At 61.6% G+C, this 57,671-nt stretch carries 48 protein-coding genes and 1 tRNA gene; 27 read left to right on the forward strand and 22 right to left on the reverse strand.

Translation table 11 applies throughout. From position 1 onward, the window contains the following. Nucleotides 1-205: 205 nt before the first annotated feature. A complete protein-coding gene (locus GDV60_RS15235) occupies nucleotides 206-1,432 on the forward strand; it encodes an MFS transporter (RefSeq protein WP_159907968.1) in 1,227 nt (408 codons plus the stop codon). 44 nt (nucleotides 1,433-1,476) lie between these two features. On the opposite strand, the gene GDV60_RS15240 is transcribed toward GDV60_RS15235, so the two are convergent. The 8 genes from GDV60_RS15240 to GDV60_RS15275 form a co-directional block, all read right to left on the reverse strand. Next, complete coding sequence (locus GDV60_RS15240) at nucleotides 1,477-2,523, reverse strand: DUF2931 family protein (RefSeq protein ID WP_159907971.1); 1,047 nt, start codon at nucleotides 2,521-2,523, stop codon at nucleotides 1,477-1,479. 14 nt (nucleotides 2,524-2,537) lie between these two features. Then, a complete protein-coding gene (locus GDV60_RS15245) occupies nucleotides 2,538-4,946 on the reverse strand; it encodes a DUF3772 domain-containing protein (RefSeq protein ID WP_371923782.1) in 2,409 nt (802 codons plus the stop codon). 99 nt (nucleotides 4,947-5,045) lie between these two features. Next, complete coding sequence (locus GDV60_RS15250; protein WP_070996120.1) at nucleotides 5,046-6,764, reverse strand: hydrogenase maturation protein; 1,719 nt, start codon at nucleotides 6,762-6,764, stop codon at nucleotides 5,046-5,048. Nucleotides 6,765-7,670: 906 nt separating this feature from the next. After that, nucleotides 7,671-7,746: transfer RNA gene (locus GDV60_RS15255), tRNA-Gly, on the reverse strand. 63 nt (nucleotides 7,747-7,809) lie between these two features. Then, nucleotides 7,810-8,370: a CDP-diacylglycerol--glycerol-3-phosphate 3-phosphatidyltransferase gene (pgsA, locus tag GDV60_RS15260; RefSeq protein ID WP_029293776.1), complete on the reverse strand. Its 561-nt coding sequence runs from the start codon at nucleotides 8,368-8,370 to the stop codon at nucleotides 7,810-7,812. Nucleotides 8,371-8,402: 32 nt separating this feature from the next. Beyond that, nucleotides 8,403-10,226, reverse strand: coding sequence for an excinuclease ABC subunit UvrC (uvrC, locus tag GDV60_RS15265; protein ID WP_029293775.1), 1,824 nt, complete (start codon nucleotides 10,224-10,226; stop codon nucleotides 8,403-8,405). Nucleotides 10,227-10,242: 16 nt separating this feature from the next. Then, complete coding sequence (gene uvrY / locus GDV60_RS15270; RefSeq protein WP_029293774.1) at nucleotides 10,243-10,884, reverse strand: UvrY/SirA/GacA family response regulator transcription factor; 642 nt, start codon at nucleotides 10,882-10,884, stop codon at nucleotides 10,243-10,245. Nucleotides 10,885-11,035: 151 nt separating this feature from the next. Further along, nucleotides 11,036-11,401 (reverse strand): helix-turn-helix domain-containing protein, encoded by a 366-nt coding sequence (locus GDV60_RS15275; protein WP_070996119.1) that lies wholly within the window; start codon nucleotides 11,399-11,401, stop codon nucleotides 11,036-11,038. 81 nt (nucleotides 11,402-11,482) lie between these two features. Here GDV60_RS15275 and GDV60_RS15280 point away from each other — a divergent pair, with 81 nt between their 5' ends. Then, the gene (locus GDV60_RS15280; protein WP_029293771.1) at nucleotides 11,483-11,722 is read left to right on the forward strand and encodes a DNA-binding protein; all 240 of its coding nucleotides are present in this window, start codon (nucleotides 11,483-11,485) and stop codon (nucleotides 11,720-11,722) included. Nucleotides 11,723-11,758: 36 nt separating this feature from the next. Here GDV60_RS15280 and GDV60_RS15285 read toward each other — a convergent pair whose 3' ends face one another. Beyond that, nucleotides 11,759-12,208: an N-acetyltransferase gene (locus tag GDV60_RS15285; RefSeq protein ID WP_104912572.1), complete on the reverse strand. Its 450-nt coding sequence runs from the start codon at nucleotides 12,206-12,208 to the stop codon at nucleotides 11,759-11,761. A 19-nt stretch (nucleotides 12,209-12,227) separates the two neighbouring features. After that, nucleotides 12,228-12,977: a carbon-nitrogen hydrolase family protein gene (locus GDV60_RS15290; protein WP_159907976.1), complete on the reverse strand. Its 750-nt coding sequence runs from the start codon at nucleotides 12,975-12,977 to the stop codon at nucleotides 12,228-12,230. Nucleotides 12,978-13,123: 146 nt separating this feature from the next. Here GDV60_RS15290 and GDV60_RS26835 point away from each other — a divergent pair, with 146 nt between their 5' ends. The 13 genes from GDV60_RS26835 (at nucleotide 13,124) to GDV60_RS15350 (ending at nucleotide 30,153) form a co-directional block, all read left to right on the forward strand. After that, entirely contained in the window at nucleotides 13,124-13,258 is a 135-nt protein-coding gene (locus GDV60_RS26835; RefSeq protein ID WP_256324408.1) for a hypothetical protein, read from the forward strand. A gap of 338 nt (nucleotides 13,259-13,596) precedes the next feature. Beyond that, entirely contained in the window at nucleotides 13,597-14,682 is a 1,086-nt protein-coding gene (locus tag GDV60_RS15295) for a 3-deoxy-7-phosphoheptulonate synthase (RefSeq protein WP_159907979.1), read from the forward strand. 384 nt (nucleotides 14,683-15,066) lie between these two features. Continuing rightward, a complete protein-coding gene (locus tag GDV60_RS15300; RefSeq protein ID WP_092239309.1) occupies nucleotides 15,067-15,348 on the forward strand; it encodes a peptidylprolyl isomerase in 282 nt (93 codons plus the stop codon). A gap of 135 nt (nucleotides 15,349-15,483) precedes the next feature. Then, entirely contained in the window at nucleotides 15,484-17,343 is a 1,860-nt protein-coding gene (locus GDV60_RS15305; protein ID WP_104910347.1) for an extracellular solute-binding protein, read from the forward strand. Continuing rightward, nucleotides 17,343-18,404, forward strand: a complete 1,062-nt coding sequence (locus GDV60_RS15310) for a microcin C ABC transporter permease YejB (protein ID WP_159907982.1) — start codon at nucleotides 17,343-17,345, stop codon at nucleotides 18,402-18,404. The genes GDV60_RS15305 and GDV60_RS15310 overlap by 1 nt, the downstream gene beginning before the upstream one ends. Further along, the gene (locus GDV60_RS15315) at nucleotides 18,404-19,426 is read left to right on the forward strand and encodes an ABC transporter permease (RefSeq protein ID WP_029293756.1); all 1,023 of its coding nucleotides are present in this window, start codon (nucleotides 18,404-18,406) and stop codon (nucleotides 19,424-19,426) included. Before GDV60_RS15310 ends, GDV60_RS15315 begins: the two co-directional genes overlap by 1 nt. Nucleotides 19,427-19,436: 10 nt before the next feature. Continuing rightward, nucleotides 19,437-21,014 carry an ABC transporter ATP-binding protein gene (locus tag GDV60_RS15320; protein WP_159907984.1) on the forward strand — a complete coding sequence of 526 codons (1,578 nt, stop codon included), beginning with the start codon at nucleotides 19,437-19,439 and terminating at the stop codon, nucleotides 21,012-21,014. A 139-nt stretch (nucleotides 21,015-21,153) separates the two neighbouring features. Next, nucleotides 21,154-22,560: a sigma-54-dependent Fis family transcriptional regulator gene (locus GDV60_RS15325; RefSeq protein ID WP_070996114.1), complete on the forward strand. Its 1,407-nt coding sequence runs from the start codon at nucleotides 21,154-21,156 to the stop codon at nucleotides 22,558-22,560. A 287-nt stretch (nucleotides 22,561-22,847) separates the two neighbouring features. Then, nucleotides 22,848-24,239, forward strand: coding sequence for a GntP family permease (locus GDV60_RS15330; protein WP_029293751.1), 1,392 nt, complete (start codon nucleotides 22,848-22,850; stop codon nucleotides 24,237-24,239). A gap of 7 nt (nucleotides 24,240-24,246) precedes the next feature. Next, nucleotides 24,247-25,020 (forward strand): 3-hydroxybutyrate dehydrogenase, encoded by a 774-nt coding sequence (locus GDV60_RS15335; RefSeq protein WP_029293749.1) that lies wholly within the window; start codon nucleotides 24,247-24,249, stop codon nucleotides 25,018-25,020. Nucleotides 25,021-25,189: 169 nt separating this feature from the next. Further along, entirely contained in the window at nucleotides 25,190-27,142 is a 1,953-nt protein-coding gene (locus GDV60_RS15340) for an acetoacetate--CoA ligase (protein ID WP_159907987.1), read from the forward strand. Between the two features lie 144 nt (nucleotides 27,143-27,286). Then, a complete protein-coding gene (locus GDV60_RS15345) occupies nucleotides 27,287-29,836 on the forward strand; it encodes a PAS domain-containing protein (RefSeq protein ID WP_029293744.1) in 2,550 nt (849 codons plus the stop codon). A gap of 41 nt (nucleotides 29,837-29,877) precedes the next feature. Continuing rightward, entirely contained in the window at nucleotides 29,878-30,153 is a 276-nt protein-coding gene (locus tag GDV60_RS15350) for a peptidylprolyl isomerase (protein WP_029293742.1), read from the forward strand. Between the two features lie 168 nt (nucleotides 30,154-30,321). Here the strand turns inward: GDV60_RS15350 and GDV60_RS15355 are convergent, their stop codons facing one another. From GDV60_RS15355 to GDV60_RS15370, 4 genes are all read right to left on the reverse strand, one after another. Beyond that, nucleotides 30,322-31,239: a sugar kinase gene (locus tag GDV60_RS15355; protein WP_159907989.1), complete on the reverse strand. Its 918-nt coding sequence runs from the start codon at nucleotides 31,237-31,239 to the stop codon at nucleotides 30,322-30,324. Between the two features lie 138 nt (nucleotides 31,240-31,377). After that, complete coding sequence (locus GDV60_RS15360) at nucleotides 31,378-32,586, reverse strand: amino acid deaminase (protein WP_159907991.1); 1,209 nt, start codon at nucleotides 32,584-32,586, stop codon at nucleotides 31,378-31,380. 17 nt (nucleotides 32,587-32,603) lie between these two features. Beyond that, on the reverse strand, nucleotides 32,604-33,368 hold the full coding sequence (locus GDV60_RS15365; RefSeq protein WP_104912573.1) for an IclR family transcriptional regulator: 765 nt from the start codon (nucleotides 33,366-33,368) through the stop codon (nucleotides 32,604-32,606). Nucleotides 33,369-33,547: 179 nt separating this feature from the next. Next, nucleotides 33,548-33,937, reverse strand: a complete 390-nt coding sequence (locus GDV60_RS15370; protein ID WP_159907993.1) for a RidA family protein — start codon at nucleotides 33,935-33,937, stop codon at nucleotides 33,548-33,550. Nucleotides 33,938-34,287: 350 nt separating this feature from the next. Between GDV60_RS15370 and GDV60_RS15375 the strand changes: the two genes are divergently transcribed. Further along, the gene (locus GDV60_RS15375; RefSeq protein WP_029293730.1) at nucleotides 34,288-34,650 is read left to right on the forward strand and encodes a co-chaperone YbbN; all 363 of its coding nucleotides are present in this window, start codon (nucleotides 34,288-34,290) and stop codon (nucleotides 34,648-34,650) included. Here the strand turns inward: GDV60_RS15375 and GDV60_RS15380 are convergent. From GDV60_RS15380 to rpiB, 3 genes are all read right to left on the reverse strand, one after another. Then, the gene (locus GDV60_RS15380; protein WP_029293728.1) at nucleotides 34,647-36,209 is read right to left on the reverse strand and encodes a TerC family protein; all 1,563 of its coding nucleotides are present in this window, start codon (nucleotides 36,207-36,209) and stop codon (nucleotides 34,647-34,649) included. The two genes, GDV60_RS15375 and GDV60_RS15380, sit on opposite strands and share 4 nt — an antisense overlap. A 379-nt stretch (nucleotides 36,210-36,588) precedes the next feature. Beyond that, entirely contained in the window at nucleotides 36,589-37,569 is a 981-nt protein-coding gene (locus GDV60_RS15385; protein ID WP_029293725.1) for a sugar-binding transcriptional regulator, read from the reverse strand. 63 nt (nucleotides 37,570-37,632) lie between these two features. Then, the gene (rpiB, locus tag GDV60_RS15390) at nucleotides 37,633-38,094 is read right to left on the reverse strand and encodes a ribose 5-phosphate isomerase B (RefSeq protein WP_029293723.1); all 462 of its coding nucleotides are present in this window, start codon (nucleotides 38,092-38,094) and stop codon (nucleotides 37,633-37,635) included. A gap of 282 nt (nucleotides 38,095-38,376) precedes the next feature. On the opposite strand from rpiB, the gene GDV60_RS15395 reads away from it, so the two are divergent. The 7 genes from GDV60_RS15395 to dhaL all read left to right on the forward strand — a co-directional run bounded on the left by GDV60_RS15395 (nucleotide 38,377) and on the right by dhaL (nucleotide 45,751). Beyond that, nucleotides 38,377-39,864 carry a sugar ABC transporter ATP-binding protein gene (locus GDV60_RS15395; RefSeq protein ID WP_029293721.1) on the forward strand — a complete coding sequence of 496 codons (1,488 nt, stop codon included), beginning with the start codon at nucleotides 38,377-38,379 and terminating at the stop codon, nucleotides 39,862-39,864. Next, complete coding sequence (locus GDV60_RS15400) at nucleotides 39,861-40,838, forward strand: ABC transporter permease (RefSeq protein WP_029293719.1); 978 nt, start codon at nucleotides 39,861-39,863, stop codon at nucleotides 40,836-40,838. The genes GDV60_RS15395 and GDV60_RS15400 overlap by 4 nt, the downstream gene beginning before the upstream one ends. Nucleotides 40,839-40,892: 54 nt before the next feature. Beyond that, nucleotides 40,893-41,900 (forward strand): substrate-binding domain-containing protein, encoded by a 1,008-nt coding sequence (locus tag GDV60_RS15405; protein ID WP_092239288.1) that lies wholly within the window; start codon nucleotides 40,893-40,895, stop codon nucleotides 41,898-41,900. A gap of 148 nt (nucleotides 41,901-42,048) precedes the next feature. Then, nucleotides 42,049-42,804 (forward strand): SDR family oxidoreductase, encoded by a 756-nt coding sequence (locus GDV60_RS15410; RefSeq protein ID WP_159907995.1) that lies wholly within the window; start codon nucleotides 42,049-42,051, stop codon nucleotides 42,802-42,804. 26 nt (nucleotides 42,805-42,830) lie between these two features. After that, nucleotides 42,831-43,946, forward strand: a complete 1,116-nt coding sequence (locus tag GDV60_RS15415; RefSeq protein ID WP_159907997.1) for a zinc-binding dehydrogenase — start codon at nucleotides 42,831-42,833, stop codon at nucleotides 43,944-43,946. A gap of 152 nt (nucleotides 43,947-44,098) precedes the next feature. After that, nucleotides 44,099-45,100: a dihydroxyacetone kinase subunit DhaK gene (locus GDV60_RS15420; RefSeq protein ID WP_159907999.1), complete on the forward strand. Its 1,002-nt coding sequence runs from the start codon at nucleotides 44,099-44,101 to the stop codon at nucleotides 45,098-45,100. Nucleotides 45,101-45,103: 3 nt separating this feature from the next. Continuing rightward, nucleotides 45,104-45,751, forward strand: coding sequence for a dihydroxyacetone kinase subunit DhaL (dhaL, locus tag GDV60_RS15425; protein ID WP_159908001.1), 648 nt, complete (start codon nucleotides 45,104-45,106; stop codon nucleotides 45,749-45,751). 18 nt (nucleotides 45,752-45,769) lie between these two features. On the opposite strand, the gene GDV60_RS15430 is transcribed toward dhaL, so the two are convergent. Beyond that, nucleotides 45,770-46,645: a LysR family transcriptional regulator gene (locus GDV60_RS15430; RefSeq protein WP_070996104.1), complete on the reverse strand. Its 876-nt coding sequence runs from the start codon at nucleotides 46,643-46,645 to the stop codon at nucleotides 45,770-45,772. A 150-nt stretch (nucleotides 46,646-46,795) separates the two neighbouring features. Between GDV60_RS15430 and GDV60_RS15435 the strand changes: the two genes are divergently transcribed. Beyond that, nucleotides 46,796-48,337: an MFS transporter gene (locus GDV60_RS15435; RefSeq protein ID WP_159908003.1), complete on the forward strand. Its 1,542-nt coding sequence runs from the start codon at nucleotides 46,796-46,798 to the stop codon at nucleotides 48,335-48,337. 73 nt (nucleotides 48,338-48,410) lie between these two features. Here GDV60_RS15435 and sohB read toward each other — a convergent pair whose 3' ends face one another. Then, entirely contained in the window at nucleotides 48,411-49,433 is a 1,023-nt protein-coding gene (gene sohB / locus GDV60_RS15440) for a protease SohB (RefSeq protein WP_159908005.1), read from the reverse strand. Nucleotides 49,434-49,626: 193 nt separating this feature from the next. Here sohB and GDV60_RS15445 point away from each other — a divergent pair, with 193 nt between their 5' ends. From GDV60_RS15445 to GDV60_RS15455, 3 genes are all read left to right on the forward strand, one after another. After that, nucleotides 49,627-50,337, forward strand: coding sequence for a histidine phosphatase family protein (locus tag GDV60_RS15445; protein ID WP_159908007.1), 711 nt, complete (start codon nucleotides 49,627-49,629; stop codon nucleotides 50,335-50,337). A 56-nt stretch (nucleotides 50,338-50,393) separates the two neighbouring features. Continuing rightward, nucleotides 50,394-50,708 carry an SCP2 sterol-binding domain-containing protein gene (locus GDV60_RS15450; protein WP_159908009.1) on the forward strand — a complete coding sequence of 105 codons (315 nt, stop codon included), beginning with the start codon at nucleotides 50,394-50,396 and terminating at the stop codon, nucleotides 50,706-50,708. A gap of 188 nt (nucleotides 50,709-50,896) precedes the next feature. Next, nucleotides 50,897-52,267 carry a VOC family protein gene (locus GDV60_RS15455; protein WP_159908011.1) on the forward strand — a complete coding sequence of 457 codons (1,371 nt, stop codon included), beginning with the start codon at nucleotides 50,897-50,899 and terminating at the stop codon, nucleotides 52,265-52,267. 146 nt (nucleotides 52,268-52,413) lie between these two features. Here GDV60_RS15455 and GDV60_RS15460 read toward each other — a convergent pair whose 3' ends face one another. The 3 genes from GDV60_RS15460 to GDV60_RS15470 form a co-directional block, all read right to left on the reverse strand. Further along, nucleotides 52,414-52,653, reverse strand: coding sequence for a DUF465 domain-containing protein (locus GDV60_RS15460; protein WP_032857259.1), 240 nt, complete (start codon nucleotides 52,651-52,653; stop codon nucleotides 52,414-52,416). 78 nt (nucleotides 52,654-52,731) lie between these two features. Next, entirely contained in the window at nucleotides 52,732-55,269 is a 2,538-nt protein-coding gene (locus GDV60_RS15465; RefSeq protein WP_159908013.1) for an excinuclease ABC subunit UvrA, read from the reverse strand. 58 nt (nucleotides 55,270-55,327) lie between these two features. Next, complete coding sequence (locus GDV60_RS15470; RefSeq protein ID WP_159908015.1) at nucleotides 55,328-57,445, reverse strand: PAS domain-containing sensor histidine kinase; 2,118 nt, start codon at nucleotides 57,443-57,445, stop codon at nucleotides 55,328-55,330. Nucleotides 57,446-57,671: the final 226 nt, after the last annotated feature.

Below are 57,671 nucleotides of genomic sequence, written 5' to 3' on the forward strand. Positions count from 1 at the left end.
AGCTCGCCGCGTTCCTTCAGGTTGCCCGCGTTATCGTTGACGATTTTCGCCGGCAAGCCGGCTCCTACAAGACGCTGCATTGATTGCATTGATGATGACTATCAAACCGACCGGCCTGTTTAATTGCCAACGCTGATTCCTATAATCGCCTCCACATTCTCCCCCGGCCTGGCTTCAGGCTGCATTCCCCCCGGATCTCAACACCATGCCAAGCGCCAGCCAGGCCCCTCGCAGCCTTCCCGAACATAATCAACAGAGTGTCAAACAGCAGTGGCTGGCGATTCTCTCGGTGGCCGTGGGTGCCTTTGCCCTGGTGACCAGTGAGTTCCTGCCGGTAGGCGTGCTCAATGATGTCGCCAGTGACCTGGGTATCACTGCCGGTCACGCCGGGCTGATGGTGACCCTGCCGGGCATCATGGCCGCCCTCGCCGCGCCCTTGCTGTCGGTCAGCATTGGCACCATGGACCGGCGCTATCTATTGATCGGCCTGACGCTGATCATGATCATCGCCAACTCGGTGGTGGCTTTTGCCAGCGACTTTGGCCTGCTGCTGTTGGGCCGCGTGCTGCTGGGTATCAGCATCGGCGGCTTCTGGGCGACCGCCATCGCTCTCAGCGGCCGGCTGGCGCCCAAGGGCGTGGGCGTCGCCCAGGCGACTTCGATCATCATGGTCGGCGTGACCCTCGCCACCGTACTGGGCGTGCCCGTAGGCACCTGGCTGAGCGGCCTGATGGGCTGGCGCATGACCTTCCTGGTCACCGCGCTGATGGGCGTCCCGGTGCTCCTGGCGCAGATATTCCTGCTGCCGCGACTCAACCCCGAGAAAGCCATCCACATCCGTGACCTGCCCGCCTTGTTTATCAACCCCCAAGCGCGGGTCGGGTTGATCGCCGTATTGCTGATCGGCCTGGCGCACTTTGCCGCGTACACCTATGTCGCGCCGTTCTTCAAGCACAGTGCCGGCTTCGACGGGCCAACGATTGGCTCGTTGCTGTTGCTCTTCGGCGTGGCTGGGGTGGCGGGGAATATTTTTGCCGGCTTCGCCGCCAACCGCAGCGTACGTCACACCCTGTTGCTGGTGGCGCTGATGATCGGCACCAGCACCGCCCTGTTCCCCCACTTCGCCACCGGCATGACCGGCGCAGCCATGTTGACTGGGCTCTGGGGTTTTGCCTTCGGCGCCTTCCCTGCCTGCGCCAGTATCTGGATGTTTGTCGTGGCGCCCAAGGATGTCGAACGCGGCATGCCGCTCTTCGTCGCGCTGTTCCAGGTGATTATTGCGCTGGGCTCATTCTTCGGTGGGCGGATCGTCGACCAGTTGGGCAGCTCGGTACTCCTGAGCCTCGCCACGGTGCTGGTGGGCTTCGGTTTTGTGACCGTGCTGGTGCTGGGGCGCAATATCAGCAACAGCCTCGCGGCCCAGCCCTGCTAGTGGGCTGAGCCCCCAAGTGTGGCTCTCCCGTCGGCAGGGGGAGCCTAGTCGATTTTACCAGACAGCCTGACTTTCGCTTTACCGATGGGGAACTCTTGCAGTCCCGCCCTCAATGCCAGGGAAACCCTGGTGTTTTGCGCGTCAACCTTCACTAGCAGGTCGATATCTTTTTGCGTGCCCAGCTTCTGGAAAAGATCAAAGATTTCCTTCTCATCGAAAGCGTCGATCCACACGCCATACCGGCTGCTACCGTTGCGCCAATAGAAGCCACAGAACTTGGGAATGGCCCTTTGTTCATAGCGATTATCCAGTAGAGCCTTTGCGAATATATTTTCTTGCTCGCCGTTGTAGGCGCTGAATGCAAAATCCAGCCATTCGCCCTCTTGCAGGACAACCACAGGTCTCCAGCTATATTTTTCCCGGTAGACGCTATAGGTTTGCGGCGCAGGATAGCCTTGCGCTTGGATTTTTTGCCGGATTTGCGGGCTGAAGGTCTTATAGGACGGATCATTGAGCATGCGGTCTGCATAGCCGTCTTTAAACATGTACTGGGCGTTGCTGTAAGCGCTCTCCTTGGTCATCGTAGTGGCCTGTGCCTGAAAGACCCCGACCTCCTTCTGGTTTCCCGCCCCGCTCAGCCAGAGCACCACCCGGCCCTGCGGCGCCAACCCGACGACAAAAGTGCTGTAGGTGTCTTTTTTACGGGTGTCCTGGTCGATAAAGCCCTCATCCAGGAGGCGCTTTATCTGGTCTTTGTCCAAGGCCCAGTTACCGGTATAGAACGTTCGCTCCACCAGCGAGTACCACGTAAATTCCAGCTGATAAGGCACACGCTTTTTTTCGATTGCGGTGGTCATCGTTCCACCGTGGTTGCCCCAACCGGTATTCTGCGTGCCCCAGATCGCGTCAAAACCGTAGGTAAAACCCTCAGCGATGATGGCGCCCCGGTAAACCTCCATAGGGTATTCCTGGGGTGCGGATACCGTTCCCGACCAGCTGTAAGTTTCAGCCACGTCGTTACTCTTGCAAGCCGTCAGGGAAAAACAGGACAAGACAGCAACCATCACTGTCATCAGGCTTTTTATTTTCACGCACCACTACCTCGTCATTGCCCATCGCCAATCGCTGCAGTTCCTTCTCCCGGAATCAAGACCATGCTCTGGGGGGAAGACAATGTAATGCCCATTTCCTGAAGGCGCGCCAGCAGGATAAACAGCAAATCGCTGCGGGTACCGGACACCGAGCGCGGGCTGTTGACGTAGCCGCTGACACCAATGATCAGGCCGTCCCTGGCCAAGTCCTTGAAGGTGACCGAAGGTGCGGGGGTGGCGAGAATCGCCTCATGCTCGGTAAACGACTGCATCAACAGTTCGCGAACTTTCAATACATCGGTGTCCAGCGGCAATGTGAGGGTGATACCCACCACGCCGAGCGCGTTGCCCATGGTGACGTTGCGCACGTTCTGCGAGATGAACTGTGAGTTGGGCACGATCACCGTCGAGCGGTCGGACATCTGGATCTCGGTGGCCCTGACATTGATCCGCCGAATATCGCCCTCGACCCCACCCAGGCTGACCCAATCGCCGACTTTCACCGGCCGTTCGGTCAGCAGGATCAGCCCGGAGATGAAGTTCTGCACAATGGCCTGCAGGCCGAAGCCGATCCCCACCGACAAGGCACTGACGACCCAGGTCAGGCTGGTCAGGTTGATGCGCAAGGTCGACATCACCAGCAGACTCAACAACACAAAGCCCAGGTACCCCACCAAGGTGACCAGGGACGCACGCATGCCGGCGTCCATGTTGGTTTCCGGCAGCAGACGCTCGCTCAGCCAGCGCTTCAAGGTACGCACGGCGAACAAGCCGATGACAAACATCAGCAGCGCAGCGAGGATGTCCTGGGGAATGATATGCAGGTTGCCCAGCGTCTTGCTGGACTCGCCCAACTGGCTGAAACCCTGGAGCAACTCGCTGGGGCTGGAGCCCGCCGGCAAAAAGGCCGCCATCACTGCGGTGAGCAGCAACAACGTACGGCCGACGCCAGCCAGCACCGTACAAGCCTGGGCCTGGTGCCGTGGCGACAGCCCCAATGCGTTGGCCAGTGCCAGGCCGCTGGGCTGTTTGGGCGACAGCAAGGTTTCACAAACGTCGCCGTAAAAGGCGATCAGCAGGTAGGCCGTCGCCGCCACGACGCTGACCCACAGCAGCTTGACGGTCAGGAAGTACGCCAGGGACAGGTAGCCGGTAAACAACGCCAGGACAATCACCGCCACCCATATCGACGCGACAAAAGGCAGCATGCCGGCGAGCCCGCCCGGGCGCTCCAGCGCAAGCTTTTTGCGCACGTGGCGCACGCGCAGCAACGCGGCGATAAAGATCAGCGCCGTGGTCAGCGCCGTCAGGCCATTGAGCGCCACGGTCAACGCCAGGCTGGCGCCCGTGACATTGTTGATCCGCTCTTCGGTGGCCACCAGCATCAAGGCCACCGCCAGAATCGCCGGGAAAGGCCCAAGCGCACTGGCAATCTCATCGGCAATGGCCGGCAACCGCCAGGACGGGCGCGGCAGCATCAGCAAGGCGCGTCCAAGGCCTGCAATAAACGCACAGAAGGTGGCCAGGGTGACCAGATGATCGGAAAGCCGGGCCAGGTTTTCGCTCAAGACGGCATTGCTTTCCAAGCCCCAGCGCATCAGCGAGACGGCGCCCATGATCGTCAGGATCGACGATAACCCCACCGCCACCGCCAACGTGCTGCGCCGCAAGCGACCCTCCGGCAGCCAGCGGATCATCGCCCAGGTCAGCAGATGCTCAAGCAGTCGCCTGCCGAAACTCCAGATCAGCACTGCCGCCAACAACGTGCTGAAGAACGCCCAACGGCGCTCGGGGCTGACCGCAGTCTTCAAGGCGACAATGCCTTCGGCCTTTAGATTGTCCAGGCGTTGCAGGTCTTCCGGGGTCGGGCGGATCAGGGTCGACCAGAACGTGGGGCTGAAGGGAGTGTCGGTACGTGAAGTGACCTGGGAATTAAACAGATTGCGCCGCAGGTTGACGATCTGCGCAGCGAGCTCGCGGCTCGTCTGGCTCAGTTGTTTGGCCTGCTGCTCATCGTCCAGCAGGCTGTTCTTTTTGCGCGTCAGGGCATTGCGCTGGTCGGTAAGACTCTGCGCCTCCCCTGGCTGGGCCTCGCCCAGTACCTTGAGTTGATCGTCGAGGCGCTCCATCTCGGTAGCGCGTACCGTGAGCAACAGGGCAGCCTGTTGCTGTACCTGCAGTGCACCCTGTCGAAACTCCGCCAGCTTCTCGTCACTGGTGCTGATCGGCACGCTCTGGCGAATCAGCTCAAGCTGTTGGCTGAGCTGCTTGAGGTCGGCGTCTTCGGGCAACAGCGGCAAACTGTCGACGACATCGACTGGCGCCGGCGCTGCGGCCGCATCTGCCCATCCCGGCAGGCTGATAGCCAAAACCATGGCCAGCAAGGCCTGGCAGATGACGCCCCTATACATTCGCCGCATCACTTCACCCTTTTGTGTCTTTTTTCCATTGGCATTATGGACCGCCAGGGCAGAAAGGAAATTCCGCCCTGACGGCAAAAGAGTAGAGGCGGCGTTTTCTTCTCAGTCAACCAGCGTGGCCTTGGGCGCCAATGCCCACGGCGCCATCAAGCGTTGCGGGGTCTGGCAGGTCTTGCGCTTGAACACGAAGTTACGGCACTTCTCGGCGAACTGTTGGCGGTTTTCCACCATGTCCAAGCGCATCTGAGCCAGCTCGTTTTCGCGGCAGCGTTCAATCTGTTCAAGGTCCAACTGGGCTTTGCGCGCTCGATGCAGGGCGTACTTTTGATCGGTCAACGCAGCGCTGGCCTGTTGCAGCAACCAGGCGCCAAATGCCCGCGGGCAGTGTGGACCGATATCCTGGATCATCCCCCACTGCCGGGCCTGGAAGGTACTGATCGGCAGGCACTCTTCGATAAGTTTATGGGCGATTTCACTGCCGACCGCGCGCGGCAGGCTGTAGGTCCAGTATTCAGAGCCATACAAACCCATGGTTTTGTAATGCGGATTGAGTACCACACCTGCCCGGGCGAATACGATGTCGGCCGCCAGCGCCAGCATCACGCCGCCGGCTCCGGCGCCACCCGTCAGGCCACTGACCACCAGTTGCCGGGCCGTCAGCAGCTCCTGGCAGACATCGTCGATAGCCTGGATATTGGCCCAGGCCTCCAGCCCCGGCACCTCGGCCGCCTGAATCACGTTGAGGTGCACACCATTGGAAAAGCTCCCGCGCCCGCCCCTGATCAGCAGCACCTGGGTGTCCCGGGCCTTGGCCCAACGCAGCGCAGCGACCAGCCGCTGGCACTGTTCGGTGCTCATGGCACCGTTGTAGAACTCGAAGGTCAGTTCGCCAACATGACCGGACTCTTGATACCGAATCGGTTGATACGCCATCTCGTCGAACCCTTGGCTGGCAATCGAACCGTCCAGCACCGGTACACCCGCCAACTGCCCAGCAAGTACGTGACGGGCCGGCAATTTGAAGGTTTCCTCGCCGGGCTGGGCCTTGCGCTTGAGTGAGCCGATCCACAGGCTGTGATCGCCGGTCGCGACCAATACCGCGTCATCCTGCACCGCGAGGATTTCCCCCGGCGTACCGCGGCGCGAATCCAGGTGCGCGTCATACAGGTAATACTGCCCGCCGGCGAGACTCGCCAACACACCGGGCTGGCCGTCGGCAGCATCGATATTGCGTTTGATGAACCGGGCGCAATCGTACCAACCGAAGGTACGATCAGCCTGCTTCATGTTCGGCTGCAAACGTCCGATCACGTCAGGTTGCGTGTAGTCCAGGGGCGTCGGCACGAAACCGCTGGCAAACTTACCCACCACGTCACGGATGCAATAGAGCGCAGCGTCACTCACCGGACCGTTGTACAACTCGGATTTACGCACATCGGCGGGCATGTCGAACTCACAGGTCGACCAGACCGGGCCGGCGTCCATCTCCTCCACCGCCTGCAACGCGGTGACGCCCCAGCGCCTGACCTGCTGGGTGATGGCCCAGTCCAGGGCGCTGGCGCCACGATCGCCCACGATCCCCGGATGAATGATCACCACCGGGCGGTCCGCATTGCTCCAGAGCTGCTGCGGTACGCGGTCCTTGAGAAACGGGCAGATCACCAGATCCGCCGCCGACTCCTCGATCTGCCGGCATACCGTGGCTTCATCGGTGAACAACACCACACTGGGCTCGTGCCCCGACTGACGTAAATCCAGCCAGGCCCGTTGGGTCAGACCGTTGAACGCCGACGACAGCAAAATAATCTTCAATGACTGCATGACTGACTCTTCCTTGAGAATGCATGGCCGGTGGCTCTCCATGAGCCATCCTTGGCCTTTTATGGAAACGCCAGCATAGAGGGTGTGTCAGGTGGGGTAGATGATCGAGATCAATCTTGTGCCAGCAAGTGTGTCTGGTGAAGCGCGGGGGCGTTATCCATCATGCGCAGCGCCTCAGCGTTGCGTGCCGCTGTCAGTGGCTGTCCCACCGCCCCTCTGACGATGGATGCCAGTTTGGCGGGCTCTGCGCTCAATCGCAGCACTATCCGGTCGACCTTGAAAGATCGCTCCTACGTCTTTACCAAGCGCTTCCGAAGGCCCCGTCCGAAAAACCCGACAGTCACGAAAAATGACGAGCCCTTCTTTACAATAAACGTTATGTATTCAGTTGTTCTGGGCAAGAAGCCCACATATCCATTCATCTCATGAAGAATCAGGATCATGCTAAATACTTCGTTTTTACCCACGCTGCGTGCCGCCCTCGGTACATCCCTGCGGCCCCGACAGCTCGACCGAGAAGAAGAGCGATTGATCCGCTACTACCGTTTATTGTCAGAGCAGGATCGTGAAGCAGTGCGCTGCCTGTTGTTTGCAGTCAAGGAAACCAGCCGGTCCGAATGCATTTAGCAGTCGCAAGTGATGTCAGCCGATTCAGCGACCAAATAAAGCGGAAGGCTCTAGGTCCGATCGGACTATTAAGACCTACGACCAGAAACACAATGTTTTTGCGCACCTCTTTGGCAGTACGCTCCAGTTGCTGATGGACACGGGCATTGACCCACTGAAAAGTGCGCCCACAAGAACTGGATAGGAGTGTTTCAGGGAAGAGCGCAGCAAAAGCCATAGAAAGACTTTTCTTGGGACGAAAAAAATGGACCTCTTTTCAGAGATCCATTTTTTAATGTTTGGAGCGGGAAACGAGACTCGAACTCGCGACCCCGACCTTGGCAAGGTCGTGCTCTACCAACTGAGCTATTCCCGCGTCTTGGTGGTGTGCATTCTATAGATTCCAGAACACACGTCAAGCCCTTGATTCAAAAAAGTTTTATTTCTTTTCCACGGTCGTGCGCAAGTGGGGCCACGCGGCGCGCAGGTATTGCAGCATGGACCACAGGGTCAGGCCGGCGGCGATCAGTAGCAAGGCGTAGCCCAACAGCACCCAGAAGGTGAAGTTCGACGGGTTGGCCAGCAGGATGACCAGCGCCAGCATTTGCGCGGCGGTTTTCCATTTGCCCATGTTGGACACGGCGACGTGGGCGCGTGCGCCGATTTCGGCCATCCACTCGCGCAAGGCCGATACGACGATCTCGCGACCGATGATCACGGCAGCAGGCAGGGTCAGCCACAGGTTGCCGTGCTCCTGGACGAGCAGCACCAATGCCACGGCAACCATCAGCTTGTCGGCCACAGGGTCAAGGAACGCGCCAAACGGCGTGCTCTGCTCCAGGCGTCGTGCCAGGTAGCCATCCAGCCAGTCGGTCGCGGCCGCGAAGGCAAAGACCGAACTGGAGGCCATGTAGCTCCATTCATAGGGCAGGTAAAACAGCAAAATGAAGATCGGAATGAGCAGGACGCGTAGAACGGTGATCAGATTAGGGATATTCATCGGCACAACTGGCTACGAGGTGAGAAGGCATTCTACTCGCTGTGTAGGTTTGCATAAATCAACTCAGCGAGCTTTTTACTGATACCGGGGGCTTTGGCTATTTCTTCAATGCTGGCACGGGACAATTCCTGCAATCCACCAAAATGTTTCAACAGTTCACGCCGCCGTTTTGGCCCTACCCCTGCAACCCCTTCCAGGGTTGAAGTACGCCGGGTTTTACCACGTCTGGCGCGGTGGCCGGTAATGGCAAAGCGGTGGGCTTCGTCACGGATCTGCTGAATCAGGTGCAGCGCCGGTGAATCGCCCTTCAAGGTGAACTCATGGGCCGCATCATTCAAGTACAACGTTTCGAAACCGGCCTTGCGCGTCGTGCCCTTGGCCACGCCGAGCAGGATCAGGTCGGGCACCGCCAGTTCGTTAAGTACATCACGGGCCATGGACAACTGGCCCTTGCCACCGTCCACCAGCAGGATATCCGGCAGCTTGCCCTCGCCGTCCTTGAGTTTACTGAAGCGCCGGGTCAAGGCCTGGTGCATGGCAGCATAGTCGTCGCCCGGGGTGACGCCTTCGATGTTATAGCGGCGATAATCGGATTTGATCGGCCCTTCCGGCCCGAACACCACGCAAGATGCCACCGTCGCCTCGCCGCTGGAGTGGCTGATGTCGTAGCACTCCAGGCGTTGCGGCGGCTCGTCGAGTTTGAGCACGTCAGCCAGCGCTTCAAAACGCGCGGCCACATGCTGGCGGTTGGCCAGACGGGCACTCAGGGCCTGCTCGGCGTTGGTCACCGCCAGTTGTTGCCAGCGCGCACGGGTGCCGCGCACCCGGTGGCTGATGTCCAGTTCGCGGCCGCGCAGTGCATGGATCGCGTCGATCAGTGCAGGGAAATCCTCATGCACCACGTTGACGATCAGTTCGCTCGGAAGGTCGCGCTCGGGGCTGCTGACGTAGTACTGGCCGAGGAACGCCGCCATGACTTCGGCCACCTCCTCCTCGATTCCCGTCTGGGGAAAGAAATTCTTGCTGCCCAGCACCCGGCCGCCACGCACGCTGATCAGGTGCACGCAAGCGCCACCTGGATTGACGAAGGCCGCGATCACGTCGACATCACCGGTGCCACCTTCCATGCTTTGCTGATCCTGCACCCGCCGCAACAAGGACACCTGGTCGCGCAGTTCGGCGGCCCTTTCGAAGTCCAGGACACTGGCTGCCTGCTCCATGGCGCCGGACAGTTCATCCGCCAGGGCATTGCTGCGCCCTTCAAGGAACATCACCGAATGCCGCACGTCTTCGGCATATTCCTGGGGCTCGACCAGCCCGACACAGGGCGCCTTGCAGCGCTTGATCTGGTATTGCAGGCACGGGCGGGTACGGTTCTTGTAAAAGCTGTCTTCGCACTGGCGCACGAAAAAGGTCTTTTGCAGCAGGCTCAAGCTCTCGCGGATCGCCCCCGCGCTGGGGTAAGGGCCAAAATACTTGCCCTTGCGCTTCTTTGCCCCGCGATGGATGCTCAGGCGTGGAAAGTCACCGTCCGACAGAAACACGTACGGGTAGGACTTATCGTCACGCAGCAGAATATTGTAGGGCGGCCGCCACTCCTTGATCAGCGTCTGCTCTAGCAGCAGCGCCTCGGTTTCATTGGCGGTGATGGTGGTTTCGACCTGGGCGATACGCCCCACCAGCGCAGCGGTCTTCGGCGCCAGGCCGGTCTTGCGAAAGTAGCTGGCCAGGCGCTTCTTGAGGTTCTTGGCCTTGCCGACGTACAGCAGGCGCGCCTCGCTGTCGAACATGCGATACACGCCAGGCCGGCCACTGCAGGTCGCAAGAAATGCACTCGGGTCAAACGCGGCGGTTATTTCAGTGGCTTGCATTTCAGGCGCTGGCGTCCACCATGCCGTGGCGAACCGCCAGCAAGGTCAGTTCCACATCACTGCTGATGGATAGCTTCTCGAAAATTCGATAACGGTAGGTGTTCACGGTTTTCGGCGACAGGCAGAGCTTGTCGGAAATCGACTGGACCTTCTGACACCCCACAATCATCAGGGCAATCTGAATTTCGCGCTCGGACAAGGCATCAAATGGCGAGTCACTGACCGGCTGAAACGACTTGATTGCCAGTTGTTGGGCAATCTGCGGACTGATGTAACGCTGGCCAGCGAATACCAGGCGGATGGCCTGGACCATTTCCGCGAGCCCTGCACCTTTTGTCAGGTAGCCTGCCGCGCCCGCCTGAAGAAGCCTTGTGGGAAAAGGATCTTCTTCACAGACCGTCACTACGACGACCTTGATATCCGGATGACTGCGCAACAACTTGCAGGTAGCGCCAAGACCACCAATCCCCGGCATCTTGACGTCCATCAAGACCACATCGGGCTTCAATTCACGCGCTTTGATCAGGGATTCCTCCCCCGACTCGGCCTGACCGACTACTTGCAGGCCATCGATGTCAGCCAGCATTCGTGTAATGCCTGTACGAACGAGATCATGGTCATCGACTACTAGCACCCTAATCAAGCAGACACCTCGCGAAATGGTCTTATAGGTTGCCGGACACCTTAGCAAAAAACCACGGCACAGACCTAGCTGAACGCGTCATATATATAGAGTTTCAATACGCTACGAACGCCTGCCGAGCGGCAGGCGGGGGTGTTTCCTGGGTAAAAGGTCAGGATTCCTTGGGGATCGGCGGGGATTTTCCATTCACCACAGAGCAATGCTCTGCCAAGGTGCTGGTCAGCCGGCGGATCGCATCCTGATCCTCTTTAAACATCGCGCGGTAGTTACCCAGAACCTTTTCTTCGACCTGGCTCAGGTTTTCCAGCTGGATGGGCGTGGGGCTCCCTGTCAAAACAAACAGGATATCGACACCCTTCTCTGCAACGCGCGATAAGTAATCAGCCTTTGGCGCGCGACCACCGCTTTCGTATCGACCTTGGGCGTTAGCCTCCACGCCTCCTATTTCACCGAAAACCTTTTGCGACAAACCCAGCCGCTCCCTCTCTTGCCTTAAGCGCGAACCTATTCCACTCATTTGGATGTAATATCCTTTATGGCACACCCCAAGAGGTGACGATGTCATCTCGTTTTACACAAACTTGAACGGTTTTGAACTATGCCCGGAATCCGTACCGCTGCACAAGCCAAAGCCTGGCTGGAACATCAAGGAAAGTCGGTGCAGGCATTCGCCAGGGAGCATGGCGTGGACCCGGCGACCACCTATCAAGTGCTCGCTGGGCGCAAAAAAGGGCGGCGTGGGGAAGCCCATAAGGTCGCGGTCCTTTTGGGCATGAAAGACGGGATCATCCTTAACGAGGCAAATAGCCTGGGCAATGATCAGGAGATCGGCTCCTAAAGGGCAGTATGCACCGATTCAAGTCGAGCGCGAGGTTTAACGCGACGACTGCGCTGGCAGACAAACGGACTCCATGCGCCAGAAACAACCCTCTTCACCGACGATACTCAGGCCCTGGCGTTGATACAGCCTTTTTGCCGGATTGGTCTTGAATACCGTCAAGCGCAAATAGCCCCGGTTTTCGACACGCGCCTTGGCAATCATCTGCTCCAGCACCCAACTGCCTGCGCCCTGGCGGCGAAAAGTGTCGAGAATGTGCAGCTCGCGAATGTATAGCGCGTTGTCATCCCGGCTCAGACTGACAAACCCTACCAGCCTGTCATCCTGGCAAATCAACCAATTTTCCCGCCCGGCCCAGGCGGTATCGAAGCCTTTATCGGACCACGTCAAATCGTACTGCCGATAGTAATGGCCCATAGCCTGATGTGTCAGGGTGCGCGCAAAGGCCAAGTGCTGGTCCGATGCAGCCTTGAGGGTGAATGCCATCGCGGTGGCCTCCATTACGTCACAGCATGACCTGCCAGCCGCTCCAACTGCCATCCTCCCTGCGCGCTATTACCAGGGCATCGCCCATACCGGGCGCAGCCGCAATCAACTCGCCATCAGGCCCCCAGATAGCACTGCGCCCGGCACACGCCCAACCGCCGGACGGCCCGCCATGATTGGCCATCAACACCACCATCGAGTGCTCGGCGGCGTATCCCTGAAGCAACGCACTGTCTGCGGCGTAACCACCCTCGCTGATCAAGACACCGGCCGCATAGACCGTAGCGCCGAGCTTCGCCGCATCATGTGGATGGCTGAAGTGGGAAAAGTCGGCGCAGACCGCCAGGGCAATCCGATCCTCACCCCACGCCAACGCCTCTCCACCCGAACCTGCCGCAAATATCGCCTCTTCGCCAGGATGCAGATGCTGCTTGCTGTAGACCGCCATAGAACCATCCGCCGCCAACACCAGCGCACCAATCAGCACCCCGCTGCTCGACGGCACGCGAATCGGCATGCCAACCACCACCGTCATGTGCAGCTCACGCGCCAGGTCCCGCAGGGGCGCCAGCACTGCATTGTCCGGCGCAATCGCCAACCCCGCCGCCAGCGCAGGCTCGTAGCCGGTCAGGGACAATTCCGCAAACACCAGCAGTTGCACCCCCTGCTCGGCGGCCGCGACCATAAATGCCAGGTGACGCTGGATATTGCCCGACAGGTCGCCAGCGATGGCACAGGTTTGGGCACTGGCAAGGGTCAAGGTGGTCATGGTCGCGTCCTGGCTATCATTGTGAGTATCCATCCAGCATATCGGGACGCCCCCATAGTGGTAAGCCCCTCATCGCGATAGAAATTACTGATTGAATCCACCGCCATGCCTCAGTTAAGCTCCACCCCATCATTTGGAGAAACACCATGTTGCAACTCACCCTCACCCAGGCTTGCCCTACTGCCAACGCACAGCGTTCGGTCGTGGCTACCCGCGTGAACGGTTTGAGCGCACTGGTCAGCTTTTATTTTGGGTATTGGTTTAGCCACTGGCGCGCCTGATACCTGAAATCGGCGCCCACTACTCAAGGGGTCGCCTGCCAGAGAAATCTAACCCCCGGTCGGCTCCCCGACCGGGGGTTTTGTTTTTCAGCCCTGAACAATTTTTGCTACACACCGAACTTAAAGGAAATCACACCATGAACTACTCCACTTATTACCGTTACGACACCTGCACCGCCTGGCGATTTAGCAAGCTCCGTTCGGGACAGCCTGCCGCCTCCGATCGGTCACCTATTGGTGGCAAGCCAACACACGCAGCCAATACGGCCAATTGTCGAACACCCCAGTAGGGCAGAGCGTGCGGGAACAGCCCGCCGCTTGCCCAGGAAGCAGAAACCATGAACTCATCCATCGCCGCCCTGCCCGTCACCACCCTTGCCAGCGCCAATGAAGCGCTGACCCAGCGCTTGCCCAGCGCCCTTGAGCTCAAGCATCAGTTGCCCCTGAGCCCGTTCCTGACCGAGCAAGTCAACGCTCATCGCCAAGCCATCCGCGCGATTCTCAAGGGTGAAGACTCCCGCCTGCTGATCATCGTCGGCCCCTGCTCGATCCATGATCCCGAATCCGCCATGGAATACGCGCGCAATCTGAAAAAGCTGGCCAATGACGTCAGTGACCAGATGCTCCTGGTGATCCGCGCCTACGTCGAAAAACCGCGCACCACCATCGGCTGGAAAGGCCTGGCCTACGACCCGCACCTCGATGGCAGCGATGACATGGCCGCCGGCCTCACGCTGTCGCGGGAATTGATGCGCGAAATGCTGCGCCTGGGCTTGCCGGTTGCCACCGAGCTGCTGCAGCCGATGGCCGCCGGCTACTTCGATGACGTGCTCAGTTGGGTCGCCATCGGCGCCCGTACCACCGAATCGCAGATCCACCGGGAAATGGCCAGCGGCCTGGGCATGCCCGTGGGCTTCAAGAACGGCACCGACGGCGGCGTGGCCATCGCCTGTGACGCCATGCGCTCTGCGGCTCACCCGCACCGCCACTTCGGCGTCGACAGCCAGGGGCACCCGGCGATCATCCAGACCCCGGGCAACGCCGATACCCATCTGGTATTGCGTGGCGGCCACCGTGGCCCGAACTACGATCGCCAGAGCGTGGCCCAGGTCAAGACCGACCTGGCCAAAAGCAAAGTGGCCACGCGGATCATGGTCGATTGCAGCCATGCCAACAGCGGCAAGGACCCGATGCGTCAGCCTGGGGTATTCAATGACGTGCTGGAGCAACGCTTGCAGGGTGACACCTCATTGATCGGCATGATGCTGGAGAGCCATCTGTTCGAAGGCTGCCAACCGCTCAGCCCGTCGATGCGCTACGGCGTTTCGGTGACCGACGGCTGCCTGGGGTGGGACGGCACCGAGCAATTGCTGCGTGAAGCGGCCGCAAGCCTGCGCGCTCAGAAAACGCCGGGGTCTGCGTAAGCGAACTGGTCGTGCCGTTGAACGGTAACGGCCTTATTGTGCCAAGCAGGCATATTGTGCCAAGCGGGCTTGTCGTGGCGAGCGGGCTTGCCCCGCGCTGGGCTGCGCAGCAGCCCTAAGACCATACAGCCTCGATTTATCTGAAAAAACGCAGCGGACTTACTGGGGCCGCTGCGCAGCCCAGCGCGGGGCAAGCCCGCTCGCCACCACAAGCCCGCTCGCCACAACGAACCCTCTCACTACAACCGATACCCTGCCTACAACAGGCACTCCAGCTACATTCTCCGATGCCTGAACCCGACCCGATAATTCCGTGGAACTTTGCCGGGAAATAACCGCCTGAATCCGGTACGCTCACCTTTTTTATTCAAGGAGTTACCCACCATGCCCAAAGCTACCGCCCGTCACATCCTGGTTGCCACCGAAGACAAGTGCAACGAACTCAAAGCCCAGATCGAAGGCGGCGCTGATTTCGCAGAAATCGCCAAAGCCAACTCCAGCTGCCCATCGAGCCGTGATGGCGGCAACCTGGGTTCGTTCGGCCCAGGCCAGATGGTCAAGGAATTCGACACTGTCGTATTCAGCGCCCCGGTCAACATCGTGCAAGGCCCAGTGAAAACCCAGTTCGGTTATCACCTGCTGGAAGTGACCAGCCGCCAGGACTGATCCCCGTCTTTGCAAAACACAACGGCCCGCCTTTTGGTGGGCCGTTGTGTTTGTGTGGCAGCAGGGTGACTGGCGACCCGCACGCGGTTAGGGTACAAGTCCCCTTCCTTCTTCACCCGGCGCCCAAGGCTGATAATGCGACTGGACTTCCTCACGTTGGTTGGTTCTACCCTGGCCCTGCTGCTGGCGAGCACTGTCTCGTTCGCGGCCCCTCAACATGCACTGACTGTCTACGGCGAGCCCGCCAAGTACCCTGCCGGGTTCAGTCATTTCGACTATGTAAACCCCAATGCCCCCAAGGGCGGCAGCCTCAAGCGCTCGGCCCTGGAAGTCGGCCGCTTCGACCATGTGCTGCCGTATATCGACAAAGGCATCGGCGTCAGCCAACTGGACGGCTGGGTGTATTCGCCCCTGGCCTACCGCTCGCTGGATGAGCCCTATACCGTCTACGGCCTGGTGGCTGAAAAGATGGAGCGCGCCGAGGATGGCCTTTACCTGCGGTTTTTCCTCAACCCCAAGGCACGGTTTGCCGACGGCAAGCCGATCACCGCCCAAGATGTAAGCTACAGCTTCAACCTGCTGATGACCCAGGGCAGCCTGCGCTTTCGCACGCTGTTTGCCGACGTCAAGCGCGTCGAGGTCGAAGGCCCCTTGCAAGTGCGCTTTGACTTCTCCAGCAATCAAAATCGTACCCTGCCCCTGGATGTCGCGACCCTGCCGGTACTCCCCGAACATTGGTGGAAGAGCCGCGACTTCGCCAATGGCGGCGGTTATGAAGCACCGCTGGGCAGCGGCCCATACAAGGTCAGCAAGATCAATTCCGGCAGCACCATCACCTTCCAGCGCGACCCCGATTGGTGGGGCAAGGACCTGCCCGTCAACCGCGGCCTGTACAACTTCGATCGCCTGAGCCTGGAATACTTCGGCGATACCGAAGTCGCCCGCCAGGTCCTGCGTGGCGGCGCCTACGACTTCAACCGTGAGTTTTCCGCCACCGGCTATTCCATCGGCTACAACGGCCCGGCCCTGGATGATGGCCGTCTGCAACGGGCGCACTTGGCCAAGGATGCGCCGCAAAACTCCCAGGGCTACGTGTTCAACCTGCAAAAACCGATGTTCCAGGACCGCCGTGTGCGCCAGGCCCTGGCCATGCTCTGGGATTTCGAGTGGGCCAACCGGCAGATGATGCGCAACCTGTACATCCGCCAGCAAAGCTACTTTTCCAATAGTCCGCTGGCCGCCACGCAACTGCCAGACGCCCAGGAGCTGGCGATTCTCGAACCCTTGCGCGGGCAAATCCCCGACGAAGTGTTCACCCAGGTGTTCAAGGCGCCCACCACCGACGGCACCGGGATGATTCGCGACAAGCAGTTGCAAGCCCTGGCCCTGCTGGAAGCAGCAGGCTGGACGCCCAAGGGCGACAAACTGGTAAATGCCGCCGGCGAGCCGCTGGAGTTCACTTTCCTCAATGTGCAAAACGGCCTCGAACGCCTGCTGCTGCCCTATAAGCGCAACCTGGCGCAGATCGGCATCACGCTGAACATCAGGCGCATCGACTCCTCGCAGTACGTCAACCGGCTGATGAGCCGCGACTACGACATGATCGTCACCGGTTTCCCTGTCACCACCTCGCCGGGCCTTGAGTTGTACAACTACTTCGGCTCAGCCGCGGCGTTCGACCGAGGCGCCAACAACTACTTCGTCCTGCAAAACCCGGCGGTCGACACCCTGATCACCGGCCTGGTGCGCGCCACCACCCAGACGCAGATGCTCAGCTACGCCCATGCCCTGGATCGGGTGCTGCAATGGAATTACTACTGGATCCCCAATTACTACCCGCCCGGCACCTCGGCGGCCTGGTGGAACCGCTTCGGCCGCCCGGCCATCGAAGCCAGCAACGACGAGGCGCTGGAATCGTGGTGGGAAGTCAGCCCGACACCCCTGACCAATGAGCAGATGAAAGCCGAACTGAGCAAGTCGCGAGGTGCCCACTGATGTTTGCCTATATCGTGCGGCGCCTGCTGCTGATCATCCCGACCCTGCTGATCATCCTGCTGGTGAACTTTGTGATCGTCCAGGCCGCGCCCGGCGGGCCGGTGGAACAGGCCATCGCCCATCTGCAAGGCATCGGCGGCGCAAGCGTCGGCGGGTCGTCCGGCGACGGCGTCAGCAGCGGCTCGCGAGCCAGCCGCGGCCTTGACCCGAAACTGATCAAGGACATCGAAAAACAATACGGCTTCGACAAACCAGCCCACGAACGCCTGTGGCTGATGCTCAAGAGCTATGCCCAACTGGACTTCGGCAACAGCTTCTTTCGCGGCGCCACAGTGACCGACCTGATCCTGAAAAAACTGCCAGTGACCGTGTCCCTCGGCCTCTGGGCGACGCTGATCACCTACCTGGTGTCGATCCCCCTGGGGATCCGCAAGGCGGTGCGCCATGGCAGCAGTTTTGATGTCTGGAGCAGTACCGCCATCGTCATCGGCTACGCGATGCCGGCGTTCCTGTTTGCGATGTTTTTGATCGTGGTCTTCGCCGGCGGCACCACCCTGAACTGGTTCCCGGTGCGCGGCCTGGTGTCGGAGAACTTCGAGCAACTGAGCACCGTTGGCAAGATCGCTGATTACTTCTGGCACCTGGTGTTGCCCGTCACCTCACTGGTGATCGGCGGGTTCGCCACCTTGACCATTCTCACCAAAAACTCGTTCCTCAATGAAATCACGCGCCAGTACGTGGTCACGGCACGGGCCAAGGGCCTGAGCGAACGGCGCGTGCTCTACGGCCATGTATTTCGCAACGCCATGCTGCTGGTGATCTCCGGAATCCCCCAGGCGTTTATCAGTGTGTTCTTCGCCGGTTCCTTGCTGATCGAAGTGATTTTCTCCCTCGACGGCCTCGGCCGCATGAGTTACGAGGCCGCCGTGTCGCGGGACTATCCCGTGGTCTTCGGCTCGCTGTTTATCTTCACCCTGTTCGGCCTCTTGATAAAACTGATCGGCGACCTCTGCTACACCCTGGTAGACCCGCGTATCGACTTCGCCGCGAGGAACGCCTGATGCTCAATCTGTCTCCCGTGGCCCGCAGGCGCTTCGAACGTTTCAAGCAAAACCGCCGCGGCTGGTGGTCGCTGTGGCTGTTTATCGGCCTGTTTATCCTGACCCTGGGTGGCGAGCTGATCGCCAACGACAAACCACTGGTGCTCAGCTACCAGGACGAACTGTACTTCCCCGTGTTCAAGCGCTACACCGAGCAGCAGTTCGGCGGGCAACTGCCGTTCCAGGCCGACTACCGCAGCGACTACGTGCAGCAACTGATCAAGAAGGACGGCGGCTGGATGCTGTTCCCGCCAATCCCCTTCAGCGATGACACGCCCAACTACGAACTGACCCGCCCTGCCCCCAGCCCGCCGTCCACGGTGAACTGGCTGGGCACCGACGACCAATCCCGAGACGTGCTGGCGCGGGTGATCTTCGGTGCGCGGGTGTCGATCCTGTTCGCCCTGGCGCTGACCGCGATCAGCGCCACCATCGGCATTGCCGCCGGCGCCTTGCAGGGCTATTACGGCGGCTGGGTCGACCTGCTCGGCCAGCGCATCCTCGAAGTGTGGTCGGGGCTGCCGGTCCTGTACCTGCTGATTATTCTCTCGGGGTTTGTCGAGCCCAACTTCTGGTGGCTGCTGGGGATCATGGCGCTGTTTTCCTGGCTGGCCCTGGTGGACGTGGTCCGCGCCGAGTTCCTGCGCGGGCGCAACCTGGAATACGTCAAAGCCGCACGCGCCCTGGGCCTTGGTGACGGCAAGATCATCCGCCGGCATATCCTGCCGAACGCGATGACGGCCACCTTGAGCTACCTGCCCTTTATCCTGACCGGGGCGATTTCCACCCTCAGCGCCCTGGATTTCCTCGGCTTCGGTATGCCGGCAGGCAGCGCGTCCCTCGGTGAATTGATCGCCCAGGGCAAGCAGAACCTGCAGGCGCCTTGGCTGGGATTGACGGCGTTTTTCACCCTGGCACTGATTCTGTCGCTGCTGGTATTTATCGGCGAGGCGTTGCGCGATGCCTTCGACCCACGTTCATGAGTGAATCCGTATGAGCGACAACCTGATCGAGATCCGCAACCTGTGCGTCGCCTTCAGCGGCCAGACCGTGGTGCGCAATCTGTCCCTGGATATCCGCCCCGGCGAGTGCCTGGCGCTGGTGGGCGAATCCGGTTCGGGCAAGTCGGTGACCGCCCATTCGATCCTGCAATTGCTGCCCCAGGCCGGTACCGCGAGCAGCGGCTCGGTGCGTTACCGTGGTCAAGAGTTGATCGGCGCCGGGCCCAGCACCCTGCAAAAACTGCGCGGCAACCGCATCGCGATGATCTTCCAGGAGCCGATGACCTCCCTCAACCCCCTGCACAGCATCCAAAAGCAGATCGGCGAAACCCTGCTGCTGCACAAGGGCCTCGCCGGCAAGGCGGCCCAGGCTCGTATCCTCGAACTGCTGGACCTGGTGGGCATCCGTAACCCCCAGGAGCGCCTCAAGTCCTACCCCCATCAGTTGTCGGGCGGGCAGCGCCAGCGGGTGATGATTGCCATGGCCCTGGCGTGCGAGCCGGAATTGCTGATCGCCGACGAACCAACCACCGCGCTGGATGTGACGGTGCAGCGCAAGATCCTGCAGTTGCTCAAATCCTTGCAGCAACGCCTGGGCATGTCCTTGCTGTTGATCAGCCATGACCTCAACCTGGTGCGCAGCATTGCCCAGCGCGTGTGCGTGATGCAGGCCGGGGAAATTGTCGAGCAGGCCGACTGCCAAACCCTGTTCAGTGCCCCACAACACCCCTACAGCCGCCTGTTGCTGGATGCCGAACCGGTCGGCACGGCGCTGGGCCAGGACGAACGCGAAAATGTCCTGCAGGTCGACAGCTTGAGTGTGCGCTTCCCCATCGGTGGCGGGCTGTTCCAACGCAAGCAGTACCTGCAGGCGGTGGACGGCATCAGCCTGGACCTGCAACGGGGCAAGACCTTGGGCATCGTCGGCGAGTCTGGCTCCGGCAAGTCCACCCTGGGCCAGGCGATCCTGCGCCTGCTGGACTCCAGCGGCAGCATCCGCTTCCAGGGCGAGGCCCTCGATGGCCTGAGCCAGAAGCAGATGCGGCCCTGGCGCAAGCAGATGCAGGTGGTATTCCAGGACCCCTACGGCAGCCTCAGCCCGCGCATGTCTGTGCACCAGATCATCAGCGAAGGCTTGGAGGTACACGCACCCTGCAGCCTGCAGGAGCGTGACGCGCAGGTGATCAAGGTGCTGCAGGATGTGGGCCTCGACCCGGCCAGCCGCTATCGGTACCCCCACGAATTTTCCGGTGGCCAGCGCCAGCGCATCGCCATTGCCCGCGCGCTGGTACTGCGCCCGGCCTTGATGCTGCTGGACGAGCCCACCTCGGCCCTGGACCGCACCGTGCAAAAACAAGTCGTGACGCTGCTGCGTGAACTGCAGGAAAAGTACGGCCTGACCTACCTGTTTATCAGCCATGACCTGGCCGTGGTGCGGGCCATGGCCCACGATATGATCGTGATCAAGGACGGCAAGGTGGTCGAACGCGGCCCGAGCGCTGAGGTGTTCGACTCACCACAACATCCCTACACCCAAGAACTGCTCGCAGCCACACAACTGCCCTTGTAGGAGCGAGCTTGCTCGCGAAGATCGTTAACGATAACGCGAAAAGCCTGCCACCCCGAGGCGTCCTCAGGTTTTTCGCGAGCAAGCTCGCGCCTACAAGGGGCGGCGTGATCCTATTCACCTTTTTATTGGCGGCGCCAGCATGAACACCAGCGAAAGCCTCAAGGACTACCAGCACGTTCGCGGCCTGGCGATCCAGTCCCTGTTCGAAATCATCGAGCAGTCCAGCGAAGGCACTGTGATTGTCGACCGCGACGCCAATATCGTGTGGATGAACGAGCGCTACGCCAAGCGCTTTGGCCTGAAAAGCGCTGACCAAGCCATCGGCCAACCCTGCGAACAGGTCATTTCCAACAGCCTGCTGCGCCAGGTGGTACGCAGTGACCAACCGATCCTCCTGGATATCCAGGACACGCCCAAAGGCCCGCTGGTGGTGATGCGCCTGCCGATCCACGACGATGCCGGCAAGGTGATCGGCGCCATCGGCTTTGCCCTGTTCGATGAGTTACGCAACCTCTCGCCGATGATCGAGCGCTACCTGAGCATGCAACAGGAACTGGCCTCGACCCGTTCGCTGCTGCGCTCACGCCAGAGCAAATACAACTTTGCGCACTTTATCGGCACCAGCGCCGCCAGCCTGGAAGTCAAGCGCCGCGCTAGGCGCAGTGCGAGCGCCGAGTCACCGGTGTTGCTGCTGGGCGAGACCGGCACCGGTAAGGAGCTGCTGGCCCAGGCCATCCATGGTGCCTCGCCACGCGCCAATAAAGCCTTTGTCAGCATCAACAGCGCCGCCATCCCCCACGACCTATTGGAAGCCGAGTTCTTCGGCACCGCACCCGGCGCATTTACCGGGGCCGACCGCAAGGGCCGCCCCGGCAAACTGCAAATCGCCCAGGGCGGGACGTTGTTTCTCGATGAAATCGGCGACATGCCCTTGCCCCTGCAAAGCAAACTGCTGCGGGTGTTGCAGGAAAAAGAGTTTGAGCCGGTGGGCTCCAACGAGATGATCCACAGCGACGTGCGCGTGATCGCCGCGACCTCCACCGACCTGGAAGCCGCGATCAAGCGCGGCGAATTTCGCGCCGACTTGTATTACCGCCTCAACGTGCTGCCGATCCAGGTCCCGCCCCTGCGCGAACGCCTGGATGATATCCCGGCGTTGAGTGAGGCGATCCTTGAAGAACTGCGCAGCCAGCATGAACTGGACCGCGAAGCCCTGGCGCTGCTGGCCCAGCATGCCTGGCCGGGGAACATCCGCGAATTGCGCAACGTGCTGGAGCGGGCCGCCTTGCTCAGTGATGATCTGGTGCTGGATGCGCGGGAGATTCGCGCAGCAATCGGTACGTTCAGCCCGGTGGAACGCGATGCCGTGGCACCCGTTGAAGTCGAAACCTTCAGCATGGCGCGGGAGCGCTTTGACCGGCAGTTGATCGCTGCAGCATTGCGCCAGTGCGAGGGTAATGTGGTGGAGGCGGCCAAGCGGCTGGGGCTGGGGCGCTCGACGCTGTACAAGAAAATGGTGGCGCTGGGCATCGCCCAATCTCAATAAAGAGACATGCATCTCAAACAAAAGACAATCCCATTGTGGGAGCGGGCTTGCTCGCGAAAGCGGCCTATCAGCAACAAAATCATTGGCTGACACACCGCTTTCGCGAGCAAGCCCGCTCCCACATTGGAACGTCGTTTGTCTTGATATAGAGACAAGACTCGAAAATCAATCACAAAAATCTTTAAATATCCATATATATCAATTAGTTACGAACTTGGCACAATTCCCGCTATAGCCCCTTCCTACAGCTTTACCCCACAACAATAACAATCCGATGGAGACACACCATGAGTGTGATCATTGCCCTGGCGGCGCTTGCGCTGCTGATGCTGGCTGCCTACCGTGGCTACAGCGTCATCCTGTTTGCCCCCATCGCCGCCCTCGGCGCCGTCCTGCTCACCGACCCTTCCGCCGTCGCCCCTGCGTTTACCGGGGTGTTCATGGAAAAAATGGTCGGTTTTATCAAACTGTATTTCCCGGTGTTCCTGCTCGGCGCGGTGTTCGGCAAGTTGATCGAGCTGTCGGGCTTTTCGCGCTCGATCGTGGCAGCGGCCATCCGCTTGCTCGGCACCCGCCAGGCAATGCTGGTGATCGTGCTGGTCTGCGCCCTGCTGACTTACGGCGGCGTGTCGTTGTTCGTGGTGGTGTTTGCGGTGTACCCGTTTGCCGCCGAGATGTTCCGCCAGAGCAATATCCCCAAGCGCCTGATCCCGGCGACCATCGCCCTGGGCGCGTTCTCGTTCACCATGGACGCCTTGCCCGGCACGCCGCAGATCCAGAACATCATCCCCAGCACGTTCTTCAACACCACCGCCTGGGCCGCGCCCTGGCTAGGCTTGATCGGCACGATCTTTGTGTTCTGCGCCGGCATGCTGTACCTGGCACGCCAGCGCAACAAGGCCCAGCGTGCCGGTGAAGGCTATGGCACCGACTTGCGCAACGAGCCGGAAACCGCCGAAGACCTGAGCCTGCCCAACCCGTGGATCGCCTTGTCACCGTTGATTCTGGTGGGGGTGATGAACCTGCTGTTCACCCACTGGATCCCACAGTGGTATGGCAAGACCCACAGCCTCGCGCTGCCGGGCATGAGCGCGCCGGTCACCACGGAAATCGCCAAGCTCACCGCCATCTGGGCGGTGCAGGCCGCGTTGCTGGTGGGGATCATCATGGTCCTGGTGTTCGGCTTTTCGGCGATCAAGAGCAAGCTGGCCGAAGGCAGTAAGAGCGCCGTCAGCGGCGCCCTGTTGGCGGCGATGAACACCGCGTCGGAATACGGCTTCGGTGCCGTGATCGCCTCGCTGCCGGGGTTCCTGGTATTGGCCGACTGGCTCAAGGGCATCCCCAACCCGCTGGTCAACGAAGCGATTACCGTGACCCTGCTGGCCGGTATCACCGGCTCTGCCTCCGGCGGCATGAGCATCGCCCTGGCGGCGATGTCCGAGAGCTTTATTTCGGCAGCCCATGCAGCCAATATCCCCCTGGAAGTGCTGCACCGCGTCGCAGCCATGGCCAGCGGCGGCATGGACACCCTGCCGCACAATGGCGCGGTGATCACGCTGCTGGCGGTCACCGGGCTGACCCACCGCGAAGCCTACAAGGATATTTTCGGCATCACGATCATCAAGACCCTCGCGGTGTTCGTGGTGATCGGTACTTTCTACGCCACCGGCATTGTGTGAGGTTTTCATGACGACATTGAACGGCAAGACCGCCCTGGTCACCGGCTCCACCAGCGGCATCGGCCTGGGCATTGCCCTGAGCCTGGCCAAGGCCGGCGCCAACCTGATCCTCAACGGTTTCGGCGATGCCAGCGCGGTGATCGCCCAGGTGCAAGCCTTTGGCGGCAAGGTCGGCCACCACCCGGCCGATGTCAGCGACCCGGCGCAGATCGCCGAGATGGTCGCCTACGCCGAGCGCGAGTTCGGCGGTATCGACATCCTGGTCAACAACGCGGGCATCCAGCATGTGGCGGCGGTAGAGGACTTTCCAGTGGAGCGCTGGGATTCGATCATCGCCATCAACCTTTCATCGGTGTTCCACAGCACGCGCCTGAGCCTGCCGGGCATGAAGGCCAAGGGCTGGGGGCGGATCATCAATATCGCCTCGGTACACGGCCAGGTCGGCTCGGTAGGCAAGGCGGCGTATGTCGCAGCCAAACACGGCGTGATCGGCCTGACCAAGGTCGTGGGCCTGGAAACCGCCACCAGCAATGTGACCTGCAACGCTATCTGCCCCGGCTGGGTGCTGACGCCGCTGGTGCAAAAACAGATCGATGATCGCATCGCCGCAGGCGTTGACCCGCAGCAGGCCCAGCATGACCTGCTGGCCGAGAAGCAGCCGTCATTGGAATTCGTGACCCCACCGCAACTGGGCGAACTGGTCCTGTTCCTGTGCAGCGAGGCCGGCAGCCAGGTGCGTGGCGCGGCGTGGAATATCGATGGCGGTTGGCTGGCCCAATAAACCCACCCTGCGCACAACGCCGATCCAAATGTGGGAGCGGGCTTGCTCGCGAAAGCAGTGTGTCAGTCAACCTATTCATTGCTGAACCAGCGCTTTCGCGAGCAAGCCCGCTCCCACCTTGGGATCTTTGCAGTGTCAAACATCTGCGACAAGAACAAGAGACGAGCCTATGTCCGACATCCTCTGGCAACCCAGCCCGGAACGCATCCACAACACCCGGATGGACCAGTTCCGGCGCTTTATCAATGATCGCCACGCGTTGCAGATCAACGATTACCCCACCCTGCACCAATGGAGCATCGACCAGCGCCCGGCCTTCTGGGCGGCGATTGTCGAGTTTTTCGAGGTGCAGTTCCGTACGCCACCCAGCACCGTGCTGGTGGAAGGCGCGCAGATGCCCAGTGCCCAGTGGTTCCCCGGCGCTACCCTGAACTTTGCCGAGCACCTGCTGCGCCGCCGCGATGAGCACCCCGCCGTAGTCGCCATCGGCGAAGACGGTCAGCGCGAACAATTGACCTATGCCGAACTGGCTCGCCACGTCGCCGGCCTGCAGCGCAGCCTGCAAGCGGCCGGCGTGGGCGTGGGCGACCGGGTGGCGGCGTGCATGCCCAATACCTGGCAAACCCTGGTAGGCATGCTCGCTACCACCAGCCTGGGGGCGATCTGGTCTTGCTCCTCGCCGGATTTCGGCACCCAAGGGGTGATCGATCGCTTCGGCCAGATCGAACCCAAGGTGCTGATCACCTGCGCCGGTTATCGCTACGCGGGCAAGCTGATCGACCAGAGCGCCAAGCTCAATGAAATCCTCGACCGCCTGCCGTCCCTGCAACAACTGATCATCGTGCCCTACGCCCGGCCCGAGGCGCGTGTCGACGACTACCAGACCCAGGCCGAAGTAACCCTGTGGGGGGACTTCTACCGCCCAGGCGGCGAACCGCAGTTTGCCGCCGTACCCTTCGACCATCCGCTGTACATCCTCTACTCCAGCGGCACCACCGGCGTGCCCAAGTGCATCATCCACGGCACCGGCGGCGTGCTGCTGACCCACCTCAAGGAGCACGGCCTGCACGCCGACCTGTCGCGCGACGACTGCCTGTTCTACTACACCACCTGCGGCTGGATGATGTGGAACTGGCTGGTTTCGGTATTGGCCATTGGCGCCACGGCGGTGCTGTATGACGGCTCGCCGTTTCACCCCGGGCCAGAGCGTCTGATTGACCTGATCGACCAGGAGCGCATCAGCGTGTTCGGCACCAGCCCGAAATTCCTCGCCACCCTGGAAAAGGCCGGCCTGCAACCACGCCTCAGCCACGACCTGGGCAGCCTCAAGGGCCTGATCTCGACCGGCTCGCCGCTCTCGCCCCAGAGCTACGACTATGTGTACCGCGAGATCAAGCAGGAGCTGTGTCTGTCGTCGATGTCGGGGGGCACCGATATCGTCTCCTGCTTCGTGATCGGCAACCCCGTGCTGCCGGTAAGGCGCGGCGAGATGCAATGCAAGAGCCTGGCGATGGCGATCGAAGTGTGGGACGACCAGGGCCGGCCGCTGATTGGCGACAAAGGCGAACTGGTGTGTACCCGGCACTTCCCGGCCATGCCCATCGGCCTATGGAATGACCCCCACGGGGACAAGCTGCGCGCCTCGTATTTCAACCAGTTCCCCGGCGTGTGGGCCCAGGGCGACTATGCCGAACAACGGCCCAATGGCAGCCTGCTGATCCATGGCCGTTCGGATGCGGTGCTCAACCCGGGGGGCGTACGCATCGGCACGGCGGAGATTTACCGCCAGGTAGAAAAAGTCCCGCAGGTCCTGGAAAGCCTGGCCATCGGTCAACGCTGGCAGGACGATGTGCGCGTGGTGCTGTTTGTGCGCCTCAATGACGGCGAGCACCTGGACGCCGCCCTGGAACAGCAGATCCGCGAGGTGATCCGCGCCAACACCACGCCGCGCCACGTGCCGGCAAAAATCCTCGGCGTCAGTGATATTCCACGCACCATCAGCGGCAAGATCGTCGAGCTTGCGGTAAGAAACGTCGTACACGGGGAACCGGTGAAAAACACCGATGCCCTGGCCAACCCCGAAGCCCTGGAGCAGTTTCGCAACCGGCCGGAGCTGGGATAAAAAGATGAAAGGTTTCAGCATCAATGCACTCATTTGAAGATAAACCCCTCAAGCATGCTATTTTTCGAGGGGTAGTCAGCCGTTTCCGCAGCACGGGATAATCGGCTTCTGTCATTCTTCAAGCGTTACGCGCGGGACACTTACATGAACGGATCACCCACCGGCAGCCAGGCCGCGGCCCTGATCGCACGGCTGGACTGGGCCACAAGCCCCCTCGGTGATGCCAGCCACTGGCCGCAAAGCCTGCGCACGGCAATCGATATTGTCATCCACTCGCCGATGCCAATGTTGTTGCTGTGGGGCGACGAACTCACGCAAATCTACAACGACGGGTTTGCCCTGCTGGCCGGCAACAAACACCCCCAGGCTTTCGGCCAGCCGACACACGCGGTCTGGCCGGAGCTGCAACACTTCACCGCGCCGATCTACAGCGCCGTATTGACCGGCCAGGTGCGCACCTTCAGCGAGCAGCGTTTTGTCCTGCAGCGCAACCACCGCGATACGGAAATCTGGCTGGACCTGACCTACAGCCCGATCCGCGACGAACGTGGCCGGGTTGCCGGGATCCTGGTGACCGCCATTGAAACCAACGAACGCCGGCAACTGGCCGAGGAGCTGCAGCAACGTTCCGAAGCCAGCCTCAAGGCCCAGCACAACACCGAGCAGCGCTTGCAACTGGCCCTGGCCGCCACCGACGCGGTGGGCACCTGGGACTGGGATATCAGCGAAGACAACTTTATTGCCGACAGCCATTTTGCCCAGCTGCACGGGGTCGATCCGCTCAACGCCCACCAATTGCCCATCAGCGACTACCTGCAAGGCGTGCACCCGGAAGACCGTGGCATGGTGGCGCGCAGCATCAAGCATTGCATTACCCATGGCACCGAGTACGCCGAGGAATATCGCCTGCTCCAGGCCGACGGCCAGGTGCGCTGGGTGTTTGCCCGTGGCCGCTGCTACAAGGATCATCATGGCCGGCCGGTGCGCTTTCTCGGCGCAGCGCTGGACCTGACCGAACGCAAGCACACCGAACAGGCCCTGCGCCAGAGCCAGACCGAGCTGCAACTGATCATCAACGCCATGCCCGTGCTGATCGGCTATGTCGACCACGAAGAACGCTTTCGCCTGAACAACAGCGCCTACCTCGACTGGTACGGCCTGACCCCTCAAGAGCTGTATGGCAAGAGCATTCGCGAAGTGATCGGCGCCGAAGTGTATGCCGGGCGCGCCGATAAAATCGCCGCCGCGCTCAAGGGCAAGGCCTGCAGCTTCATCACCATCTCCCCCCATCGCGATGGCCGGCCCCGGCACGCACTGATGAAGTACCTGCCGCGCTTCAGCGCCGATGGCTCGGTCAATGGCTTCTACATCTTTGTGATCGATGAGACCGAGCGCAAACTCACCGAAGAGGCCCTGCGCCATCTCAACGATAACCTCGAAGAGCGCGTGGCCCAGCGCACCCAGGCCCTGGCCGAGGCCAACCAGCGCCTGCAAAACGAGATGTTCGAGCGCGAGCGCGCCGAAGATGCGTTGCGCCATGCGCAAAAAATGGAAGCGGTCGGCCAGCTTACCGGCGGTATCGCCCACGACTTCAACAATATGCTCACCGGGATCATTGGCAGCCTGGACCTGATGCAGCGCTACATCGCTGCCGGGCGCAGCGATGAGATCGCTCGTTTCACCGATGCCGCCGTGTCCTCGGCCCATCGTGCGGCCGCCCTGACCCACCGCCTGCTAGCCTTCTCCCGGCGCCAGTCGCTGGATCGCCGGCCCCTGGACCCCAATCAGTTGGTGGCGTCCCTGGAAGAGCTGTTCCGGCGTACCAAAGGCGCCCATATCGACCTCAAGGTAAAACTGGGCAACGACATCTGGCCGGTGAACACCGACGCCAGCCAACTGGAAAATGCCCTGCTCAACCTGGTGATCAACGCCCGCGACGCCATGCCCGATGGCGGGCAACTGAGCATCGAGACAGCCAACAGCTACCTCGACGGCACCGATATCACCACCCTGGAACCGGTCAAGGCCGGCGACTACGTGATGCTCGGCGTATGCGACAACGGCGCCGGCATGACCCCGAAAATCCTGGCCAAGGCCTTCGACCCGTTCTTCACCACCAAGCCCATCGGCCAGGGCACAGGACTGGGGTTGTCGATGATTTATGGCTTTGCCCAGCAATCCGGCGGCCACGTCACGATCCATAGCGAGCCAGGCCGAGGCACCTGCGTGCGCTTGTACCTGCCGCGCCTGCACGGCACCGCACTGGAAAAACCCCAGCCCCAGAGCCCGATGGAAGCTCCAGTGGCGCGCGATGGCGAAGCCGTGGTGGTGGTCGAGGACGATGCGGCGGTGCGCATGCTGGTGATCAACCTGCTCGATGAGCTGGGCTACACCGCCCACCAGGCCGCAGATGCGCGAGCGGCGCTGCCGTTGCTCGAATCCGATCTGCGGGTGGATTTGCTGGTGACCGATGTCGGCCTGCCCGGCATGAACGGTCGGCAACTGGCGGAAATCGCCCGCCAGCACCGCCCCGAGCTCAAGGTGTTGTTCATGACCGGCTACGCCGAAACCGCCGCCGAACGCCAGGGTTTCCTGGAAGACGGCATGGACATGGTGGCCAAGCCATTTTCCATCGACCAGTTGGCCACGAAAATCCGCAGCATGATCGGCGTCAAAGGCCAAGTTGATGCATAATCCCGCGCCTTCAAGCCCGACCGTTGCAAGGTAACTGCCCGATGAAAGCCCAAGCCCGCCACATCCTGGTGAAGACCAGCGAGGAAGCCGAACAGCTCAAGCAGCGTATTGCCAAGGGCGAAGCCTTTGATGTGCTGGCCAAGAAATTCTCCACCTGCCCATCCGGCAAGCGCGGCGGCGACCTCGGTGAAGTGCGGCCGGGGCAAATGGTCGGAGTGATCGATGCGGTGATTTTCAAGAAACCCCTGCGGGTGGTACACGGGCCGATCAAGAGCAAGTTTGGTTACCACCTGGTGCAGGTGTTCTACCGCGACTGACGAACTCAGTGGCAAGCAACCATTGTGGCGAGGGGGCTCGTCCCCCGCTGGGCTGCGCAGCAGCCCCAGTCAGCCTCACCTCGGCCTTTCAGAAACACCGAGGTGACCGGTTTTGGGGCTGCTTCGCAGCCCAACGGGGGACGAGCCCCCTCGCCACAACTAGCCCCATCAGCTCGACTCGTTCAGGGGAAGCAGCGCGCCCGCAACCTGAATAACCCGGCTCGCCAGCCGGTGCCCAGCCAAGGCCGCCTCTTGCGGCGAACCGCCCCTGAGCCGGCTGGCCAGATACGCCGCACTGAACGAATCCCCCGCCGCCGTGGTGTCCACCACCTTTTCGACCACTACCGCCGGCACCACAAAACGCTGGCCGCTTTGGCGAATCAGGCAGTCATCCGCGCCGCGCTTGAGCACCACTTCATCAATCCCCGGATAGGCCGCAAACACCTGATCGCTGTCGGCATAGCCGAACAAGGCACGTTCGTCGTCCTCGGTCAGCAAGGCCAGATCCACATGCTCCAGCACCTGCCGGTAAGCCTCGCGGGCGGCTTCGACACTGGCCCAAAGACGTGGCCGGTAGTTGTTGTCGAACACCACTCTGGCCCCCCGTTGACGGGCTTCGACCAACACGGCCAGTAGGCGTGTACGCCCGACTGCACCCAACACCGCGAGGGTGATCCCGCTCAAATACAGCACATCGTAGCCCGGCAGGGCCGCCAGGATCGGTTCCGCCCCAGGGGTGGTGAAGCAATCGCGCACCGCCGCTTCGTTGCGCCAGTAGAGGAATTTACGCTCGCCATTGGCATCGGTCTGGATGCAGTACAACCCCGGCAGACGGCCCGGCAAGCGCTGGACTCGCTGCAGGCCAAGGCCTTCGGAGGCCCATTGCGCGCACATGGCATCGCTGAAGCTGTCATCGCCCAGGGCGGTGACGTAGTCCACCGTGCTGTCTGCCCCCAGTTCGCGGCGCAGGTAGACGGCGGTGTTCAGGGTGTCGCCGCCGAAGCTCTGGTGCAGGCTGCCGTCGGCGCGGTGTTGCAGTTCGATCATGCATTCGCCGATCAGGGCGATGCGCGGGATTGGCTTCATTTCACAGTTCTCCAAATACACCTGCACTGTAGGAGCGAGCTTGCTCGCGAAAAACGCAAGATCGCCACGGGGTGTCAGACGACCAGCGTTATCGTTGACGATTTTCGCGAGCAAGCTCGCTCCTACAGTGGCCGTAGCCTAGAAGCAGGTATGCAGCGACTCGACCACCTGCAACTGCTCATCCACCAGGCACCCCACCTGCCACTTATCGAACGTCAGGCATGGGTGCGATGTGCCAAACGAGATGATGTCGCCAATCCGCAACTCCACCCCCGCCGCCACGCTCATGAACGCATGCTGGTCCATCACCGCCGTGACTTTGCAGCCGCTCACATCATCGCCCACCGCCGGCAGCACGCCGGCCTTGTAGCGCTTGAGCGGCACCGGCAAGCCGGCGTCGTAGGCCACGTCACGCTTGCCCAGGGCGATAACGGCAAACCCAGGCTCCGGCAATGACTGCACATGGGCCCAGACTTCCAGGGCCGGACGCAAGCCTTCGCTGAGGTCGCTGCGCCGGTCCAATACGCAGCATTGCGCGTCCTTGTAGATGCCGTGGTCGTGGGCCACATAGCTGCCGGGGCGCAGCACGCTGAGGAAGCGCCCCTCGGCATTTTGCGCGGCAAAGGATTCGGCGATCAGGTCATACCACGCAGAACCCGAGGCGGTGATGATCGGCTGGCCAAGGTCAAAGGCACCGCTGTTCTGCATATCCACCGCCAGGCGCACCAAAGACGCGGCAAACTCGCGGATACCGCTGATGGCATGCTCGCCGTGGATCACCCCTTCGTAGCCTTCGATACCGGTGAGCGCCAGGGCCGGTTGGGCCTTGATCGCCCGCGCCAGGTCCAGCACCTCTTGCTCGCTGCGGCAACCGCAGCGGCCGCCGACCACACCGTATTCGATCATCACGTTCAGGCGCAGGCCACGGGCGGCGAAGAACGCGCCCAGGTCAGCCACGTTGTCCGGGTGGTCGACCATGCAATGGAAGTCAAAGCCTGGGTCCGCCAGCAGTTCGGCGATCAACGCCGTGTTCGGCGCGCCCACCAATTGGTTGGCCATCAATACCCGGCGCACACCACCGGCATAGGCGGCGCGGGTCTGCACGGCGGTGGCCAGGGTGATGCCCCAGGCGCCTTGCGCCAACTGACGCTGGAACAGCGCCGGCATCATGCTGGTCTTGCCATGGGGCGCCAGTTGCGCGCCGCTTTTGCTGACGAAGTCCTGCATCCACTGAATATTGTGTTCCAGCGCCGCGCGGTGCAGCACCAGGGCAGGCAAGCTGACGTCGCGTACCAGATGGGCGCCGCTGGCGGCAGCGCCTTTTTCAACGGCATTGAAGACCGGCATGGGATTACTCCGTTTGGCTATTCATTGATACGACGGGCCAGGTTGTTGGCGCTGTCGATCAGCACCCGGCGGTAGTCGTTGTAATGGTTCTGGGCGTCGGCCCGTGGGGCGACGATGCACAGAGTCGCAATGGCGATGCCCTGGGCATCGCGCACCGGCGCGGCAAAGCAGTGGGTAAAGGTGTCGGCGACACTGTCGAAGGAAAAGAAACCATCGAGGCTGGCCTGGCGGATCTGCCCGAGAAAGGTGTCCAGGGGCAGGCGTTGGCCGTCCGGCAGGATGAAGTCATCGGGGTCGATCAGATCGATGATCTGCTGGTCGCTCAAATGCCCCAGCAGCAAGCGCCCGGAGGCGGTCCAGGGGATCGGCGCGTTCTCACCGATATCCGAAGAAATCCGGAAATGCCGCTGGCCCTCGCGCATCAGCGCCACCGTGTACTTGCGCCCGTTGAGCAGGCACATCTGCGCGGTCTCGTGGGTTTGGCGGACAATTTCCTGCAACGCGTGATCGGCCTCACGGGTCAGGTCGAAATGGCGCAAGTGAGCCTGGCCGAGAAAGTACAGTTGGCGGCCCAGGTAGACATGACCGTCCTTGCCCACGGTTTCGAGAATCCGCCGCTCCAGGAGGGACGCGACCAACTCGTAGACCGTGGACTTGGGGCTGCCGATGCCACTGGCAATATCGTTGGGGCGCAGGGGCTGGCCGACTTCCTTGAGAAAATCGAGGATATCGAACGCCCGGTCGAGGCCTTTGGCCCGGCGTTTGATGGTGTCTTCGGTCATGGCAGTCTTCATCGGCATAAAAGGTCCATGTAGGAGCGGCGCTTGTGTGGGAGCGGGCTTGCTCGCGAAAGCGGTGTATCAGTGCCAGATTTGTTGGCTGACACAGCGCTTTCGCGAGCAAGCCCGCTCCCACCCAAACCCAGTCCACTTTGGATTGGAGTGGGCTTTAGATCAGGCATTCAGCCTTTTTTCTTGTAGGCCACGCAATCGATCTCGACCTTGCAGTCAACCATCATGTTTGCCTGCACACAGGCCCGTGCCGGGGCGTGTTCGGGGGTGAAGTATTCGCCGAAGACCTTGTTGAAACTCCAGAAATCCCGTGGGTCTTCCAGCCATACGCCCACCCGGACCACGTCTTTAAGCTCATAACCGGCCTCTTCAAGGATTGCCACCACGTTCTTCATGGTCTGGTGGGTCTGCTCGACAATCCCACCATTGATGATTTCGCCATCCACCGCCGGCACCTGCCCCGACACGTACAGCCAGCCATCCGCCTCCACTGCACGGGCGAATGGCCGGGGTTGGCCACCGCCGGCGGTGCTACCGGCGCCGTAACGAGTAACGCTCATAAAATTGCTCCTTGATTAAAAACGGATATTTTTCAGGAATTGCGCCAGGCGTGGCGGAAGCCGCTTATTCCGCTATACCGGAATATGGTATGTAACAACGGAATAAACAGCAGAAAGTGTGCCACAGCCAGTCCCAGGAAAATATTCAAACGTTAAAGTCGTTTTAAATCACGCACATAAGAAATCGCCACGCCACCGACGCCCCGCCCGCGACAACCCGCGCACTGCTACCGCGCCCCACAATCCGTTGCGATCCGACACATTGGGGTGCGCTACCTGTGAATTCTGACAGTAGACCGCCTGCCCCACCCGGCTTAGGGTTTGGCCACGGACCTGAGAAGGAGACTGTCATGGGACTGATCAACACAGTGATCGATGACGCGGATGCGTATAGACGGGCGCTGCAGACACAACGCACGGTGTTCATGCTCTTTGTATCGCCCCAGTGCCCGGCATGCGGAACGGCCAAGCCACTGTTCAGTAAAGTGGCCAGCCGCTATCGCCGCCAGGCCGCCCTTTATGTGCTCGATACCAGCCAGACGCCTCGGCACCCCGCTGTCACCGGCACACCGACGCTGCTGATACTGAAAAACGGCAGGCTGGTCGAAACACTCAAAGGGTTCGGCCCCTGGGAAACCCAGGAGCAGACCCTGAAGAAAACCTTCGCGCGGCACACCCGTGGCGTGCCGACCAAAAGGGCCAGGCCCCGTTAACCCACAGCGAGCGGGGTCAACAGCACCTGCGTCACCCGCCGCTCCTCCACCGCTGCCACGGTCAGGCGCCAGCCGGCGTGTTCCAGGCTGTCGCCCACTACCGGTAGGCGATCCAACAGGCTCATCACCAGACCGGCGAGGGTCTGGTAATCCTCGGTGGCCATCGCCTGGAAACCGGTGCGCTGGCGGATCAGGTTCAGGTTCAACGCACCGTTGGCGCGGTAGCCGCCCTGCTCTTCGACGATATCCGGGCCTTCTACTTCACTGGCATCCGGCAATTCACCGGCGATGGATTCAAGAATGTCGGTCATGCTCAACACCCCCATGAAATCGCCGAATTCATTGATCACAAAGGCAATGTGCGTCGACTCCTGGCGCATCTGCTCCAGAGCGTTGAGGATCGAGAAGCTGTCGAGCAGGTTGATCGCCCGTCGCGCCAGGTGTTCCAGGTTCGGCTCATTGCCGGCCAGGTACTCCTTGAGCAGTTCCTTCTTGTGCACGAAGCCCAGGGGCTCATCCACCGCGCCGTTACGGATCAACGGCAAGCGCGAGTAGGACGAGTGCATCAGTTTCAGGCGAATGGTCTCCGGATCGTCAGCCAGATCGATGTAGTCCACATTCGCGCGCGGGGTCATCAAGGTGCGGATCGGCCGTTCGGCCAGCTGCAATACGCCGCTGATCATGATCCGTTCGCGGCGATCGAACAGCGGGCCTTGGCTGTTATCGGCGCCATCCAACAGGTCGGTAACGTCCTCACCCACCTCTTCCACCGCCAGGCTGCGGCCACCCAGCAAACGCATGACCGCGTGGGCCGTGCGCTCACGAATCGGCCGCAGGCCTTGCGCGGACTTCTTGCGGCGCGCCCGGGCGATCTGGTTGAACACCTCGATCAGGATCGAGAAACCGATGGCCGCGTACAGGTAGCCTTTGGGGATATGGAAGCCCAGGCCTTCGGCGGTCAGGGCGAAACCGATCATCATCAAGAAGCCCAGGCACAGCATGATCACTGTCGGGTGCGCATTGACGAAGCGGGTCAGCGGCTTGCTGGCCACGATCATTACGCCGATGGACACGATCACCGCGATCATCATCACCGCCAGTTCATCCACCATGCCGACCGCAGTAATCACCGCGTCGAGGGAGAACACCGCGTCCAGCACCACGATCTGCGCCACGATCGGCCAGAACATCGCGTAGGCCGCATTGCCGGTGCGTTCGGTGACATGCCCTTCGAGCCGCTCATGCAACTCCATGGTGGCCTTGAACAACAGGAACACACCACCAAACAGCATGATCAGGTCGCGTCCGGAGAAGCTCTTGTCGAACACCTCGAACAACGGCTGGGTCAAGGTCACCAACCAGGAAATACTTGCCAACAGGCCCAGGCGCATCAGCAGTGCCAGGGACAAGCCAATCAACCGCGCACGGTCACGCTGCTCCGGTGGCAGCTTGTCTGCCAGGATCGCGATAAACACCAGGTTGTCGATGCCCAGTACCAGTTCCAGCACAATCAAGGTCAACAGGCCGAGCCAGGCCGTTGGATCCGCTAACCATTCCATATAGAAGTCTCTGTCTCTTTATTGATATTCAGAATGCCGGGCACAACAAAACGCGGTCCGATGGCCGGGAAAAGGTTAGCAGTCTGAATAGGGGATGCTTCAGCGGGAACGGCGGCAATAGAGGTCTTGGGGAAAGACGACTGGGAGGCTCCGAGAGGGTGTTCATGCAAGTCCTGCAGTGAGAAAAGGACCTTAATCCTACAGCCGAAATACAAATTTCCTACAATTTAAAACTATTACAAGATCTGTAACCCAGCGACGCACATTCCCATGTGGGAGCGGGCTTGCTCGCGAAAGCGGTGTATCAGTCACAAGAGAGATTGACTGATACACCGCTTTCGCGAGCAAGCCCGCCCCCCCCATTTTGACCCTTGGTGTGTCAGGTTTTGCGGGTTGCGTCGTCCAGCGCCAGGATGGTGTGGGCATTCGTTACCGTGGTTGCCAGGGTATTGATCACCCCCGAGCGCAGCGCCCCCAGCGTCGCCGCCGCCTTGGTGTTTTCACTGGCGATTGCCACTACATCTGGAATACGGAACAGCTCCTGTACCGTCAAGCCGATCACCCGCCCTTGAATGGCGTTGACCGCCGGCTGGCCATGGATGTCGATAAAGTCGTAGCCCATCATGTCGCCCACAGTGCCGGACAAACGCGCCTGGGCGATTTCCTGGGGTGAGAACCAGCCCATGCGCACCATATTGCTGTTTTCGCTCATGTCACCGATGCCGATCAGCGCCATGTCGGCCCGCCGTGCACGGTCGAGGGTGGAGCGTACGGTGTCGTTGCTGATCAGTACGCTGCGCAGTTCCGGGTTGGCCACCAGTGCCGGGGCGTACAGGCTTTCGCTTTCACCGCCAAAGCGCAGGGCCAGGCGTCGGCAGATGTGGTCGGGGTTCATGTATTCGCCAGCCTTGAGCGAACCGCCAATGGCGCAGACAAACGTGCAGTTGCGCGTCACCGGCAAAAACACATTATCGGCCACCGCTCCCACATTGCGGCCCATGCCCACGGCGACGATCATCCCGTCGCCCAGGGTCTTGTTCAGGTAGTTGGCCACCAGGCTGGCCACGGCGGAGCGCTGGGTGTCGGCGTCGCTGTGATCGACCGCGATCAACGCACGGTCCAACTGGAAGCGCTCCACCAGCGCCTGCTCCAGTTCATTGTTCATTGCCGGATGCTGCAACACCCGCACTTCGACAATCCCTTCATCGCGCGCACGCTTGAGCAGCCGGCTGACTTTGGCCCGGGACAGGTCGAACCGCTTGGCGATGGCTTCCTGAGTGACGTTCTCAAGGTAATAGAGCATCGCCACTTCGGTCATCAGATCGATATCGCTGGCGGTGCGCAGGGTGCTGTCACTCATGGGGACGGGCTTCCGTTTCGGCGTCAAAGGCGCATTCTCCCGACTCTTGCCCCGCTACGTCCACTACTGATGCCCATCACGCTCAATGGCATTGATGCGCTCGACCTTGGCCCCGGACCGTGCCGCCTCGAACTCCGAGGCCAGAAACGCGGTGACGATGCTCTTGGCCAGCTCCGCACCCACCACCCGCGCACCGATGGACAGGATCTGCGCATCGTTGCTCTTGCGCGCCCGTTCTGCCGAATAGGTGTCGTGGGCCTGGGCCGCGCGAATCCCCAGCACTTTATTGGCCGAGATGGCCATGCCGATGCCGGTGCCACACACCAGCACGCCCAGGCGCTGCTGCCCGGCGTTGATGGCCGTGGCCACCGCCAGCGCAATATCCGGGTAGAGCACCGGGGCTGTGGAATGGGTGCCAAAGTCGGTCACCGGATACCCCAGCGCCTCGATATGGCGCTTCAACAGCTCCTTGAGCTCAAAACCTGCTTCATCACATCCGATAGCCACCGGGAAAGGTGTGTTCATGGCATTAGGCTCCGCTGCCGTGGTGAAATTTAAGGCTGATCATATGATCACTCAGTGAAATTTCGATCAGCCATTTCTCGGATATTCCCCGGCAACTGTCAAGCACGATTTAACTGACCTGCCAGTCAAACCCCTCTAAAACGCCACGAATTAAGAAAGAGCAGGTAATTACAAGTTTTCAATGAAAGAGATTGACTGATCAGAATTTCATTTGATACACATATGCTCACGCAGCAACACGACTGTGTACCTAATAAGAATTCACAGCACGAGGACACGCCGATGGCTACGCCATTACTGCTCCAGGCTGAACACGTCGCCAAGGCCTACGCCGGCATCCCTGCCCTGCGTGACGGCCGCCTCTCGCTGCGGGCCGGCAGTGTGCATGCCCTGTGCGGCGGCAACGGCGCCGGCAAATCCACGTTCCTCAGTATTTTGATGGGCATCACCCAGCGTGACGCCGGCAGCATCCTGCTCAATGGCGCCCCTGTGCATTTCCATCGCCCTAGTGAAGCGCTGGCGGCAGGTGTCGCGATGATCACCCAGGAGCTGGAACCGATCCCCTACATGACCGTCGCCGAAAACATCTGGCTGGGCCGCGAACCACGGCGCGCCGGCTGCATCGTCGACAGCAAGGCGCTGAACCGACGCACCCGCGAACTGCTGGAAAGCCTGGAGTTCGACGTCGAGGCTACCGCGCCCATGCATCGCTTGAGCGTGGCGCAGATCCAGTTGGTAGAGATCGCCAAGGCGTTCAGCCATGACTGCCAGGTGATGATCATGGACGAGCCCACCTCCGCCATTGGCGAGCGCGAAGCCGAAACCCTGTTCAAGGCCATCCGCCGCCTCACCGCGCGGGGCGCCGGGATCGTGTATGTGTCCCATCGCCTCAGCGAACTGGCGCAGATTGCCGACGACTACAGCATCTTCCGCGATGGCGCCTTCGTCGAAAGCGGGCGCATGGCCGATATCGACCGCGCCCACCTGGTGCGCGGCATCGTCGGCCAGGAATTGACGCGCATCGACCACAAGGTCGGCCGCGAAAGCGCCGCCGAGTGCTGCCTGGACGTCCAGGGCCTGAGCCGCAGCGGCGAGTTCCAGGACATCAGCCTGCAATTGCGCCAGGGCGAAATCCTCGGCATCTATGGCCTGATGGGCTCGGGGCGCAGCGAGTTCCTCAATTGCATTTACGGCCTGACCACCCCGGATGCCGGCAGCGTCACCCTGCAAGGCAAACCGATGCCCATCGGCCTGCCCAAGGCGACCATCCGCGCCGGCATGTCGCTGGTCACCGAAGACCGCAAGGAAAGCGGCCTGGTGCTCAGCTCCAGCATCCTCTCGAACATCGCGTTATCGGCGTACAAGCAGCTGTCGAGCTGGTCACTGATCAATGCGCGCAAGGAAAACCAACTGGCCGAAGACATGGTCAAGCGCCTGCAGATCAAGACCACTTCCCTGGACCTGCCAGTGGCGTCCATGAGCGGCGGCAATCAGCAGAAGGTGGTGCTTGCCAAATGCCTGTCGACCCAGCCGGTGTGCCTGCTGTGCGACGAGCCGACCCGGGGCATCGATGAAGGCGCCAAGCAGGAGATCTATCACTTGCTGGACCAGTTCGTGCGCGCCGGTGGTGCGGCCATCGTGGTGTCGTCGGAAGCCCCGGAGCTGCTGCACCTGAGCGACCGTATCGCCGTCTTCAAGGGTGGCCGGCTGGTGACTATCAGCAGCGACACCGCCCTTTCCCAGGAAGCCTTGTTGAGTCTTGCCTCATGAATGCCAAAACCATTACCGCCCCGCTGACCACCCCCGCGCGCAGCCGCCTGCGGCTTTCCCTCGACCGCTTTGGCCTGCCGCTGGTGTTTATCCTGCTGTGCGTGGTCATGGCGTTCTCCAGCGAATACTTCATGACCTGGCGCAACTGGATGGACATCCTGCGCCAGACCTCGATCAACGGCATCCTTGCGGTGGGCATGACCTATGTGATCCTGACCAAGGGCATCGACCTCTCGGTGGGCTCGATCCTCGCCTTCGCCGGCCTGTGCAGCGCACTGGTCGCGACCCAGGGCTACGGCCTGCTCGCCGCCGTCAGCGCCGGGATGTTTGCCGGGGCGATGCTGGGGGTGGTCAACGGCTTTATGGTGGCCAACCTGTCGATCCCGCCCTTTGTCGCCACTCTGGGCATGCTCAGCATTGCCCGAGGCATGACCTTCATCCTCAACGACGGCAGCCCGGTCACCGACCTGCCGGACGCCTACCTGGCCCTGGGCATCGGCAAGCTGGGGCCGATTGGCGTGCCGATCATCATCTTTGCCGTGGTTGCGCTGATTTTCTGGATGGTGCTGCGCTACACCACTTACGGGCGCTATGTGTACGCGGTGGGCGGCAATGAAAAAAGCGCGCGCACCTCGGGAATCGGCGTGCGCAAGGTGACGTTCTCGGTGTACGTGGTCTCGGGCTTGCTCGCCGGCCTGGCAGGCGTGGTGCTGTCTGCGCGCACCACCTCGGCCCTGCCCCAGGCCGGCATGTCTTATGAGCTGGATGCGATTGCCGCGGTGGTGATCGGCGGCACCAGCCTGTCGGGCGGCGTCGGCACCATCGTCGGCACGCTGTTCGGCGCCCTGCTGATCGGGGTGATCAACAACGGCCTGAACCTGCTCGGCGTGTCCTCCTATTACCAGCAGGTCGCCAAGGGCCTGATCATCGTGCTCGCGGTGTTGATTGACGTGTGGCGCAAGAAAAAACGCTAGTCGCTTTTCCTCTGAACGAACTGAACGACCACAACAATAAACGGAGCTCTCATCATGAAAGTCGCTACATCATTTGCCGCCGTTGCGGCCCTCACCCTGCTCGCCAGCAGCATCACCCTGGCCGCCGATGGCAAGACCTACAAAGTCGGCGCTGCCGTGTACGGCCTCAAGGGCCAGTTCATGCAGAACTGGGTACGCGAGCTGAAAGAACACCCGGCGGTCAAGGACGGCACCGTGCAGTTGACCGTCTTCGACGGCAACTATGACGCCCTGACCCAGAACAACCAGATCGAAAACATGGTGACCCAGCGCTACGACGCGATCCTCTTCGTGCCCATCGACACCAAGGCCGGCGTTGGCACCGTGAAGCAGGCGATGTCCAACGATGTGGTGGTGATTGCCTCCAACACCAAGGTCGCCGATGCCAGCGTGCCGTACGTGGGCAACGATGATGTCGAGGGCGGGCGCCTGCAGGCCCAGGCCATGGTCGACAAACTCCAGGGCAAGGGCAATGTGGTGATCATCCAGGGGCCGATTGGCCAGTCGGCGCAGATCGATCGGGAAAAAGGCGAGCTGGAGGTACTGGGCAAGCACCCCGGGATCAAGATCATCGAGAAAAAGACCGCCAACTGGGACCGCGCCCAGGCCCTGACCCTGACTGAAGATTGGCTGAACGCCCACCCCAAAGGCATCAACGGGGTGATCGCGCAAAACGACGACATGGCCCTCGGCGCCGTGCAGGCCCTCAAGTCCCATGGCCTGACGTCCAAGGACGTGCCCGTCACCTCCATCGACGGCATGCCCGATGCGATCCAGGCGGCAAAAAAAGATGAAGTCACCACCTTCCTGCAAGACGCCCAGGCCCAGTCCCAGGGCGCACTCGATGTGGCCCTGCGCCAATTGGCCGGCAAGGACTACACGCCCAAGTCGGTGATCTGGGAGCGCTATGCCAAGGACGTGACCTGGGGCGACGGCACCGCCAAGAACTACATCCTGCCGTGGGTGCCGGTGACCAATGCAAATGCGGATGCGCTGTACCAGCAGGTCAGTGGCAGCAAGTAAATATTGATGTGCAATACAGCCCAGTGTGGGAGCTGGCTTGCCTGCGATGCGAGCACCTCGGTGTATCAGGGTTACCCAGTCGCTGCTATCGCAGGCAAGCCAGCTCCCACATTTGATCGGCACTGTTTTTGAGAATGGAGTTAAACCAATGTCTGGATTCTGGAACCAAGCCTTCGACCTCAGCGACCGTTGCGCCGTGATCACCGGCGGGGCGGCGGGGATTGGTCTGGCGTGCGCCAGCCTGCTGGTGGAGCGTGGTGCCCGCGTGGCCTTGCTCGACCGCGATCCGGCCGTGGTTGAAGTGGCCGCCCGCCTCGGCGCCGGGCATATCGGCCTTGCCGTCGACCTGCGCCAACTCGACCAGGTGCAGAGCAGCATCGACTACGTGTTCGCGCACTTCAAGCGCCTGGACTACCTGGTCAACAGCGCCGGCGTGGTGATGCTGGACAAGGCCATCGACGTCAGCGAAAACGCCTGGGACATCACCCTGGATATCAACCTCAAGGCCAGCTTCTTCGTGGCCCAGGCCTGTGCCAAATACATGCTGGCCCAGGGCAGCGGGCGCATCGTCAACCTGGCGTCCCAGGCAGCGGTGATCGGCCTGGATCGACATGTGGCGTATTGCGCGAGCAAGGCTGCGATTGTCGGCATGACCAAGGTCCTGGCCATGGAATGGGCACCGCACATCAATGTAAATGCCATCTCCCCCACCATTGTCGAGACTGCCCTGGGCAAGAAAGCCTGGGCAGGCGAAGTGGGCGAACGGGCCAAATTGCAGATCCCGGCGGGCCGTTTTGCCCAGCCCGATGAAATCGCCGGGCTGGCGTTGTACCTGCTCAGCGATGCAGCCCAGATGATCACCGGCGCCAATATGGTGATCGACGGCGGCTACAGCATTCAGTAACCCATCTATTCGTCGTGAGGTTTGTCATGTCCACCGCTACCGAACGTACCGCCGAACAACTCCACCCGGTGATCCCCAAGACCATGCAGGCCGTGGTCTGCCATGGTCCGGAAGACTATCGCCTGGAAACCGTCGACGTGCCCACCCCCGGCCCCGACGAGATTCTGACCAAGGTCGAGCTGTGCGGCATCTGCATGGGCGATATCAAGACCTATCGCGGCGCGCCATCGTTCTGGGGCGACGCCGAGCAGCCGCGCTACGTCAAGCCGCCGATGATTCCCGGGCATGAATTTGTGTGCCGCGTGGTCGCCCTGGGTCCCGGCGCCGAGAAGCGTGGAGTGAAAGTCGGCGACCGGGTGATTTCCGAGCAGATCGTGCCGTGCTGGGGCTGCCGCTTCTGCAACCACGGCCAGTACTGGATGTGCCAGAAACACGACCTCTACGGCTTCCAGAACAACGTCCAGGGCGCCATGGCCCAATACATGATTTTCACCAAGGAAGGCATCATCCACCAAGTGCCGGACTCCATCGCGCCGGACGAGGCGATCCTGATCGAACCCCTGGCCTGCTCGCTGCACGCGGCGGAACGGGCCAATGTGGATTTCGACGATATCGTGGTGGTAGCCGGCGCCGGCACCCTGGGTCTGGGAATCATCGGCGCGGTGCGCATGCGCAACCCCAAACGCCTGATCGTGCTCGACATGAAACCCGAACGCGCCGAACTGGCCCTGCGCATGGGCGCCGATGAGGTGTGGAACCCGGCCGAGGTTGATGTACTGGCGAAAATCCGCGAAATCACCGACGGTTATGGCTGCGACATTTACATCGAAGCCACCGGGCACCACAAGGCGGTGAACCAGGGCCTGGCGATGCTGCGCAAGCTGGGACGCTTTGTCGAATTCAGCGTATTCAACGACGAGGCCACGGTAGATTGGTCGATCATTGGCGACCGCAAGGAACTGGACGTGCTGGGTTCGCACCTGGGGCCCTACATGTACCCACGGGCCATCGACTTTATCGGCAAGCGCAAGATCGACATGCGCGACGTAGTGACCCACAAGTTTGCGTTGGCGGATTTCAAGGAAGCGTTTGCGGTGATGGAGCGCGGGGACAAGTCCTTGAAGGTTGTGCTCGAACCCTGACCCAACACACATCCCAAATGTGGGAGCGGGCTTGCTCGCGAAGGCGGTGTGTCAGAAGACACATCAGTTGGCTGACCCACCGCTTTCGCGAGCAAGCCCGCTCCCACATTTAACCGACTGCGCCCAAGACAACAAGAACAGGAACCCGCGTTATGAATCGAGTCATCAACGATCCGGACCAAGTGGTCGAGGACATGCTGCGCGGCATTCTGGTCGCCCATCCCGAACTGCGCCAAAGCGACACCAACCCCCGCGTGATCAGCAAGGCCAAGCCCTCGGGCCCAGGCCGCGTCGGCATCGTCACCGGCGGCGGCTCCGGCCATGAGCCGGCGTTTCTGGGTTATGTGGGCCCCGGCCTGGTGGACGCCGTGGCCGTCGGCGAAATCTTCTCTTCGCCCACCGCCAAAAGCTTCTTCGATGCCTTCCGCGCCGCCGATCACGGGGCGGGCGTGGCCTGCCTGTACGGCAACTATGCCGGCGACAATATGAACGTGAAGCTGGCGATGAAAATGGCCGCCAGCAAAGATATGCAGATCCGCACCGTAGTCGCCAACGATGACGTGGCGTCGGCGCCCAAGGCCGATATCGCCAAGCGGCGCGGGGTGGCCGGGGAAATCTTTATGTGGAAAATCGGCGGTGCCGCCGCCGCCCAACACTATGACCTGGACGGGGTGATCCGCGTCGCGCAGAAGGCCGTCGATCACTGCCGCTCGATCGGTATCGGCCTGACGCCCTGCACCATTGCGGCCGTGGGCAAGCCGAACTTCCAGATCCCGGATGGCCAGATGGAATTGGGTATCGGCCACCACGGCGAACCCGGCATCGAAGTGATTCCGATCGAGTCCGCCGCTGCCATGGCCACGCGCATGCTGGCACCGATCCTCGCGGATCGGGATTTCAGCCAGGATGACAGCGTGGTGGTACTGGTCTCGGGCCTGGGCGCGACGCCGGTGATGGAGCTGTACATTTTCTACGCCGAAGTCGAAAGCCAGCTCAAGGCCAAGGGCCTGAAGATCCATCGCTGCTACGTCGGCAACTACTTCACCTCCCTGGAAATGATGGGCGTGACCCTGACCCTGCTGGGCCTGGATGCCGAGCTGAAAACCCTGATCGACCAACCTTGCCGCTCCATCGGCATGACCCAGGCGGAGTAAACCATGAGCCAACATTTCTCTACCCGCGACGGCAGCGCGATTGTCGCTGACCTGGTGAGCGTGATCGTCGCCAACCGTGAATACCTCAGCGCGGTCGACGGCGCGATTGGCGATGGTGACCACGGCATCAATATGGCCAAGGGCTTCGCCCATTGTGGCCGCACCATTGAGGGCCGGGAGTTGACCCTGGCCGAGGCCCTGGATGAACTGACCCTGAGCCTGATGGAAGGCATCGGCGGCTCCATGGGCCCGCTGTATGGCAGCCTGTTTATCGGCATGGCCGACGAAGTACGCGGCTGCGAAGACATCGATGGCGCGACCTTCGCCCATTTACTGCGCGGCGGCCTGACCTCGTTGCAGGACATCACCGAAGCCGGCGTGGGCGACAAGTGTTTGATGGACACCTTGATTCCCGCAGTGGAGGCGTTTGAGCGGGCGCAGGCGGGGGGCGCCTCCTTCGGTGATGCCCTGGACGCGATGAAAAGTGCAGCCTCCCAGGGCCGCGACTCGACCAAGGACCTGGTGGCCAAGATCGGCCGGGCCAGCCGCCTGGGCGAACGGTCGCTGGGGGTGCTGGACGCCGGGGCGGTGTCCTGCTGCCTGATCCTCACGCAACTGGCAGACTCGATCCAACCCCGCCTGGCCCTGTAGGGGCCGGCTTGCCGGCGCCTACAGGGTGGGGTTGTGTTTGATGTGCTGGATATACCGCGCCACGGCCGGGGCCTTTTCAAAGCGCCGGTAAATCAGCGACAGCCACGACGACGCATCGCTGCCCTGGATGTGGCGGTATTGCACGCCCGGCAGGCTGACATGCCCCACCACCGATTCCGGCACTACCGCCACCCCCTGCCCCAGCGACACCAGGGCAATCACCGCCACCAGGCCTCCCGGCTGGGGCCCCAGGCGCGGGGCATACCCGCCTTGCGCGGCCACCTGCAAGGTGCCGCTGATCTGTTCGGGCAGGATGAAGGTCTCGTTCTGCAAATGCTCGCAGGTGATCGCCTTCAAGCCCAGCAGCCACGAGCCCTGGGGCAGCGCCAGGACAAAACCTTCGCTGCCCAGGCGTAGCGCCTCCACACCGTCGGGCAAGGTCATCGGTGAGCGAATGTAGCCAATGTCGTAGCGCCCTTCGGCCACCAGCCCCGGCAACAGGGCCATGGGGCTTTCCCGCACGCTGAGGCTCACATCGGCAAACTCTGCGCAAAACGCCTGCACCTGGCGTTGCAGCACCCCCGAATACACCGCCGACGCCACATAACCCAATTCGATATGGCCGATTTCGCCACGCCCGGCGCGCTGGGCATTGCGCTGGGCAAACTCGAACTGGCGCACGGTGGCCTCGGCTTCGGCCAGCAGCGCGGTACCCGCCTCGGTCAAGCTGACGTCACGCTGACGCCGGATAAACAGACGAGTGCCCAGGGTGCGCTCCATATCCTGGATCTGCCGGCTCAAGGTGGGTGGGGCAATGTCAAGTTGTTCAGCGGCACGCGTGAAGTTGCGGTGCCGGGCAACGGCCAGGAAGTAGCGGAAATGACGTATTTCCATTGCAGGATTAGCTCAAAGGTAATGATGTGCTTCGCCTCAGCTAACAGAACCACTGGGCGCCGACGTTAAGCTGACAGGACGCCCACAGTAGAGAGTCGCTACGATGCCCGTCAAATCCAGCTTGCCTGTTGCCTGCCAGGTAATCATGCCATGAGCCAGGTCAGCCCACGCCTTACCTTGTTGACCGCCTCGGGGGTCTGCTCGCTGATTGTCCTCGATACCAATATCGTCGCCGTGACCCTGCCGACTATCGCCCGCGACCTGGGGGCCAATTTTGCCGATATCGAATGGGTGGTCAGCGCGTATATGCTGGCGTTCGCCGCCCTGCTGTTGCCGGCCGGGAGCATTGCCGACCGCTTTGGTCGCAAGAAAACTCTGCTCTGTGGCCTGGTTATTTTTATCCTCGCCTCCCTGGGCTGTGGCGCCGCCCCCAACGTGCTGCTGCTGGATATCGCCCGCGCCGTCAAAGGTGTCGGTGCGGCGTTACTGCTGACATCAGCCCTGGCGTCCATCGGCCACGCCTTTCACGATGAACTGGAACGGGCCAAGGCCTGGGCCTTCTGGGGCGCCTGCATGGGCGTGGCGATGACCGCCGCGCCGACCCTCGGCGGCCTGATTACCCAGTACCTGGGTTGGCGCTGGATTTTCTACCTCAACCTGCCGGTGGGCCTGGCGTTACTGGCGCTGGTCCTGCATGCCATACCGGAATCGCGCGACAGCCAATCGGCGCGCCTCGACCCTTGGGGCAGCCTGACCTTCAGCGCCAGCCTGCTATGCCTGATCTGGGGCCTGATCGAAGCCAACCGGATCGGCTGGGACAACCCGTTGACCTCTGCGCGACTGCTTGGCGGCGCGTTCCTGCTGGGCCTGTTTGTGTGGGTGGAGCGCTTGCAACACCGACCGATGGTGGACCTGCAACTGTTCCAGTCGCCACGGTTTATCGGCGCGTTGCTGGGGATGTTTGCCTATGCCGGCTGTGCCCAGGTGATGATGACGCTGCTGCCGTTTTACCTGCAGAACGGCCTGGGGTTTTCGGCGATTGCCTCGGGCTTGGGGATGCTGCCGTTTGCCCTGACCATGCTGATCTGCCCGCGCATCGGCGCACGCCTGGCCAGCCGCTTTGCCCCGGCCACCCTGATGGCGGCCGGGCTGGCCCTGGTGGGCAGCGGCAACCTGCTCAGTGCCTGGGCCGTGAGTGTCGGCGGTTATCTACCGTTCGCCCTGGCAATTGCAGTGACCGGCGCCGGTGCCGGGCTGCTTAATGGCGATACCCAGAAAAACATCATGGCCTGCGTGCCGAGAGACCGAGCGGGCATGGCCTCGGGCATGAGTACCACCATGCGTTTCAGCGCGATCATGTTGGCGATCGGGGTATACGGGGCACTGCTGGCCAGCCATAGCGAGCATCTGCTGCAAGCCAGCCTTGGCGCGCAATGGCAGGCTCAGGTACCGGGAATTGCCTCACGGGTAGTGGCCGGGGACATGCCTGCGGCCATGGCGCTGCTGCCGGAATCAGCGCAAGGGCAAGTGCAACCTTTGGCCTGGCAGGCGTTTGTCGGTGGGTTTGGCCGGGTATTGTGGGTGGCGGGAGTGTTGAGCCTGCTGGGGGCGCTGGTGGTGGGCCTGCTGATGAGGCATCCGATTCCCACACCTTGTAGGAGCGAGCTTGCTCGCGAAGGTCGTCAACGGTAACGCGGGTATGGTGGATGACCGCGTTGGTCTTGAGTTTTTCGCGAGCAAGCTCGCTCCTACAGAGGCGGCCGTGTTACCAGAAGCGCTGCTGGGTCAGGCGGCTCCACCAGGTCAGCAGTACCCGGTCCACCGAGCCGCTGGCCGCCAGGCCCACCCGCTCCTGCAAGCTTTTGCGCTCGGCATAGTGCAGGTGGAACAGTTCGGCGGTCTTGGCCTTGGTCGCCAGGTATTCGTCGCTGGTCTGCAGGGCGTCCACCAATTGCTTGTCCAGCGCTGCGACGCCCAGCCAGACTTCGCCGGTGGCCACATCATCAATCGCCAGTTGCGGGCGATAGCGCGAGACGAAGTTCTTGAACAGTTGGTGGGTGATATCCAGGTCTTCCTGGAACTTCTCCCGGCCTTTCTCGGTGTTTTCGCCAAACACCGTCAGGGTGCGCTTGTACTCGCCAGCGGTCAGCACTTCGAAGTCGATATCGTGCTTTTTCAGCAGGCGGTTGACGTTGGGCAACTGGGCTACCACGCCAATCGAACCGAGGATCGCAAACGGTGCACTGATGATCTTCTCGCCGATGCACGCCATCATGTAGCCGCCGCTGGCCGCAACCTTGTCGATGCACACCGTCAACGGCACGCCCGCCTCGCGGATGCGTGCCAATTGCGACGAGGCCAGGCCATAGCTGTGGACCATGCCACCGCCGCTTTCCAGGCGCAGCACCACCTCGTCCTTGGGCGTCGCCAGGCTCAGCAGTGCGGTGATTTCATGACGCAGGCTCTCGGTGGCCGAGGCCTTGATGTCGCCGTCAAAATCCAGGACAAACACCCGTGGCTTGGCCTCGGGGGTTTTCTTGTGTTTTTTCTCGGCCTTGCCCTGGGACTTGCGCAGGGCCTTGAGCTGATCCTTGTCGAGCAGGGTCTGCTCCAGGCGCTCGCGCAGGCCTTTGTAGAAGTCATTGAGCTTGCTGACCTGCAACTGCCCTGCATTCTTGCGCCGGCCCTTGCTGCGCAACGCCGCGAAACTGATCAGCACCACCAGGATGGCGACGACCAACGTGACGGTTTTAGCCAGAAAACTTGCATACTCAGCCAAAAACTCCATGGGACTCCTTACAGATACGGTGCGCCAGGCGCGGATTGCCCCAGCATACCGATGGGACTGCCGGTGAGCCAGAGCTGAAACCCCTTGAAACGGGCCTCTAACGAGCTTTTAAAACAAGCGTATGTTTTTTCATTGACAGCTTCCCGGCATCCTCATAACCTCGCCAGACTTTCAACGTACCGGGTGAACGGACGTGGGCAGCATCTATTTGATTCGACATGGCCAGGCCTCCTTCGGTGCAGACGACTATGACGTCCTGTCGCCCGTCGGTGTGCAGCAGGCACAGGTACTGGGCAGCCACCTGGCGGATCTGGGCCTGATGTTCGACCGCTGCGTGTCGGGCGACCTGCGCCGCCAGCAGCACACCGCCAACGCCGCCTTCGAGTCCATCGGCGCCCAAGGCTTGCCGGTGCCGCCCCTGGAAATCGACAGCGCCTTCAACGAATTCGATGCCGACGCGATCATCCGCGCCCTGCTCCCGGATTTGCTCGACAGCGAGCCCGAAGCCCTGGAGATCCTGCGCAACGCGCCGCACAACCGTAGCGAGTTCCAGCGGATCTTCGCCCTGATCATCGAGCGCTGGCTGAGCGGGACCTACGACACGCCCGGCCTGGAAAGCTGGTTGGGGTTTGTCGAACGGGTCCGGGGTGGCTTGCAGCGTCTGCTAGAGGCGGCGGACAACTCCCACAAGATCGCGGTATTTACCTCTGGCGGCACCATCACCGCCATGCTCCACCTGATTACCCGCATACCTGCCGCCCAGGCTTTCGAGCTGAACTGGCAGATTGTCAACACCTCGCTCAACCACTTGAAGTTCCGTGGACGCGAGGTGGCACTGGCTTCCTTCAACAGCCATACCCACTTGCAACTGTTGAAGGCGCCGCAGCTCATCACTTTCCGATGAATTGCGGCCAACCGTGACCCCAAGGTCACTGGCACCACCCATAAAAGGATCGAACCATGACTGACGTAGCTAAAGCCGTAGAAGCAATGAAAGCCAAATTCAACCCAGGCGCCGCCGACGGCCTGGACCTGGTGTTCGGTTTCCGTATCGACGACACCCAGAACTTCTCGCTGATCGTCAAGAACAACACTTGCGAACTGCAAGAAGGCGTGAATGAACATGCTCAAGTGACCCTGGTCATGGACGGCGACACCATGAAAGGCATCGTCGACGGTTCCACCGACGGCATGCAGGCCTTCATGGGCGGCAAACTGCGCACCGAAGGCGACATGATGCTGGCGATGAAGCTGAGCGAACTGTTCCCGGCCTGATCCAGGGCAACCTGGGTTGACCAATCCCGCCTGCCCAGGCGGGATTTTTGTTTGTACCGGTTCCCGCAGTGGAACTCATTCATTTGCAGAATGAAGTCCAGAGGAATCTTCATTTGCACCCACGGGCAACGCCCAACAAAATCTGGCTCACGGCCCATACCACCGTTATCGCAGCCAGGATTTTTTCTATGCCTACCCCGCGCCATATCAGCCCCGACGACATCCGCAAAGACTTCTCCAAGGCCATGTCCGACATGTACCGCGAGGAAGTGCCGCTGTATGGCGCGCTGCTGGAGTTGGTGGCCGACACCAATGCCCGGGTGCTGGCGAGCGATCCCGACCTGGCGCGGCAACTGCAGCGCACCGGTGAAATCCAGCGCCTGGACATGGAGCGCCACGGCGCCATCCGCCTGGGCACGGCCCTTGAACTGGCAACCATCAGTCGCCTGTTTGCGGTGATGGGCATGCAGCCGGTGGGTTACTACGACCTCACCCCGGCCGGCGTGCCGGTGCATTCCACGGCCTTTCGCGCAGTGCATGAAAGCGCCTTGCAGACCAGCCCGTTCCGGGTCTTCACCTCGCTGCTGCGCCTGGAACTGATCGAAAACCTTGAACTGCGGGCCTTTGCCGAAGCCGCCCTGGGCAAGCGCTCGATCTTCACCCCACGGGCGCTGGCCCTGATCGAACAGGCCGAAGCCGACGGCGGCCTGAATGCCAACGATGCCCAGGCCTTTATCCAGCAAGCCCTGGAAACTTTTCGCTGGCACCACACAGCCACCGTCAGCGCCGCCCAATACCAACAACTCAGCGCCCAGCACCGGCTGATTGCCGATGTGGTGGCCTTCAAGGGCCCGCACATCAATCACCTGACCCCACGCACCCTGGACATCGACCGCGTACAAGCCGACATGCCCGGCAAAGGCATCACCCCCAAGGCCGTGATCGAAGGCCCACCCCGCCGCCAATGCCCGATCCTGCTGCGCCAGACCAGCTTCAAGGCCCTCGACGAAGCCATCGCCTTTACCGATGCCACGGGCAGCCACAGCGCACGCTTTGGCGAAATCGAACAACGTGGCGTGGCCCTGACGCCCAAAGGCCGCGCACTCTACGACCAGTTGCTCAACGCCGCCCGGGATGAACTGGGCGCCTTCCCCAATGAGGCCAACGCCCAGCGCTACACCGAACTGATGGAGCAGCACTTCCAGGCCTTCCCGGATAACCACCGGGCCATGCGCGAACAGGGGTTGGCGTTCTTTCGCTACTTCCTGACCGACAAGGGCCGCGCAGCCGATAAGAGCCCGCTCCCCAATCTGGACGCACTGCTTGAGGCCGGTGACGTGGCAATCGAACCGTTAGTGTATGAGGATTTTCTGCCGGTCAGCGCGGCGGGGATTTTCCAGTCGAACCTGGGCGATGCGGCGCAGAGTCACTACGCGGCCAACGCCAACCAGGCCGAATTCGAACAGGCCCTGGGCCGCCAGACCATTGATGAGTTGCAGCTGTACGCCGACACCCAGCAGCGCTCGATCGACGCCTGCCTGCAGGCGCTGCGCACCTAGAAAATAGAGTTCGCCCGACACCACAACGCAATCCATGCGCAGTCAACGTGCCCCAGGGTCGGGCGAACGGTTGGGATAATAGGCAGTGCAGGGGTGGCTGTCCTTTGGTCAATTCTGAACAAATATGGCGCCTCCCCAGGCGTTGGCTAATGCCCTTTGGTCTGCTCCAGTTGTTCGACGATTTTATCTTTGATCAACAGGCGTTTCTTCTTCAGGTTCTCCACATCATCGTCATTGGCACTTGCGGATTCAGCTTCCAGTACCTCCTTGTCGGCGACGTCATACTGAGTGAGCAATACATCCAACCGATGGTGGCTTGCCCGACGCTGCTGAACGTCTTCCTTGCTCAACCCCAAATCCTGATAAAGATCATGTTTCACTGGCATGAAGTACCTCCGCAAGTTAGTCAATGACTGGTACACCTTGAAGCTAGCCCATCCATGGGCCTCTTGTCATGCCCAAGGTCAATTCCCCGGGCCCAGCTCGCGTGCGAGGAACGGTGCGGTGCGGCTGGTTTTGCTTTGGGCGACGTGTTGGGGCGTGCCGCTGGCGACGACTTGGCCGCCCTGGTCGCCGGCGCCTGGGCCGATGTCGATGACCCAGTCGCTCTGGGCCACCACGCGCATTTCGTGTTCGACCACAATCACTGTGTGACCGGCGTCCACCAGATGGTTGAGTTGCAGTAGCAGGCGGTCAACGTCACGGGGGTGCAGGCCGGTGGTAGGCTCGTCGAGGACGTACAGGGTTGCGCCCCGCGCGGTGCGTTGCAGTTCGGTGGCCAGTTTGATCCGCTGGGCCTCGCCGCCGGACAGTTCGGTGGCCGGCTGGCCCAGGCGCAGGTAGCCCAGGCCGATGTCGCGCAGGACCTGCAACGCACGCAGTATGCCCGGCTGTTCGGCGAACACGTCCACCGCCTGTTCGACGGTCAGGCCCAGTACCTGGGCAATGTTCAGGCCCTGCCAGGTAATCGCCAGGGTCTGGGGGTTATAGCGCGCGCCGTGGCAGGTGGGGCAAGGGGCGTAGACGCTGGGCATAAACAGCAATTCGACGCTGACAAAACCCTCGCCCTCGCAGTTCGGGCAACGACCCTTGGCCACGTTGAAGGAGAACTGCCCGGCATCGTAGTGGTGTTTTTTCGCGGCTGGGGTGGCGGCGAACAGTTTGCGCACGTTATCGAACAAGCCGGTATAGGTCGCGAGGTTGGAGCGCGGGGTGCGGCCGATGGGCTTCTGGTCCACCTGTACCAGGCGGCGGATCTGTTCCAGGCCCGCGCGGATGCGCCCGCCGCTGGTTTGCGGTGCAGGGTCCTGCAGGTCGGGCTCATCCTCGCTGACCACCGCCCGCCCCAGCCCCTCACCCACCAGGTCCAACAGCGCCTGGCTGACCAGGCTGGATTTACCCGACCCCGAAATCCCCGTCACCGCCGTAAAACAACCCAGGGGGAAGTCCACGCTCACCTCGTCGAGGTTATTGCGGCTGACCCCTTCCAGGCTGAGCCAGCCGCTCGGCGCACGACGCGAAGGGTTCAGCGGTTGCGGCTCGGCAAACAGGTATTCGCGGGTCTGTGAGGCTTGGACCTGTGCCAGGCCTGCCGGTGGGCCGCTGTACAACACTTGGCCGCCCTGCTCGCCGGCTGCCGGGCCGACGTCGATCAGCCAGTCGGCGCGGCGCATGGTTTCCAGGTCGTGTTCCACCACAAACAGCGAGTTGCCGGCGGCTTTCAGGCGCTCAAGGGCGGTGAACAAGGCCTCGCCATCCGCCGGATGCAAGCCGGCCGACGGTTCATCCAGCACGTAGATCACCCCGAACAACTGCGAGCCCAATTGCGTCGCCAGGCGCAGGCGCTGCAGCTCCCCAGAGGACAGGGTCGGCGTACTGCGCTCCAGGGACAGATAGCCCAGGCCCAGGTCGGTCAGGGTGCTGACCCGCTCCAGTAAATCCTGGGCGATACGTTGGGCGGCCAGGCGTTTTTCCAGCGAAAGTTTTACCCGCCCTTTGCCCTCGGCCACCGGACGCAGAAGTTGCGCCAGTTGCAACAATGACAATTGCGACAACTCACCAATATCCACCCCGGCGAACTTCACCGACAGCGCCGCCTTGTTCAGGCGCTTGCCCTCGCACAGGAGGCACGGGCTGCCCTGCATAAATTGCGCGACACGCTTTTTCATCAACGCGCTCTGGGTGTGGGTGAAGGTATGCAGGATGTAGCGCCGGGCGCCGCTGAAGGTGCCCTGGTAACTGGGTTCGAGCTTGCGCTTGAGGGCGTCGTGGGTTTGCGCCGGGGTCAAGCCGGCGTACACCGGCACCGTGGGTGTTTCCTCGGTGAAGAGGATCCAGTCGCGCTGTTTTTTCGGCAGCTCGCGCCAAGGGATATCGACGTCGTAACCCAGCGTCACGAGGATATCCCGCAGGTTTTGCCCCTGCCAGGCCAGTGGCCAGGAAGCCACGGCACGCTGGCGAATGGTCAAGGAGGGATCGGGCACCATCAGCGCCTCGGTCACTTCATACACGCGGCCCAGGCCGTGGCACTGCGGGCAGGCGCCCTGGGGCAGGTTGGGCGAGAAGTCCTCGGCGTACAGCATCGGCTGCCCCGGCGGATAGCTGCCGGCACGGGAATAGAGCATGCGGATCAAACTGGACAAGGTAGTCACGCTGCCCACCGACGAGCGCGTGCTCGGCGTACCCCGCTGCTGTTGCAACGCCACGGCGGGCGGCAAGCCTTCGATGGAGTCCACATCCGGCACGCCCACCTGGTCGATCAGGCGCCTGGCATAGGGCGCCACCGACTCGAAATAGCGCCGCTGCGCCTCGGCATACAGGGTGGAAAACGCCAGGGACGACTTGCCCGACCCCGACACCCCGGTGAACACCACCAGGGCATCCCGTGGGATGTCCACATCGACATTGCGCAGGTTATGTTCACGGGCGCCCCGCACCCGGACAAAACCGGGGCGCGCGGCAAGAAGATTGGTGCCTGGCGGCAAGTGGCGCGCTGAAGTCATGGTCAACCTTGTAAAAGGTGGCAGGTCCTGCGGTGGAGCCAGGAACCGGGGCAAACGTTCAATTACGTGCATTGAGTACTGAGCGTACCCGCTGCGCGAGGGCATCAGGGCTATAGGGTTTACCCAGCAGGTGAATATCGGCTCCCAACTGGTGATTGCTGGAAAGCACGTCGCGGGTATGCCCGGAGGTAAACAACACAGCAACGGGCGGCTGTTGTACCTTGGCCCACTCGGCCAGGTCCGTGCTTTTGAACCGCCCCGGCATGACCACGTCGGTAAAGATCAGGTCCGGCCGCAAACCGGTGCGCAGCATCAACATCGCGTCATCGCCGTCCTCGGCAGTGAGCACCGTGTAGCCGGCCTGTTGCAGCAACTCCACCGCCGCGGCACGTACACCTTGGTTGTCCTCCACGACCAGGATGGTTTCGCGGCCGCCTTCCTGCAACACCACCTGGGCAGGCGTTTCCTCGCTTTCCGGCTCAAGGCTGTGGGGGAAGTACATCTGCACTACGGTGCCCTGGCCCGGCTCGCTGCTGACCTGCACATGCCCGCCACTTTGCTTGACGAAACCAAACACCATGCTCAAGCCCAGGCCGGTGCCGTGACCGTCTGGCTTGGTGGTAAAGAACGGCTCGAAGACCCGCCGCAGCACCGCCGGCGACATGCCGGCCCCGGTGTCGCTGACAGACAAGCGCACATATTCACCGGGGGCAATCCCGTTGCGGCTGCCCTCCTCGGGCGACAAGGTGATGTTTTCACCAGTGATGCGGATCACCCCCTCGCCCTTCATGGCATCCCGGGCATTGATCGCCAGGTTGAGCACGGCATTTTCCAGCTGATTGCGGTCGACATGGATGCACCACGGGTCTTGCGGCAATTGCACATCGATCTGGATGGTTTCCCCTAGTGCCCGCTGCAGTAACTCACCCAGGCCTTCATAAATGCGCCGGGGGTTGAACACCGCCGGTGACAGGGGCTGACGCCGGGCAAACGCCAGCAGTTGCGAAGACAGCTTGGCGCCGCGCTCGACGGCAGCCAGGGCAGCGCCGACGCGCCGTTGTACCTGGGGGTTGTCCCGTTCATGGCGAGCCAGCAAGTGCAGGTTGCCGGCAATCACCTGCAGCAGATTATTGAAGTCATGGGCCACGCCCCCCGTCAGCCCGCCAATGGCCTCGAGCTTCTGCGACTGGCGCAACTGGTCCTCGGCGGCCGAGCGCGCCTGGACTTCGGCGGCGACGCGCTGCTCCAGATTGTGGGTGAGCTTGAGCAGGGACTCTTCCGCGATCTTGCGCACATGGATATCAATGATCACCCCGGGAAAGCGCAGCGGCTGCCCCTGCGCATCCAGTTCGCAGCGCCCGCTGGCCAGTACCCACAGATAGCTGGCGTCAGGGCGCCACACGCGAAATTCGACGTTATATGACCCGCCGGCTTCCAGGGTGCGGGCGATCAGGCGGCTGACCCGCGCCAGGTCATCGGGATGGATGATCTCGGTGGCGGTGGCGATGGGCAGGCCCTGCTCCACATCGTCCATGGACAGGCCCAGGGTGCGGGCGAAACGCTCGTCTCCCGACAGGCGATCCGGCAACACATCCCAGACAAATGAGCCCAGCAACGCCCCGGCATTGAGCGCCAGTTGCAAACGCTCGTCCGCCACACGGTAGGCACCCTCGGCTTCCTGGCGCAAACGCTCGGACAGCACGTGCGCGGTGGTCTCCACGACAATCGCCAGCACCCCGGCCGGCTGCTGGTCGTCACCGGCTACCGGGCTGTAATAGAGGTCCAGCCACAAGTCTTCGGGTTGACCATTGCGCAGCAGCGTCAAGGCCTTGTTGCGATAGGACAAGGTGCCGCCGGCCAGGCAGGTGCTCATGACATGCCGGTTGAAATCGGCCACTTCCGGCCAACCCTGCTCCACCGGCATGCCCAACAGGGACGGATGCCGGCCGCCGGCAAACACCGAGTAACTGTCGTTGTAGATCATGTACCCGGCGCGCCCCCAGAGCATCACCATCGGCACCGGCGAGGCCAGGAGCATCTGCACGGCACAGGTCAGGCTGGTGGACCAACTGTCAATCGAGCCCAGGTCCGTGTTCGACCAGTCAAAGGCACGAATCCTTTGGGCCATTTCACCGCCCCAGCCGTCACAACCATGGGTATTGGATAAAAATTGCATGGACCCTGCTCATACAAAGAGAAGACGTTCGCCAAGGTTGGAGCATAGCGGTGCTGGATGGTTTCACTCTGTATCAATGTGGCTAGGGGGCTGCCCCTCGCTGGGTTGCGCAGCAAGCTCCAGAACCTGCCACCTTGGGGTGTCTGGTGGAGCATGGTGAGGGGGTTGGGGTGGCTTTGCCACCCAGCGCGGGGCAAGCCCGCTCGCCACATAAAGACGGTGGTCC

The sequence above is a fragment of the Pseudomonas sp. DTU12.1 genome, from assembly GCF_009873475.1.
In the GTDB taxonomy this organism is placed as follows: domain Bacteria; phylum Pseudomonadota; class Gammaproteobacteria; order Pseudomonadales; family Pseudomonadaceae; genus Aquipseudomonas; species Aquipseudomonas proteolytica.

Coding starts and splice junctions, on each gene's coding strand:
- GDV60_RS15365 (WP_104912573.1), bottom strand. CDS start 33,368: ATGACCGAAGACACCATCAAACGCCGGGCCAAAGGCCTCGACCGGGCG.
- GDV60_RS15315 (WP_029293756.1), top strand. CDS start 18,404: ATGCTCAATCTGTCTCCCGTGGCCCGCAGGCGCTTCGAACGTTTCAAG.
- GDV60_RS15280 (WP_029293771.1), top strand. CDS start 11,483: ATGCCCGGAATCCGTACCGCTGCACAAGCCAAAGCCTGGCTGGAACAT.
- GDV60_RS15385 (WP_029293725.1), bottom strand. CDS start 37,569: ATGAGTGACAGCACCCTGCGCACCGCCAGCGATATCGATCTGATGACC.
- GDV60_RS15300 (WP_092239309.1), top strand. CDS start 15,067: ATGCCCAAAGCTACCGCCCGTCACATCCTGGTTGCCACCGAAGACAAG.
- GDV60_RS15455 (WP_159908011.1), top strand. CDS start 50,897: ATGCCTACCCCGCGCCATATCAGCCCCGACGACATCCGCAAAGACTTC.
- GDV60_RS15460 (WP_032857259.1), bottom strand. CDS start 52,653: ATGCCAGTGAAACATGATCTTTATCAGGATTTGGGGTTGAGCAAGGAA.
- GDV60_RS15395 (WP_029293721.1), top strand. CDS start 38,377: ATGGCTACGCCATTACTGCTCCAGGCTGAACACGTCGCCAAGGCCTAC.
- GDV60_RS15450 (WP_159908009.1), top strand. CDS start 50,394: ATGACTGACGTAGCTAAAGCCGTAGAAGCAATGAAAGCCAAATTCAAC.
- GDV60_RS15380 (WP_029293728.1), bottom strand. CDS start 36,209: ATGGAATGGTTAGCGGATCCAACGGCCTGGCTCGGCCTGTTGACCTTG.
- GDV60_RS15400 (WP_029293719.1), top strand. CDS start 39,861: ATGAATGCCAAAACCATTACCGCCCCGCTGACCACCCCCGCGCGCAGC.
- GDV60_RS15320 (WP_159907984.1), top strand. CDS start 19,437: ATGAGCGACAACCTGATCGAGATCCGCAACCTGTGCGTCGCCTTCAGC.
- sohB (WP_159908005.1), bottom strand. CDS start 49,433: ATGGAGTTTTTGGCTGAGTATGCAAGTTTTCTGGCTAAAACCGTCACG.
- GDV60_RS15470 (WP_159908015.1), bottom strand. CDS start 57,445: ATGCAATTTTTATCCAATACCCATGGTTGTGACGGCTGGGGCGGTGAA.
- GDV60_RS15325 (WP_070996114.1), top strand. CDS start 21,154: ATGAACACCAGCGAAAGCCTCAAGGACTACCAGCACGTTCGCGGCCTG.
- GDV60_RS15285 (WP_104912572.1), bottom strand. CDS start 12,208: ATGGCATTCACCCTCAAGGCTGCATCGGACCAGCACTTGGCCTTTGCG.
- GDV60_RS15405 (WP_092239288.1), top strand. CDS start 40,893: ATGAAAGTCGCTACATCATTTGCCGCCGTTGCGGCCCTCACCCTGCTC.
- GDV60_RS15330 (WP_029293751.1), top strand. CDS start 22,848: ATGAGTGTGATCATTGCCCTGGCGGCGCTTGCGCTGCTGATGCTGGCT.
- GDV60_RS15250 (WP_070996120.1), bottom strand. CDS start 6,764: ATGCAGTCATTGAAGATTATTTTGCTGTCGTCGGCGTTCAACGGTCTG.
- pgsA (WP_029293776.1), bottom strand. CDS start 8,370: ATGAATATCCCTAATCTGATCACCGTTCTACGCGTCCTGCTCATTCCG.
- GDV60_RS15370 (WP_159907993.1), bottom strand. CDS start 33,937: ATGAGCGTTACTCGTTACGGCGCCGGTAGCACCGCCGGCGGTGGCCAA.
- GDV60_RS15465 (WP_159908013.1), bottom strand. CDS start 55,269: ATGACTTCAGCGCGCCACTTGCCGCCAGGCACCAATCTTCTTGCCGCG.
- GDV60_RS15310 (WP_159907982.1), top strand. CDS start 17,343: ATGTTTGCCTATATCGTGCGGCGCCTGCTGCTGATCATCCCGACCCTG.
- GDV60_RS15430 (WP_070996104.1), bottom strand. CDS start 46,645: ATGGAAATACGTCATTTCCGCTACTTCCTGGCCGTTGCCCGGCACCGC.
- GDV60_RS15335 (WP_029293749.1), top strand. CDS start 24,247: ATGACGACATTGAACGGCAAGACCGCCCTGGTCACCGGCTCCACCAGC.
- GDV60_RS15235 (WP_159907968.1), top strand. CDS start 206: ATGCCAAGCGCCAGCCAGGCCCCTCGCAGCCTTCCCGAACATAATCAA.
- GDV60_RS15415 (WP_159907997.1), top strand. CDS start 42,831: ATGTCCACCGCTACCGAACGTACCGCCGAACAACTCCACCCGGTGATC.
- GDV60_RS15360 (WP_159907991.1), bottom strand. CDS start 32,586: ATGCCGGTCTTCAATGCCGTTGAAAAAGGCGCTGCCGCCAGCGGCGCC.
- GDV60_RS15290 (WP_159907976.1), bottom strand. CDS start 12,977: ATGACCACCTTGACCCTTGCCAGTGCCCAAACCTGTGCCATCGCTGGC.
- GDV60_RS15355 (WP_159907989.1), bottom strand. CDS start 31,239: ATGAAGCCAATCCCGCGCATCGCCCTGATCGGCGAATGCATGATCGAA.
- GDV60_RS15345 (WP_029293744.1), top strand. CDS start 27,287: ATGAACGGATCACCCACCGGCAGCCAGGCCGCGGCCCTGATCGCACGG.
- dhaL (WP_159908001.1), top strand. CDS start 45,104: ATGAGCCAACATTTCTCTACCCGCGACGGCAGCGCGATTGTCGCTGAC.
- rpiB (WP_029293723.1), bottom strand. CDS start 38,094: ATGAACACACCTTTCCCGGTGGCTATCGGATGTGATGAAGCAGGTTTT.
- GDV60_RS15305 (WP_104910347.1), top strand. CDS start 15,484: ATGCGACTGGACTTCCTCACGTTGGTTGGTTCTACCCTGGCCCTGCTG.
- GDV60_RS15420 (WP_159907999.1), top strand. CDS start 44,099: ATGAATCGAGTCATCAACGATCCGGACCAAGTGGTCGAGGACATGCTG.
- GDV60_RS15410 (WP_159907995.1), top strand. CDS start 42,049: ATGTCTGGATTCTGGAACCAAGCCTTCGACCTCAGCGACCGTTGCGCC.
- GDV60_RS15350 (WP_029293742.1), top strand. CDS start 29,878: ATGAAAGCCCAAGCCCGCCACATCCTGGTGAAGACCAGCGAGGAAGCC.
- GDV60_RS15275 (WP_070996119.1), bottom strand. CDS start 11,401: ATGAGTGGAATAGGTTCGCGCTTAAGGCAAGAGAGGGAGCGGCTGGGT.
- GDV60_RS26835 (WP_256324408.1), top strand. CDS start 13,124: ATGTTGCAACTCACCCTCACCCAGGCTTGCCCTACTGCCAACGCACAG.
- GDV60_RS15435 (WP_159908003.1), top strand. CDS start 46,796: ATGAGCCAGGTCAGCCCACGCCTTACCTTGTTGACCGCCTCGGGGGTC.
- GDV60_RS15340 (WP_159907987.1), top strand. CDS start 25,190: ATGTCCGACATCCTCTGGCAACCCAGCCCGGAACGCATCCACAACACC.
- GDV60_RS15295 (WP_159907979.1), top strand. CDS start 13,597: ATGAACTCATCCATCGCCGCCCTGCCCGTCACCACCCTTGCCAGCGCC.
- GDV60_RS15375 (WP_029293730.1), top strand. CDS start 34,288: ATGGGACTGATCAACACAGTGATCGATGACGCGGATGCGTATAGACGG.